39 protein-coding genes (1 of these 39 running past the window's edge) are annotated in these 42,706 nt (G+C 60.0%); 26 read left to right on the top strand and 13 right to left on the bottom strand.

Annotated elements, in window-relative coordinates; all coding sequences use genetic code 11:
• The first annotated feature begins 351 nt into the window (after positions 1-351).
• The 4 genes from FHT93_RS24040 to FHT93_RS24025 all read left to right on the top strand — a co-directional run bounded on the left by FHT93_RS24040 (position 352) and on the right by FHT93_RS24025 (position 5,779).
• The gene (locus FHT93_RS24040) at positions 352-1,299 is read left to right on the top strand and encodes an ornithine cyclodeaminase family protein (RefSeq protein WP_183849743.1); all 948 of its coding nucleotides are present in this window, start codon (positions 352-354) and stop codon (positions 1,297-1,299) included.
• Positions 1,300-1,304: 5 nt separating this feature from the next.
• Positions 1,305-3,761, top strand: coding sequence for an ATP-dependent helicase HrpB (gene hrpB / locus FHT93_RS24035; protein ID WP_183849741.1), 2,457 nt, complete (start codon positions 1,305-1,307; stop codon positions 3,759-3,761).
• 60 nt (positions 3,762-3,821) lie between these two features.
• Positions 3,822-5,132, top strand: a complete 1,311-nt coding sequence (locus tag FHT93_RS24030; RefSeq protein ID WP_183849739.1) for an ActS/PrrB/RegB family redox-sensitive histidine kinase — start codon at positions 3,822-3,824, stop codon at positions 5,130-5,132.
• A gap of 68 nt (positions 5,133-5,200) precedes the next feature.
• A complete protein-coding gene (locus FHT93_RS24025) occupies positions 5,201-5,779 on the top strand; it encodes an ActR/PrrA/RegA family redox response regulator transcription factor (RefSeq protein WP_025670009.1) in 579 nt (192 codons plus the stop codon).
• Here FHT93_RS24025 and FHT93_RS24020 read toward each other — a convergent pair whose 3' ends face one another.
• Together FHT93_RS24020 and FHT93_RS24015 are read right to left on the bottom strand one after the other, a co-directional pair.
• Positions 5,780-6,274: an MmcB family DNA repair protein gene (locus FHT93_RS24020; RefSeq protein ID WP_029869106.1), complete on the bottom strand. Its 495-nt coding sequence runs from the start codon at positions 6,272-6,274 to the stop codon at positions 5,780-5,782. It abuts the gene before it with no gap.
• Positions 6,275-6,283: 9 nt separating this feature from the next.
• Entirely contained in the window at positions 6,284-6,454 is a 171-nt protein-coding gene (locus FHT93_RS24015; protein ID WP_162710101.1) for a hypothetical protein, read from the bottom strand.
• 2 nt (positions 6,455-6,456) lie between these two features.
• Here FHT93_RS24015 and FHT93_RS24010 point away from each other — a divergent pair, with 2 nt between their 5' ends.
• Positions 6,457-7,137 carry a L,D-transpeptidase gene (locus FHT93_RS24010; protein WP_112545010.1) on the top strand — a complete coding sequence of 227 codons (681 nt, stop codon included), beginning with the start codon at positions 6,457-6,459 and terminating at the stop codon, positions 7,135-7,137.
• 78 nt (positions 7,138-7,215) lie between these two features.
• On the opposite strand, the gene FHT93_RS24005 is transcribed toward FHT93_RS24010, so the two are convergent.
• The 6 genes from FHT93_RS24005 to hslV form a co-directional block, all read right to left on the bottom strand.
• Entirely contained in the window at positions 7,216-9,387 is a 2,172-nt protein-coding gene (locus FHT93_RS24005) for a malate synthase G (RefSeq protein WP_183849737.1), read from the bottom strand.
• Positions 9,388-9,475: 88 nt separating this feature from the next.
• Positions 9,476-10,888 (bottom strand): cytochrome P450, encoded by a 1,413-nt coding sequence (locus tag FHT93_RS24000; RefSeq protein ID WP_183849761.1) that lies wholly within the window; start codon positions 10,886-10,888, stop codon positions 9,476-9,478.
• A 47-nt stretch (positions 10,889-10,935) separates the two neighbouring features.
• Positions 10,936-11,883 (bottom strand): DUF1402 family protein, encoded by a 948-nt coding sequence (locus FHT93_RS23995; RefSeq protein WP_183849735.1) that lies wholly within the window; start codon positions 11,881-11,883, stop codon positions 10,936-10,938.
• A 187-nt stretch (positions 11,884-12,070) separates the two neighbouring features.
• Complete coding sequence (gene hslU / locus FHT93_RS23990; protein ID WP_112545008.1) at positions 12,071-13,378, bottom strand: ATP-dependent protease ATPase subunit HslU; 1,308 nt, start codon at positions 13,376-13,378, stop codon at positions 12,071-12,073.
• Entirely contained in the window at positions 13,375-13,878 is a 504-nt protein-coding gene (locus FHT93_RS23985; RefSeq protein ID WP_183849733.1) for a GNAT family N-acetyltransferase, read from the bottom strand. The genes hslU and FHT93_RS23985 overlap by 4 nt, the downstream gene beginning before the upstream one ends.
• A complete protein-coding gene (gene hslV / locus FHT93_RS23980; protein WP_183849731.1) occupies positions 13,875-14,399 on the bottom strand; it encodes an ATP-dependent protease subunit HslV in 525 nt (174 codons plus the stop codon). The genes FHT93_RS23985 and hslV overlap by 4 nt, the downstream gene beginning before the upstream one ends.
• Positions 14,400-14,576: 177 nt before the next feature.
• On the opposite strand from hslV, the gene hisB reads away from it, so the two are divergent.
• The 9 genes from hisB to coaA all read left to right on the top strand — a co-directional run bounded on the left by hisB (position 14,577) and on the right by coaA (position 20,003).
• On the top strand, positions 14,577-15,185 hold the full coding sequence (gene hisB, locus FHT93_RS23975; protein WP_112545005.1) for an imidazoleglycerol-phosphate dehydratase HisB: 609 nt from the start codon (positions 14,577-14,579) through the stop codon (positions 15,183-15,185).
• 20 nt (positions 15,186-15,205) lie between these two features.
• The gene (locus FHT93_RS23970; RefSeq protein WP_112970645.1) at positions 15,206-15,676 is read left to right on the top strand and encodes a DUF2628 domain-containing protein; all 471 of its coding nucleotides are present in this window, start codon (positions 15,206-15,208) and stop codon (positions 15,674-15,676) included.
• The gene (gene hisH, locus FHT93_RS23965) at positions 15,676-16,326 is read left to right on the top strand and encodes an imidazole glycerol phosphate synthase subunit HisH (protein WP_183849729.1); all 651 of its coding nucleotides are present in this window, start codon (positions 15,676-15,678) and stop codon (positions 16,324-16,326) included. The genes FHT93_RS23970 and hisH overlap by 1 nt, the downstream gene beginning before the upstream one ends.
• A 68-nt stretch (positions 16,327-16,394) precedes the next feature.
• Complete coding sequence (locus FHT93_RS23960; protein WP_112545002.1) at positions 16,395-16,577, top strand: hypothetical protein; 183 nt, start codon at positions 16,395-16,397, stop codon at positions 16,575-16,577.
• Positions 16,577-17,131 carry a hypothetical protein gene (locus FHT93_RS23955; RefSeq protein WP_183849727.1) on the top strand — a complete coding sequence of 185 codons (555 nt, stop codon included), beginning with the start codon at positions 16,577-16,579 and terminating at the stop codon, positions 17,129-17,131. The genes FHT93_RS23960 and FHT93_RS23955 overlap by 1 nt, the downstream gene beginning before the upstream one ends.
• 5 nt (positions 17,132-17,136) lie before the next feature.
• On the top strand, positions 17,137-17,883 hold the full coding sequence (hisA, locus tag FHT93_RS23950) for a 1-(5-phosphoribosyl)-5-[(5-phosphoribosylamino)methylideneamino]imidazole-4-carboxamide isomerase (protein WP_183849725.1): 747 nt from the start codon (positions 17,137-17,139) through the stop codon (positions 17,881-17,883).
• Entirely contained in the window at positions 17,883-18,671 is a 789-nt protein-coding gene (gene hisF / locus FHT93_RS23945) for an imidazole glycerol phosphate synthase subunit HisF (RefSeq protein WP_112970649.1), read from the top strand. The genes hisA and hisF overlap by 1 nt, the downstream gene beginning before the upstream one ends.
• A gap of 16 nt (positions 18,672-18,687) precedes the next feature.
• A complete protein-coding gene (locus tag FHT93_RS23940) occupies positions 18,688-19,011 on the top strand; it encodes a phosphoribosyl-ATP diphosphatase (RefSeq protein ID WP_183849723.1) in 324 nt (107 codons plus the stop codon).
• Entirely contained in the window at positions 19,008-20,003 is a 996-nt protein-coding gene (gene coaA, locus FHT93_RS23935; protein WP_112544997.1) for a type I pantothenate kinase, read from the top strand. The genes FHT93_RS23940 and coaA overlap by 4 nt, the downstream gene beginning before the upstream one ends.
• A 13-nt stretch (positions 20,004-20,016) precedes the next feature.
• On the opposite strand, the gene FHT93_RS23930 is transcribed toward coaA, so the two are convergent.
• From FHT93_RS23930 to FHT93_RS23920, 3 genes are all read right to left on the bottom strand, one after another.
• A complete protein-coding gene (locus tag FHT93_RS23930; protein WP_183849721.1) occupies positions 20,017-20,628 on the bottom strand; it encodes an alpha-ketoglutarate-dependent dioxygenase AlkB in 612 nt (203 codons plus the stop codon).
• A 1-nt stretch (position 20,629) separates the two neighbouring features.
• Entirely contained in the window at positions 20,630-21,067 is a 438-nt protein-coding gene (arfB, locus tag FHT93_RS23925; RefSeq protein ID WP_112970651.1) for an alternative ribosome rescue aminoacyl-tRNA hydrolase ArfB, read from the bottom strand.
• Between the two features lie 97 nt (positions 21,068-21,164).
• Positions 21,165-22,775, bottom strand: coding sequence for a phosphoenolpyruvate carboxykinase (locus tag FHT93_RS23920; RefSeq protein ID WP_183849719.1), 1,611 nt, complete (start codon positions 22,773-22,775; stop codon positions 21,165-21,167).
• A gap of 336 nt (positions 22,776-23,111) precedes the next feature.
• Between FHT93_RS23920 and FHT93_RS23915 the strand changes: the two genes are divergently transcribed.
• The 12 genes from FHT93_RS23915 (at position 23,112) to trxA (ending at position 40,718) form a co-directional block, all read left to right on the top strand.
• Positions 23,112-23,849: a response regulator transcription factor gene (locus FHT93_RS23915; protein WP_210295463.1), complete on the top strand. Its 738-nt coding sequence runs from the start codon at positions 23,112-23,114 to the stop codon at positions 23,847-23,849.
• Between the two features lie 76 nt (positions 23,850-23,925).
• Complete coding sequence (locus FHT93_RS23910; protein ID WP_112544993.1) at positions 23,926-25,716, top strand: sensor histidine kinase; 1,791 nt, start codon at positions 23,926-23,928, stop codon at positions 25,714-25,716.
• On the top strand, positions 25,713-26,153 hold the full coding sequence (locus FHT93_RS23905; RefSeq protein WP_112970654.1) for a serine/threonine protein kinase: 441 nt from the start codon (positions 25,713-25,715) through the stop codon (positions 26,151-26,153). The genes FHT93_RS23910 and FHT93_RS23905 overlap by 4 nt, the downstream gene beginning before the upstream one ends.
• Before the next feature lie 153 nt (positions 26,154-26,306).
• The gene (locus FHT93_RS23900; RefSeq protein ID WP_007813746.1) at positions 26,307-26,708 is read left to right on the top strand and encodes a PTS sugar transporter subunit IIA; all 402 of its coding nucleotides are present in this window, start codon (positions 26,307-26,309) and stop codon (positions 26,706-26,708) included.
• Positions 26,709-26,717: 9 nt separating this feature from the next.
• A complete protein-coding gene (locus FHT93_RS23895) occupies positions 26,718-26,993 on the top strand; it encodes an HPr family phosphocarrier protein (RefSeq protein WP_112544991.1) in 276 nt (91 codons plus the stop codon).
• Between the two features lie 167 nt (positions 26,994-27,160).
• Positions 27,161-28,561 (top strand): adenosylhomocysteinase, encoded by a 1,401-nt coding sequence (gene ahcY / locus FHT93_RS23890; RefSeq protein WP_112544990.1) that lies wholly within the window; start codon positions 27,161-27,163, stop codon positions 28,559-28,561.
• 202 nt (positions 28,562-28,763) lie between these two features.
• Positions 28,764-31,349 carry a PAS domain-containing sensor histidine kinase gene (locus tag FHT93_RS23885; RefSeq protein ID WP_183849717.1) on the top strand — a complete coding sequence of 862 codons (2,586 nt, stop codon included), beginning with the start codon at positions 28,764-28,766 and terminating at the stop codon, positions 31,347-31,349.
• Positions 31,346-32,857, top strand: coding sequence for a tRNA (adenosine(37)-N6)-threonylcarbamoyltransferase complex ATPase subunit type 1 TsaE (gene tsaE, locus FHT93_RS23880; RefSeq protein ID WP_183849715.1), 1,512 nt, complete (start codon positions 31,346-31,348; stop codon positions 32,855-32,857). The genes FHT93_RS23885 and tsaE overlap by 4 nt, the downstream gene beginning before the upstream one ends.
• A gap of 12 nt (positions 32,858-32,869) precedes the next feature.
• Complete coding sequence (locus tag FHT93_RS23875) at positions 32,870-33,601, top strand: nucleotidyltransferase family protein (RefSeq protein ID WP_112544987.1); 732 nt, start codon at positions 32,870-32,872, stop codon at positions 33,599-33,601.
• A gap of 3 nt (positions 33,602-33,604) precedes the next feature.
• Entirely contained in the window at positions 33,605-36,784 is a 3,180-nt protein-coding gene (addB, locus tag FHT93_RS23870; RefSeq protein ID WP_183849706.1) for a double-strand break repair protein AddB, read from the top strand.
• A complete protein-coding gene (addA, locus tag FHT93_RS23865; RefSeq protein WP_113013473.1) occupies positions 36,777-40,322 on the top strand; it encodes a double-strand break repair helicase AddA in 3,546 nt (1,181 codons plus the stop codon). The genes addB and addA overlap by 8 nt, the downstream gene beginning before the upstream one ends.
• A gap of 75 nt (positions 40,323-40,397) precedes the next feature.
• The gene (gene trxA, locus FHT93_RS23860; protein WP_007813761.1) at positions 40,398-40,718 is read left to right on the top strand and encodes a thioredoxin; all 321 of its coding nucleotides are present in this window, start codon (positions 40,398-40,400) and stop codon (positions 40,716-40,718) included.
• Between the two features lie 47 nt (positions 40,719-40,765).
• On the opposite strand, the gene FHT93_RS23855 is transcribed toward trxA, so the two are convergent.
• Both FHT93_RS23855 and accD read right to left on the bottom strand, forming a co-directional pair.
• Entirely contained in the window at positions 40,766-42,118 is a 1,353-nt protein-coding gene (locus FHT93_RS23855) for a folylpolyglutamate synthase/dihydrofolate synthase family protein (RefSeq protein ID WP_113013472.1), read from the bottom strand.
• A 29-nt stretch (positions 42,119-42,147) separates the two neighbouring features.
• On the bottom strand, positions 42,148-42,706 hold the 3' portion of the coding sequence (gene accD, locus FHT93_RS23850; RefSeq protein ID WP_112544983.1) for an acetyl-CoA carboxylase, carboxyltransferase subunit beta. Its footprint extends 344 nt past the window's final position; the window shows 559 of its 903 coding nt (coding positions 345-903); the start codon falls outside the window, past its right edge; the stop codon is at positions 42,148-42,150.

Below are 42,706 nucleotides of genomic sequence, written 5' to 3'. Positions count from 1 at the left end.
TTGATTTCTTTAGAACGAGAGACTTCGTCGCCAGCAGCGCCGCCGCCCTCGTCAGTGAGTGGGCTTATAATCCTCACACACCGAAACAGTCAACACCACCAATCCAACTTTTTTGACATTTTTGTAACAGGTTGATTTTGCTTGCTGTTTTTGAGCGCTCGGTCACACGGGCCAATTTGCCGGTCAAAATCGCCCGGTTTCGGATCGGTTTTCGCTCGATACGGTCAAGCAGTCTCGATTTTGGGTGCCCTCCTTATATGGGAAGCATGGCCCCGAATTCCAACCGCTTGCCTCGACCGCCCCAATCGGTAGTCTGAAACAGTCATATCCAAGCCGATACGGAGTTTCAGAATGCTTGTCCTCGATGAAGAACAGACGCGATCCGCACTGCCCTGGGCGGAGCTTATCGACGCCATCGAGGCAATGTTTCGAAGCACCTGCGTCATGCCCGTTCGCCATCACCACGATATGGAGGTCCCCGGGGAAGAGAATGCCACTCTTCTGTTGATGCCGGCCTGGCTCCCCGGGCAGTATACGGGCATCAAGACTGTTTCCGTCTTTCCCGGCAATGTTCGCCGAAGCCTTCCGGCGATTTTCGGAAGCTATCTGCTCTCCTCTGCAGCAACCGGCCAGATGCTGGCGGTCATCGAGGGCGGAGAGCTCACGGCACGCCGGACCGCAGCGACCTCGGCCCTGGCGTCGCGCTATCTTTCCCGGTCGGACGCCGAGGAAATGCTGGTCTGCGGTACCGGCCGACTTTCACTCAACCTCATGCAGGCACATGGGATAGCCAGACCGATCCGGCACTACCATGTCTGGGGACGCAATAACGAAGCGGCGGAGAAGGTAGCCGAGGAGGCGCGAGCACTTGGGCTGCAGGCCGAAGCTGTGAGCGATCTTGGAGCGGCGGCGAAAACGGCCGATATCATTTCCTGTGCGACGCTCTCCAGCGAGCCGCTTATTCGTGGCGAGTGGCTTAAGCCCGGTGCCCATCTCGACCTTGTCGGCGCTTTCAAACCCAGCATGCGCGAGAGCGACGATGATGCCGTGCGTCGCTCCGCCGTATATGTCGATACGAGAGCCGGCGCGCTCAGCGAAGGTGGCGACATCATGCAACCGCTGAAGAACGGGGTATTGAAAGCAGACAATATACGCGGCGAGCTCGCAGAACTGATCGCTGGCACCTGCGGTAGACGGAAGGACGATAAGGAAATCACGCTCTTCAAATCCGTTGGTGCAGCGCTCGAGGATCTGGCCGCCGCCATCCTTGCCTATGAAATGGCGACGGGCGGAAAGTGAAGACCATGCCTTCTTTGCCGGAGCTTCCGGTTTCGCATGTGCTGCCCGATATCAGCGCGGCGCTCGGCAAGGAGAAGCGCGCCGTACTTTCGGCTCCTCCGGGCGCCGGGAAAACGACGCTGGTACCGCTTCATCTGCTTGGCCAGGCCTGGCGCGGCGACGGGAAGATCATCCTGCTGGAGCCCCGCCGGCTGGCGGCACGCGCCGCGGCAAGCCGGATGGCGTCTCTGCTCGGGGAGCAGGTGGGCGAAACGGTCGGCTACCGCATGCGCCTGGACAACAGAATGTCGGCAAGGACGCGGATCGAGGTTGTCACCGAGGGAGTCTTCGCTCGCATGATCCTCGATGATCCCGAACTTTCAGGCGTCTCCACCGTCATCTTTGACGAATTTCACGAGCGGTCGCTGGATGCCGATTTCGGTCTTGCGCTGGCGCTTGACGTTCAATCGGCGCTTCGCGACGATCTTCGAATCCTTGTGATGTCGGCAACGCTTGATGTCGAGCGGGTGGCTGCGTTGCTTGAACATCCGCCTATCATCGAAAGCATGGGGCGAAGCTTTCCGATTGATATCCGCTATCAGGACCGACCGGGCGGCGAGCGAATTGAAGACGCAGTGGTGCGGGCGATCGCGGGTTTTCACGCGAGCGAAACCGGATCGATCCTCGCTTTCCTTCCCGGTCAGGCGGAAATCACACGGACGGCAGAGCGACTAGAGGGGCGGTTCGGCGCCGAGACGCTGATTACACCGCTCTACGGCAATCTCAGCCAGAAGGAGCAGGATACGGCGATCCGCCCTGCGGCACCGGGTACCCGCAAAATCGTGCTTGCGACCTCGATTGCCGAAACCTCGATTACCATAGACGGGGTACGGATCGTGATCGACAGCGGGTTGCAGCGGCTGCCCGTCTTCGAGGCATCGACGGGCATCACGCGGCTGGAAACCGTGCGCGTGTCGCGCGCTTCGGCCGATCAGCGTGCTGGCCGCGCCGGAAGAACGGAGCCAGGCATCGCCATCCGTCTATGGCACCAAGGCCAGACGGCGGCGCTCCCGGCCTTCACCCCACCACAGATCCTTTCGAGTGATCTTTCCGGTCTCGTACTCGATCTTGCCTCTTGGGGCGTCCAGGACACAAAATCGCTCGCCTTTGTCGATCAGCCACCGGAGACGACGGTCAGGGAAGCCCGTGCGCTGCTGATGCAGCTCGGGGCGCTGGACAAGGACGGCGCATTGACGGCGCGCGGAAAGGTGATGCGCGACCTCGCGCTGCCACCGCGGCTGGCTGCCATGGTGGTCTCGGCTGGTGAATCAGGTCATGCCAAGGATGCGGCGCTGATCTCCGTGCTTTTGACCGAGCAAGGGCTCGGCGGCACCAGCCTCGATCTGGAAGAGCGCCTGCGACGGTTCAAAGGCGAAAAAGGCGAAAGGGCAGAGGCTTCGAGGCGGCTCGCGGGAAGGCTCTCGGAAGGCTTCAACAAGGTTTCAAGTGCTGAACCTGCGCTCGCAGGAAGGCTTCTGCTGCACGCTTTCCCGGATCGGGTCGCACTTCAGCGCGGCGCGCGCGGGCGATATGTCATGGCGAATGGCCGCGGCGCGGAGCTGGCGGAGACCGAGCGGCTGGCCGGCAGCCAGATGCTGGTCATTGCCGATCTGACGGGCCGGGCCGCGCAGGGGAGAATTCTGGCGGCAGCGGACATCTCCCGTGCCGACATCGAGGTTGAACTGCCGGGCGAAATCCGGACGGACGACCAGACCTTTTTCGACAGGCAGAGCCGGCAGGTGCGGGCACGCCGGGCCACAAGGCTCGGAGCGATCATCTTCGAGGAAGCGCCGCTTCCGCGCCCCTCCGGCGAGGCGGTGGTGCGGGCGCTTGCGCAGGGATTGCAGGAACTAGGGCTCGATCAGCTTCCCTTTTCCAAGGAGGCCCTGCAACTTCGGGAGCGAATCGGCTTCCTGTATCGGACGATCGGTGAACCGTGGCCCGATATCAGCGATGAAGCACTACTTGACCGGATGGAAGACTGGTTCATCCCTTTCCAAACGGACGCGCGAGGGCTTTCGGATATTTCCGTCTCCGGGCTCTCCAACGGGCTGATGGCACTCGTGCCGCACGATCTGCAGCGCGATCTCGCACGGCTTGCTCCAACGCATTTCGAGGCACCAACGGGGCAGCGTCATCCGATCCAGTACGACGGCGAAGAACCAACGCTGACGATCCGGGTTCAGGAGCTCTTCGGTCTCAAGCAGCATCCGGCGGTCGCTGGGGGACGATTGCCCCTGCTTCTGGAGCTTACTTCTCCGGCCCACAGGCCGATCCAGACGACCCGCGACCTGCCCGGTTTCTGGGCGGGCTCATGGAGGGATGTGCGTGCTGACATGCGTGGGCGCTATCCGAGACATCCCTGGCCGGAGAGGCCTGACGAAGCGGCGCCAACGACAAGGGCAAAGCCCCGTGGTACATAATCTGCCGTCCTTGGAGCGCCGGCGTCGATGCTGTGAGAGTGTGGGCAGTAGGAGTATGGCGTGATCGAGAAGACCGAGATCCAGACACAGGAAGACAGGCTGAGCAGCCGCCGGCTGCGGTTGCAGACTTTGGTGCGATTGCGGTGGCTGGCAGTCACCGGCCAGGCGGTAACGGTCGTCATCGTCGCCTTCCTCTTGAAATTCCCCCTGCCGCTGGTTGCCAGCTGCTCGCTGATTGCGGCACTCGCCTGGGTGAATTTCTATCTGATGATCCGCTATCCGCCGACCCACCGGCTTGAGCCACCTGCCGCTTTTGCGCTTTTGGGTTTCGATCTTCTGCAGCTCTGCGCGCTGCTCTTCATTACCGGAGGTCTGGCCAATCCCTTTGCAGCTCTGGTCTGCGTACCCGTCATCATTTCCTTCGCCTCACAGCCGATCCGCTACAGCACCGCATTGATCGGCTTTGCGATGGTCTGCATTACCGTGCTTGCCTTTTCGCCCTTCCCGCTTCCGTGGTTCGACGGGATGGAAATCAATGTGCACAATGTCATGCAGTTCGGCGTCTGGTGCTCGATCGCCTCGACGATGGCCTTCGCCGCCTTCTATGCCTACCGGGTGTCGATGGAAGCGAGCCAGCTTGCTGACGCGCTGGCAGCAACTGAGCTTGTGCTGCAGCGGGAGAAGCATCTTTCGCAGCTCGACGGGCTTGCCGCTGCGGCAGCCCATGAGCTCGGCACGCCGCTTGCCACGATCAGTGTCGTTGCCAAGGAAATGGAGCGCGAGCTCAAGAATGACGACCGGTTCCGCGAGGATGTGCAGCTCCTGCGCAGCCAGAGCGAGCGCTGCCGCGATATCCTTCGCCGGCTGACGACGCTCTCTGCCGAGGGCGATGCGCATCTGCGGCGGCTACCGCTCTCCTCGATGATGGAGGAGATCGTGGCGCCGCATCGCGAATTCGGTATCAATTTGGAGTTGATTGAGAAGAGCCCGCGCAGGGGCGAGCCTGTTACCGACCGCAATGCCGGCATCATGTACGGGCTCGGCAACCTCGTCGAGAATGCCGTCGACTATGCGCGGGAGAAGGTGACGGTCACGGTGGAGCACGATCACGAAAAGGTGCTCATTGTCATCGAGGATGACGGCAACGGTTACGCGCCTGATATTCTCACGCGGATCGGCGAACCCTATGTTACCAAACGGCAGAAGGAAGATATGGCTGGAGGCCTGGGACTGGGGCTTTTCATCGCCAAAACGCTGCTGGAGCGCTCCGGTGCATCCTTGATTTTCGAAAACCGCGAACCGGAAAACGCCGGTGCTCGCATTCGAATCGAATGGCCACGCGTATTGATGGACGCAAATTCGACAAAATGACTTTGTGGGCATAAACAGGATATGAGCGGTTGACGCATTTCGGACATTCAACCGTCGGGACCGTAGCGATGACAGATCAGAATCACGAGATTTCCGCCGGCTCCAACGAGGAGCATATCGGGCCTGACCCGAGCCTGCTGATCGTCGACGACGACGGCCCCTTTCTGCGTCGCCTGGCGCGGGCTATGGAGGCGCGCGGCTTTCATGTGGAAACGGCCGAATCGGTGGCAGAAGGTGTGGCCAAGTCCAAGGGCCGGCCGCCGAAATATGCGGTGGTCGACCTAAGACTCGGCGACGGCAATGGCCTCGATGTCATCGAAGCGATCCGCCAGCGGCGTGACGATACGCGAATCATCGTGCTCACGGGCTACGGAAATATCGCCACTGCCGTGACCGCGGTGAAGCTCGGGGCTGTGGATTACCTCGCAAAACCCGCGGATGCCGATGATGTGTTTGCCGCGTTGACGCAGCGGCCGGGAGAGAAGGCGGAACTGCCGGAAAATCCCATGTCGGCCGATCGCGTCCGCTGGGAACACATCCAGCGTGTCTATGAAATGTGCGAACGCAACGTGTCCGAGACGGCACGCCGGCTCAACATGCATCGCCGCACACTGCAGCGCATCCTCGCCAAACGCGCGCCGAAATAATCAGACGTCGTCGACGTTGAAGGGCTTGCCGTTTGCCCATTCGGCCATCATCAGCCGCTGAGCGGCTGCGCGCGAGAAGTTGAGGGTCACGGCCTTGCGGGTCGCTGGCGGCAGGCGGTGTTCAGGTGCTTCGCGCAGCATATGCGCCCCGTAACCATCTGAAAGAAAAAGGCCGCACTCTTCCGGGAAGATATCCAGGGGCACATCCTTATGTGTTGCAAAGAATAGCCTGTCGCAATGCAGGCGGTAATCCGGCCATTTGCGATCGACCTTGAAGTCTTCGATCGACGTCTTGATCTCGACGATCCAGACCTCTCCTTTTTCAGAGATCGTGATCAGATCGGCCCGGCGACCGCTCGCCAGCGGCAGCTCCGGCAGCACCGCGTGGCGCATGTCGTGAAGCAAAATCTGCATGCCACGGCGAACCATCATGGCCCTGTCCGATTGCCGGCCATCGATTAACGGATTGTTATTGTAAACGCTCAAAATCGTCATGGATAACCATCAAGTGGGGTTGGCCGTTGTTGCAAAAAAGCCATGCGCTTTTAATTTGCGGCTCAGATGGATTTTGTCGCACCGCAGCAGCCTTGCAAAGGCAAAGTTAATCGAAAATAAACCATAAATAACGATGGTCGAAAGACTATCCTCCAATTGCCCAAAACCTTCACGAGTCATCCATGCGCATCCGCAATGCATTCCCTGTATTTGGCCTGCTGGCGACCCTGGCACTGGCCGGCTGCTCCACGACGTCCGAAACCGCATCCACCGACACGGGCGCGGGTCCGACCGTTCAGACGGCACAAATCTTCAATGACGCGTATGGCGTAACGTCGGATGCCGGATACTCCCTACCGGCGATCCCGATCGACCGCGTCAAGCCGGAATTCCGCCGCCAGATCGTCAGCTACCAGAGCGACGAACGCCCCGGCACGATCATCGTCAACACGCGCGAGCGTCACCTCTATTACATCCTGCCCAACGGCAAGGCCGTTCGCTACGGCATTGGCGTCGGCAAACAAGGCTTCGCTTGGTCCGGCACGGCCTATGTCGCCTGGAAGCAGGAATGGCCAAACTGGCACCCGCCGAAGGAAATGGCCGTCCGTCGTCCTGAAATCGCCAAGTATGTCGAAGACGGTATGGGTCCAGGCCTCACCAACCCGCTCGGCGCACGCGCCATGTACCTCTTCAATGAAGAGGGCAAGGACACGCTCTTCCGCCTGCACGGCACTCCGGAATGGGCCTCGATCGGTACTGCCGCTTCGTCGGGCTGCATCCGCCTGATGAACCAGGACGTCATCGACCTCTACAGCCGCGTCCGTCCAGGCAAGACCACCTCCAAGGTCATCGTCATCCAGTAAGTTAAACACCGAATTCGGTATAAAAAAGGCCGCCGGACCTTGGGTTCGGCGGCCTTTTTGTATTCGGCATGCTCAGGCTCAGGCGGTCTGCTTCGCCTTGAGCTCGATGCGGCGGCGATGCAGGACAGGCTCGGTGTAACCATTCGGCTGCTCCCTGCCCTTCAGGACCAGATCGAGTGCCGCCTGGAAGGCGATCGAATCATCGAAATGTCCGGCCATCTGAATGTAGGCCGAATCGCCGGCATTCTGCTGATCGACGACGGCGGCCATGCGCTTCATGGTTTCGACGATCTGCTCCCTGGTGACGATCTTGTGGTGCAGCCAGTTCGCCATGTGCTGGGCGGAAATCCGCAGCGTCGCACGGTCTTCCATGAGGCCGACATTGTTGATGTCAGGCACCTTGGAGCAACCGATGCCCTGGTCGACCCAACGCACGACATAACCCAGAATGCCCTGAGCGTTGTTGTCGAGTTCACGCTGGATTTCTTCCGGAGTCCAGTTCGGCCGTACAACGACCGGCACCGAGAGAATATCGGAGAGCTTGGCGCGGATGCGGTCCTTCAGACCTTCCTGTACCTTGGCGACATTGATTTTATGATAGTGCGTGGCATGCAGAGTGGCGGCCGTCGGCGACGGTACCCAGGCGGTGTTCGCCCCCGCCTTGGGATGGGCAATCTTCTGCTCCAGCATCGCGGCCATCAGATCAGGCATCGCCCACATGCCCTTGCCAATCTGTGCGTGGCCGGAGAGGCCGCATTCGAGGCCGATATCGACGTTCCAGTTTTCGTAGGCGCCGATCCAGGCAGCCTGCTTCATGTCGCCCTTGCGGATCATCGGACCGGCTTCCATAGAAGTGTGGATCTCATCGCCGGTGCGATCGAGGAAACCCGTGTTGATGAAGACGACGCGTTCGCGGGCAGCGCGGATGCATTCCTTGAGATTGACCGTGGTGCGGCGCTCCTCGTCCATGATGCCCATCTTGATGGTGTTGCGCGCCATGCCGAGGGCATCTTCAACGCGCGAGAAGATCTCAACGGCGAAGGCGACCTCTTCTGGACCATGCATCTTCGGCTTGACGACATACATTGAGCCGGCGCGCGAATTCTTGCGGCGTCCGGAGGAGCCGACATCGTAAAGCGCAATCAAGCCGGTGATCATGGCATCCATGATGCCTTCCGGCACCTCGTTGCCATCCCGATCGACGATTGCCGGGTTGGTCATGAGGTGGCCGACATTGCGCACCAGCATCAGCGAGCGGCGATGCAGCTCGAAGGTCGCACCGCCGGGCGCTGTATAAGCGATATCAGGATTGAGCCTGCGGGTGAAAGTGGAGCTGCCCTTCGTCACTTCCTCCTGCAGGTCACCCTTCATGAGGCCAAGCCAGTTGCGGTAGACGGTGACCTTGTCCTCGGCATCAACAGCAGCAACGGAATCTTCGCAATCCATGATCGTGGTTATCGCCGATTCAAGCCAGACATCGGAAATGTGGGCCGGATCGGTCTTGCCGATCGGGGTCGACGCATCGAGCACGATTTCGATGTGAATGCCGTTATTCTTGAGAAGAATATGGGTCGGCGCGTTCGCATCGCCGCGATAGCCGGCGAAATGCTCGGCATTCTTGAGCGCGAGAGCCATGCCGTTGGTGGCGGCGATAACGAGAGCACCATTCTTCACGGCGAAAGAGCCGGCATTCTTCCAGGAGTTGCCTTCGAGCGGAACCGCGGAATCGAGAAAATCACGTGCCCAGGCGATAACTTTCTCACCACGCTTGGGATTGTATCCCTTGCCCTTTTCGGCGCCGTCCGTTTCCGGGATAGCGTCGGTGCCATAGAGCGCGTCATAGAGCGATCCCCAGCGGGCGTTGGCGGCATTCAGGGCGTAACGGGCATTCATGACGGGAACGACGAGCTGGGGGCCGGCAATGGAGGCGATCTCGGCATCGACATTGGCGGTCGAAACCTGAAAATCCGGCCCCTCGGGCAGGAGATAGCCGATCTCCTTCAGGTAGGACTGATAGGCGTCCATATCCGTCGGTGCGCCGTTCTGGCGATACCAATCGTCAATCTTTGCCTGCAGCTGATCGCGCCTCAAAAGCAGTGCGCGATTCTTCGGAGCCAGATCATGCACAATCGCCGAGAAATCGGCGAAAAGCTTGTCCGCATCGATTGCGAGGCCCGGCAACGCTTCCTTCACGAGGAAATCATGAAGGACGGCTTCGATGAAGAGACCATTCTTTTCAATGCGGCTCATGCGGTGTCTCCCTTGCAGTGGCAGCTTTTTCATGCTGCCACTTTGCCCGGCTTTCATTCACAGTCAATTCAGCAACAATTCGAAAGATTTATGCAGGCTTGGAAACAGTCCGGCGGGTCACGCGCATCGGAAGGCCGTTTTGCGGCTGCGTCGTCAGTTTCTGCACCGGCCAGGGATTCGTCTGATCGGTCGAATCGAACCGATAGCGATGCATCAGCACAGCCAATGCGATCACCGCTTCCTGAAGTGCGAATGTCGCGCCGATGCAGACTCGCGGACCGGCACCGAAGGGCAGGAACTGGAAGCGGCCAACGGAGGCGCGGTTTTCGGGAAGGAAACGTTCCGGCATGTAGGCGCGGGGCCGGTCCCAATGGAGCTCATGGCGGTGTAGTGTCCAGGGCATGACGAGCACAGTAACACCAGCCTCGATCTCGACCCGCTCGCCCTTGGGGCTGGTCCAGGAATCATCTGCAATGGCCGCGCGATTGATCGACGGGGCCGGCGGATAAAGGCGGAGTGCCTCTTCGAAGGCGGCGCGGGTCTGCGGCATCAAATCCGGCCATTCGACCGGGTCTGCGCCTGAAGCGAGGATCCTGTCGATCTCTTCTTCCATCGCCTCGCGGATATGCGGGCTGTTCGATACGCAATAGAGCGTCCAGGCGAGCGCGCGGGCTGTGGTCTCGTGGCCCGCACCGATGAAGGTCAGGATATTATCCTCGATCTCCTCCTTTGTGAGACCATCAGGACCGGCCTGCTCCAGCAGCAGGGTCAGGAAATCGTTCGGCGCGGTGCTGCGATCTGCCTTCATCTTGGCAAGCCGCATATCCATGGTGTTGCGCACGATCGCCCGGAATTTCTCCAGCACCTTCTGGCCGCCGATACGTGTCACACGTGGAACCCAGGACGGCGCCCGCAGCAGATCCATCGGATCGACGCGGCCCATGCGATGCAGCAGCTCATTGACATCATCGGCGAAGTGGCCGCTCGATGTGACGATCTCACCGGAAAACAACGTGTCTGCGAGAATGGCGAAAGTCAGCTCCGTCATGTCGGTGCTGATATCGAAAATCGTGCCGGCTTCGTCGACACCGGCATATTTGTGGACGTATTCTTCCGACTGGCGCAGCATCTGGCTGGCAAAGCCCTTGGCATGGCGGGGCGTGAAAACGGGGGCGACGGCCTTGCGCGAGCGTTTCCAAACCGAACCTTCGGCGGTCAGAAGTCCGTCGCGCAGGATCGGGCGCAGCACAAGCTGGCGGACGTCGGACATGCGGTAATTATTGGCATTGTCGACCAGCACATGCTTGATCAGCCCGGGATCGTTGGCGATCAGCGTTCGCTGCCCAAAGAAATTGGTGTAGATCCAGGGTAGCGTATAGGAGGGCTCGCCCCAGAGTTCGAGCGGGTTGCGGAAGATCGTCCTGATGATTTCGAGCCGCGAAGGCGGCACGGTGCGCGGCAGCGGTGCCGACGGTACGAAGGGGTCCGGACGCATGTCCATCAGCATAGCCTTTCCCGGGAGATATCGTCTTCCCGGCAGGCCTGAAGTTAGAGCAGGCCCTTGAGCTGGTCCAGTTTGTCGTTGATCAGCCAGCCGTAATAATTCTCTTCCGGCCAGACCGTCGTGCCGGAGGAACGATTCTTGGCAGCAAGGGCTGCGGCGCGCTGGCGGGAATTGCCGACATTATAAAGTGTGGCTGTCACCCCCGGATTGCCGGAGATATCCATGCCGGCAATCTCCTTGTAGTCGTCGATCGACCGGCGGATCGAGGCCGCGACGAAGGCGAGCGAGATGTCTGGGTCCATGATCGCTTTGTAGACGGAGCCGGCATTCTTCTCGTTAAGCTTCGGATAGCCGGAAACACGGGATACGAGATCGGACAGCATCAGAGCGGTCAGCGGATTGACCTGGCCGAGACCGAAGGTCTGGCCGGCATAGAAGGGCTGGAAGAAGACGGCGCTGAACCGATTGTTGGGGAAGCTCTTGCCATCGACGGTCTTGCCGCGGAAATCACTTTCCCAGACATCCTCACGGCAGATCCAGAGCGTGTAGGAATCGCTCTTGCCGTTGCAGGCGGCAAATTGCGGCCGGTCGACGAAATCATCGACACTCTCGCCATCATAGGCAAAACGGAAGCTCTGACCGGCATAGGACGCGGCCTTCACATAGTAGGACTGCAAGCGGTCATAGGCATCGACATTATAAGTATGTTCGCCGACGATCGCGCCGATCACATGAATGGGGTTGATACCATAGGCATTCGAAACCTTCTTGATCTTACCCATGAGTTCATGGTCGGTCGACAGGAGGTCGTACACCTTCTCATATTTGATATCGAACGTCGTCTTGGTGCCCTTGGTGCGGCGGACCGAAGCGCCTGGAATATCCGGCTGCTCGGCATGACGGTTGCCTGGCGGGACAGCCTGCGCCGCAAGCGCAGGAACCGAGCCCGCAATGGTGATGGCAATCACAAGGCTTGTCAAAAGGCGTCGCACGATCTGCTTTCCCGTCTTTCCCTGTCGTCTTCGTGTCGCGGCTGACTGGACCAGAATCTTGTCCGAATAAAGCCGTACAAAAAACAAAGCGGGCCTTTCACTAAAAAGTAAAAGGCCCGCTGTCGAGAGTTCAGATCATCAAAGTTTCTGCGTTATCTGCGCAAAGACAGGAAACGATGTTTCCCGATCACAGGATGAAGCGCGACAGGTCTGTATTCTGCGCGAGATCGCCGACATGCTCGCGTACGTAGGCGGCATCGATCTTCACATCCGTGCCGGCGCGATCCGGCGCGTTATAGGAGATGTCGTCCAGCACCCGCTCCATGACCGTCTGCAAGCGGCGCGCGCCGATATTTTCGACTGAGGAGTTCAGATGGACGGCGACATCGGCGAGCGCATCGATCGCGTCATCGGTGAAATCGAGCGTCAGGCTTTCGGTTTCCATCAGCGCCTTATACTGGCGAATGAGACTGGCCTCGGTTTCCGTCAGGATGCGGCGGAAGTCTTCCTTGTTCAGCGGACGAAGCTCGACGCGGATCGGCAAGCGGCCCTGCAATTCGGGCAGCAGATCCGACGGCTTGGAAACATGGAAGGCGCCCGAGGCGATGAAGAGGATGTGATCCGTCTTTACCGGGCCGTATTTGGTCGAGACCGTCGTGCCTTCGACGAGCGGCAGCAGGTCGCGCTGCACGCCCTCGCGGGAAACGCCGGCGCCGGCGCCGCCATCGCGAGCCGCGATCTTGTCGATTTCGTCGAGGAAGACGATGCCGTCATTTTCAACCGAGCGCACGGCCTCGCGCTGAATGACCTCATTGTCGATCAGCTTGTCGGACTCGTCGCGGACCAGGTCGGTGTAGGAGGCCTTCACCGTGGTGCGCACCTTCTTGGTGCGGCCGCCCATGGCCTTGCCGAACATTTCCGACAGGTTCAGTACGCCGATATTGGCGCCCGGCATGCCGGGAATATCGAAGCCGCCCATTCCGGAGCCGGTATCGGCTACTTCGATATCGATTTCCTTGTCGTCGAGTTCGCCATTGCGCAGCTTCTTGCGGAAGCTTTCACGCGTCGCGGGCGAGGCCGTCGCACCGACCAGCGCATCGAGAACGCGCTCTTCGGCGCTCATATGGGCCTTTGCCTGAACCTCCGTACGCTTCTTTTCGCGGATCAGGCCGATGCCGACCTCGACGAGATCGCGGATGATCTGCTCGACGTCGCGGCCGACATAACCGACTTCGGTGAATTTCGTGGCTTCGACCTTGATGAAAGGTGCACCGGCGAGCTTGGCGAGGCGACGGGATATTTCCGTCTTGCCGACGCCGGTCGGACCGATCATCAGGATGTTCTTCGGCATGACTTCGTCACGCAAGCTCGGATCGAGCTGATGACGGCGCCAGCGGTTGCGGAGCGCAATCGCGACAGCGCGTTTGGCCTCATGCTGGCCGATGATGTAGCGGTCGAGCTCGGAAACGATCTCGCGGGGAGAAAAAGTGGTCATTGTCTATCATTCTCCTGGCGGTCCAGGGCCATCAGAAGCGCCCGGCCGTAATTCGTAGTAGTTTCGCCAAGTCTTTGAAAGCCTGCCTTGGTATAGGCTCTGATTGCGAAAGCGTTGTCCGGATGCGGATCAACCAGCACGCGGTTCTTGCCCCTATCGAAAAGCGACTGGCAAAACTGCGCCATGAAGGCCGGGCCGTGACCCTTTCCCAGAAGCGCTGCGACCCCGATAAACTGATCGATGCCGCAGGTACCATCGGGCTGACCGTCCAGTGCAGCATCGTCTTCACCATCGAGATCCGCCACCTGAATGAAGGCAAAATCACTGCCGTCGAGCGTCACAATATAGGGCTCGACCGCCAGATCACGCAGATGCTCCTCGATCGAGGCCAGTGCCTCTTCCGGCTCGCTCCACCAGCGGCGGACATGCGGCCTCCCCAGCCATTCGGCCAGAAGGGGCAGATCAGCCACCGTGACGGGACGGAAGACATATTCCGTCATTCCGCGTCCAGCGTTTCCACGATGACATTGTGGTTCGTGTACACGCAGATGTCGGCAGCGATATCGAGCGCACGACGGGCGATGTCTTCGGCGGAATTGTCTGTGTCGGTAAGTGCGAGAGCCGCGGCAAGCGCGAAATTGCCGCCCGAACCGATAGCGGCAACGCCATGTTCGGGCTCCAGCACATCGCCATTGCCGGTAATGGCGAGCGTCACCGATTTGTCGGCAACCAGCATCATGGCTTCGAGATTGCGGAGGTAGCGGTCGGTGCGCCAGTCCTTGGCGAGCTCAACGGCGGCGCGCATCAGCTGACCCGGATATTGTTCCAGCTTCTTTTCAAGCCTTTCCAGAAGGGTGAAGGCATCGGCGGTCGCACCAGCGAAGCCGGCGATCACTTCGCCCTTGCCGATACGGCGGACCTTGCGGGCATTGCCCTTCATGACGGTCTGGCCGAGGCTGACCTGACCGTCGCCGGCCACCACGACCTTGCCGCCTTTTCGAACTGTAATAATTGTCGTCATCTAACACCTGTTGCCCGGCACGCGGGCGGTTCCAGCGGGCCGAACGCCGGCCCTGTTGAACCCTATGTAAGAGGGCCCGCGACGATTGCAAATGGCCTTCCTTTTCTGCCCCCACGCTTCTGGATATTTCGCAATCTGCCTGATAAGAAACCACCTTGATTTCAAGGAGAAAGCCATATGGCCGAGACCGCAGCAAGCCGCACGGGTAGTGTTTCCCGTAAGACCAATGAGACGTCCATTTCCGTTTCCGTCAATCTCGACGGCACCGGCAAATCAACGATTTCGACGGGCGTCGGCTTCTTCGACCATATGCTGGATCAGCTTTCGCGACATTCGCTGATCGATATGGAAATCGAGTCCAAGGGCGATCTGCATATCGACGACCATCATACGGTCGAGGATACCGGCATCGCCATCGGCCAGGCGATCGCCAAGGCGCTCGGCGACCGCCGTGGCATCACCCGTTATGCCTCGATCGATCTCGCCATGGACGAGACGATGACGAAGGCTGCCGTCGATCTTTCCGGCCGCCCCTTCCTCGTCTGGAACGTTTCCTTCAGCGCGCCGAAGATCGGCACTTTCGATACCGAACTGGTGCGCGAATTCTTCCAGGCGCTTGCCCAGAATGCCGGGATCACGCTGCATATTCTCAATCACTATGGTGCCAACAACCACCATATTGCAGAGACATGCTTCAAGGCCGTCGCCCGCGTTCTGCGCACGGCGACAGAGATCGATCCACGGCAGGCAGGCCGCGTTCCCTCGACAAAGGGCACGCTCGCCTGAGCCCCATCAGGGAGCGTCAGATGGCATCCAGCTACGTTTTTCTTGTTCCGCCTGATGGTCAGCGCGAGGATACGCGCACGATCCGTGACGGTTTCTCGTGGCTTGCCTTCCTCTTTCCCTGGATCTGGCTGCTTGCGCATCGCCTCTGGCTTCACGCAATCATTGCGTTTGCACTGCAGGCTATCGGCGGCGTGCTGGCGGAAGAACCAGGCTTCGGGCCGGCGGGAATGGCTCTCGCCTTCGGCGTGAACCTGCTCGTCGGGTTCGAGGGACAGAATTTCCGTATCCGCGGCCTTGCCTCCCGCGGTTGGCGCGAGGAGGTCGCAATCAGCGCTTCCTCGATCGATCTTGCGGAAGAGATCTATTTTTCCAACATCGAGACCGGCGCCGATCTGAAGGTGCCCGAATGGAACCAGGCTTCCAGTCCGCAGATGCGGCCGGGTCATTCCACTTCGCTCGGTCTCTTCGGCTTTGACGGAGGGCGCAAATAATGCGCGTCGCGATTATCGACTACGGCTCTGGCAATCTGCGCTCGGCCACCAAGGCTTTCGAACGCGCCGCCCGCGAAGCCGGCATCGAGGCCGAGATCAACCTGACCGACAAGGCCGAGATCGTTGCCGCCGCCGATCGGATCGTGCTTCCCGGTGTCGGCGCCTATGCCGATTGCCGCCGCGGGCTCGATGCCGTGCCCGGCATGACGGAAGCTTTGCTTGAGGCTGTCGAGAAGAGGGCGCAGCCTTTCCTCGGGATTTGCGTCGGCATGCAGCTCATGTCTTCGCGCGGGCTCGAAAAGACGGTGACGCAGGGTTTCGGCTGGATTCCGGGTGACGTCGTCGAGATGACGCCTGCCGATCCCGAGCTGAAAATCCCGCAGATCGGCTGGAACACGCTCAATCTGAAATATGAGCATCCGCTTTTCGACGGCATTCCGACGGGGCCCGATGGCCTGCACGCCTATTTCGTGCACTCCTACCATCTGGCAGCCGAGAATGCCGGCGATGTGATTGCGATGACCGATTATGGTGGGCCGATGACGGCCTTCGTTGGTCGGGACAATATGGCGGGTTCGCAGTTCCATCCGGAAAAGAGCCAGAAGCTCGGACTGGCGCTGATCGCGAATTTCCTGCGCTGGGCGCCGTAAGGGCTGTCTTTTAATACGCGCGCCTTATTTCCCCTATAAGTGAAGGGGTGGATACAGGAGCGTGCTCAATGCCGGCTTCGCGGAAATCAGGCAAGATATTCTACAGGCTGCGGCCGGCCAGAGAGGGCCAGCCGCCGTTCGTCGATATCCGGCTGCCTGGCGGGGTGATCATCCGCCAAGTCGATGAGACCCTGCATCGCAAAGCACTCGTGAACGCATCAAAGGCGCTCAAAGAGAGGCTCGGCGGCTGATGCAGGAGACCTTTCCGGGAAAAGAGAACCCAAGACTGCGATCGGGCGAGGTAAGCGCCGGCGATCTCGCTGAAGCGGTGCTGGAATTCTACATCGAAGGTGAAGACGATCTGATCGGCCTGCTTGCTTATGCACTTTATGAGCGCCAGAAGCGGGACTTTATCGTCAGCCATCGCAAGCGCAATGCGGGCCGCTCACCAAACGACGCGGAAATCGCGGCGGTAACGAGCAACTACCTCTCCGCCGATCTGCGCAACACCTTGCGCGACCGCGCCTCGCAGATCCTGTCAAGCTATGCCGAAATCTATGTCGAAGCCATGGAGCCGCAAATCCAGCTCGTTGCCACCAATAGCGAGGCGTTGCGTCAGGTGCGCGATATCGAAAAGTCGGTGAAGAAACGCACCGGTTTCTGGCGCCAGGTGCGGGTCGGCTTCACTGTTACGTTGCTGCTGCTGGTGCTTTTTGCCGCTCTCACCATTGCCGCTGTCTTTTTTCGTTCGGATATCGTAGATGCGTGGAATGCACTGATAGTGCCCACGACGCTACGGACCTGAGACGAATGATCCTTTTTCCCGCGATCGACCTTAAGGGCGGACAATGCGTTCGCCTGAAGCTCGGCGACATGCAACAGGCAACGGTCTACAATACCGATCCGGCTGCCCAGGCGAAATCCTTCGAAGAGCAGGGTTTCGAATGGCTGCATGTGGTCGATCTCGACGGTGCCTTCGCGGGACATTCGGCCAATGGCGATGCGGTTGAGGCGATCCTGAAGGCCACGAAAAACCCTGTTCAGCTCGGCGGCGGCATCCGTACGCTCGATCATATCGAGAACTGGCTTTCGCGTGGGCTGCGCCGCGTCATCCTCGGCACCGTTGCCGTGCGTGATCCGGCACTTGTGATCGAAGCCTGCAAGAAATTTCCGGACCATGTTGCCGTCGGCATCGATGCCAAAGGCGGCAAGGTGGCCGTAGAAGGCTGGGCGGAGGCTTCCGAACTCGGCATCATCGAACTCGCAAAGAAATTCGAGGGTGCCGGCGTTGCGGCGATCATCTATACCGACATCGATCGTGACGGCATCCTGACAGGCATCAACTGGACATCGACGCTGGAGCTGGCGGACGCCGTTTCTATTCCGGTCATCGCATCAGGTGGCCTTGCGTCGATCGATGACATCAAGCGCATGCTGCAGCCGGATGCCGGCAAGCTCGAAGGCGCCATTTCCGGCCGCGCCCTCTACGACGGCCGGATAGATCCCAAGGAGGCGCTCGATCTCATCAAGGCCGCCCGGGCCAAGGAGAATGCATAATGAGCCTGAAAGCCCGCGTGATCCCCTGCCTCGACGTCAAGGACGGCCGTGTCGTCAAGGGCGTCAACTTCCTTAATCTGGTCGATGCCGGCGATCCGGTCGAAGCGGCCAAGGCCTATGATGCAGCCGGTGCCGACGAGCTGTGCTTCCTCGACATTACCGCCTCTTCGGACAATCGCGAGACGATTTTCGATGTCGTGGCGCGCACGGCGGAGCAATGCTTCATGCCGCTCACAGTCGGCGGCGGCGTTCGCACCATTGCCGATATCCGCAAGCTGCTGCTTTGCGGTGCCGACAAGGTCTCGATCAATTCGGCGGCGGTCAACAATCCGGATTTCGTGGCCGAGGCAGCCGACAAGTTTGGCGACCAGTGCATCGTCGTGTCGATCGATGCCAAACGGCGCCTGACGCAGCAGGTCGGCGGCGACAATCTCAGTGCCTGGGAGATCTATACGCATGGCGGCCGCAACGCGACCGGCATAGACGCCGTGGAATTCGCGCAGAAGATGGTTGCCCGCGGCGCCGGCGAGTTGCTCGTCACCTCGATGGACCGCGACGGCACGAAGATCGGCTACGATCTGGAGCTGACCCGGGCGATTGCCGATTCCGTCCGCGTGCCCGTCATCGCGTCTGGCGGTGTGGGTGATCTCGACGATCTCGTGGCCGGTGTGAAGGAAGGTCATGCCAATGCGGTGCTCGCCGCGTCAATCTTCCATTTCGGCACCTATTCCGTCGGCGAAGCAAAACACTATATGTCAGAGCGCGGCATCGCGATGCGTCTCGACTGAGTTTGAAAGCAGTATCATGAGCGGATTTTCCCTTTCCGACCTCGAGCGGATCGTCGAAGAGCGGGCGAAGGCCTCTCCGGACGAATCCTGGACCGCCAAGCTGGTAGCGGGCGGACAGCAGAAAGCAGCTAAGAAACTCGGCGAGGAAGCGATCGAAGCTGTGATGGCGGCAATCACCAACGATCGCGATAACCTCACCTATGAAGCAGCCGACGTTCTCTATCACCTAATGGTCGTATTGAAGATTGCTAAAATACCGTTAGAGAATGTCATGACCGAACTTGCGCGGCGGACCGCGCAATCCGGCCTCAAGGAAAAGGCCAGCCGGCAGAATTCATGAGTATCGCGACACAGATTATCGGAGTGGCGGAAAAGCTGGATCACTTCCAGACCGCCTCCTATTCCCCCTATCACTTCTTCACATCGGAACAGTGGGCGAAGTTTCGTGCCGATACGCCGATGACGCTGACGGCCGACGAGGTCAAACGGCTTCGCTCCATGGGCGACCCGATCGACCTCGACGAAGTCAGGCGCATCTACCTGTCGCTGTCGCGCCTGCTTTCCGCGCATGTGGAATCCTCGCAGCTGCTGTTCGAGCAGCGCAACCGGTTCCTCAGTCTCTCGAACGTGACGAAGACCCCGTTCGTGATCGGCATTGCCGGATCGGTGGCTGTCGGCAAATCCACGACGGCGCGTATTCTGAAAGAGCTGCTTGGCCGCTGGCCGTCCAGTCCCAAGGTCGATCTCGTTACCACGGACGGCTTCCTCCATCCGAACGCCGTGCTGAAGCGCGAGAACCTGATGCAGCGCAAGGGTTTTCCGGAGAGTTACGACACCGGCGCAATCCTGCGTTTCCTGTCGGCGATCAAGGCCGGCCTGCCGGATGTTAGGGCACCCTCCTATTCGCACCTCGTCTATGACGTGCTGCCGGACGAGTACAAGATCGTTGACCGGCCCGATATTCTGATCTTCGAGGGCATCAACGTCCTGCAATCGCGTGACCTGCCGGCGGACGGCAAGATCGTGCCGATGGTGTCCGACTTCTTCGACTTCTCGATCTATATCGACGCCGAGGAAACACAGATCCACAATTGGTACGTCACGCGTTTCATGCGCCTCAGGGAAACGGCCTTCCGGGATCCGAATTCCTACTTCCACCGTTATGCATCGATCAGCGAGGAAGAAGCCGTTGCGATCGCAGAAGACCTCTGGGCGAACATTAATCTCAAGAACCTGCGCCAGAACATCCTGCCGACGCGGCCACGCGCCGATCTTATTCTGCGCAAGGGCAAGGATCACCTGATCGAGCAGGTGGCACTGCGCAAACTCTAGGGGTCTTCACGGGTCAAGGATTGACACGACGGAGCGTCAGGTTGATGCGTCCGCCGTTCTTCAGAAGCGTGGATGTTGCCGGATAGATGCGGTCGACGCCGTGGAAGCAGAGCCGCCCCTCCCCACCGAGAATGACAAGATCGCCGCTCGACAGCTTGAAGGACATGGTCTTGTCGTTGCGGTTCATCCCACCGACACGGAAGAGGCAGGCGTTGCCGAGGGAAATCGACACGACCGGCGCCTTCAGATCGTTCTCATCCTTGTCCTGATGCAGACCCATGCGCGCCTCGTCGGAATAGAAATTGACGAGGCAAGCTTCGGGCGGTTTGTCGTAACCCGAAACGTCATGCCAGATATCAAGCAATTCAGAAGGTATGGCCGGCCATGGCCTACCGGTTGCCGGATGCATCGGTTGATAGCGATAGCCTCGCTCCTTATCCGTGACCCAGCCGAGCGAACCGCAATTGGTCATCCGCACCGACATCGGCTTGCCGGTACCGGGCATGACTGGCACGTAGAGCGGCGCTTCTGCGACGATGGTCCTGATGATGCCGACCAGTGCCTCCTGGCGGGCACGATCCAGATATTCCGGAAGATGGCGAATGCCGCTCAAAAGTTCCGGCATGTCACTCCCCGCCGCCCAGGCGGCCACGCATCTTCTTGACTTCAGACCGGCCGGATTTTTCCTTCAGCCGTCGTTCGATCGAGCCCTTGGTCGGTTTTGTCTTCTTGCGTGGCGGCGGTGGCGGCTTGGCGGCCTCCAGGACCAGCTCCTTCAGCCGCTCGCGCGCATCCTCGCGGTTGCGGTCCTGGCTGCGGAACCGACTTGCCTCGATCATCAATACGCCGTCCTTCGACATGCGCCTGCCGGCAAGCTTGATCGCATTAGCCTTCACTCGCTCGTTGAGTGAAGGCGAATTCGGGATATTGAAGAAAAGCTGGACGGCGGTCGACACCTTGTTGACGTTCTGCCCGCCAGGACCGCCCGCCAGAACGAACTGTTCCGTCAGCTCCCATCCGGCGATGGTGATCCTGTCGTTGATGTAGAGCGCGTCGCTGGCCATACCGCCTTCTAGCGCATAATCACTGCGAATTGAAAGCGGTGAAACCCGGCACAGGCGCGACCGGGTTTCACGTGAATCGACTGGTTCGGGTACCGAGTTACTCGGCTGCGACCTTGATGCCGGGCGCTGCATCGCGCACGCCGCCGTCGACATGGCTTTCGAACTTGGCGAAGTTGGCGATGAACATGGAGACCAGCTTTTCAGCCTGCGCGTCATAGGCCTGCTTATCGGCCCAGGTCGAGCGCGGATCGAGGATGCCCGTATCCACGCCTTCGACTGCGACCGGAACGGCAAAGCCGAAATTCGGATCGGCGCGAAGCTCGACCTTGGCAAGCTCGCCCGAAAGGGCGGCCGTCAGCAACGCACGGGTTGCCTTGATGGGCATGCGCTTGCCGATGCCATACGCGCCACCAGTCCAGCCGGTGTTGACCAGCCAGCATTCAACGCCGTGGCGGCCGATCAGCTCCTTCAGCAGATTGCCGTATTCAGCCGGATGACGCGGCATGAAGGGTGCGCCGAAGCAGGTCGAGAACGTTGCTTCCGGCTCGATTACACCCTTTTCGGTGCCTGCCACCTTGGCAGTGTAACCGGAGAGGAAGTGGTACATGGCCTGCTCTGGCGTCAGCTTGGCGATCGGCGGCATGACACCGAAGGCATCGGCCGTCAGCATGATGATCGTCTTCGGATGAGGCGCAAGGCCGGTTTCGGATGCGTTCGGAATGAAATCCATCGGGTAGGCGCAGCGCGTGTTTTCCGTCAGCGACGCATCGTCGAAATCCGGCTCGCGGTTTTCGTTGAGAACGACGTTTTCAAGGACAGTGCCAAAACGCTGTGTCGTGGCATAGATTTCCGGTTCGGCCTCTGCCGAGAGGCGAATGGTCTTGGCGTAGCAGCCGCCTTCGAAATTGAAGATGCCGTTTTCGCTCCAGCCGTGTTCGTCATCGCCGATCAGGGTGCGTGCCGGGTCAGCCGAAAGGGTCGTCTTGCCGGTGCCCGAGAGACCGAAGAAGACGGCAGCATCGCCTGCCGGGCCGACATTGGCCGAGCAGTGCATCGGCATGACGCCCTTTTCCGGCAGCAGGTAGTTCAGCACGGTGAAGACGGATTTCTTCATTTCGCCGGCATAGGAGGTACCGGCGATCAGCACGATGCCGTTGGTCAGATCACAGGCGATCACCGTTTCGGTGCGGCAACCGTAACGCTCCGGATCGGCCTTGAAGCGTGGCAGGTCGATGATCGTCAGCCTCGGCGCAAAGCCTGCGAGTGCATCAGCCTTCGGACGGATCAGCAGGTTGCGGATGAAAAGCGAGTGCCACGCGAATTCGGTCACAACGCGGGTCGGCAATGCGTGGCCCGCGTCGGCGCCGCCGACGAGATCCTGCACGAAGAGGTCCTTGCCGGCAGCATGGGCCAGCATATCCTTGTGCAGCAGCGCGAAATGCTCCGGCGACATCGGCTTGTTGTTATCCCACCAGATCAGTGCGTCGGTATTCCCATCGCGAACGACGAACTTGTCGCGCGGCGAGCGGCCCGTGTGTTGCCCAGTCGTGGCACGAAGGGCGCCTTGTGCTGTCAGTTCGGCTTCTCCCCGGCGAATCGCCTCCTCATAGAGAAGAGCTGCGGACAGGTTGTAACGTACGCTGCGTACGTTGCTGAAACCGATCGTCGCCAGCTCGATTGCCTGGTTATGAACTCCGAACGTCTCCATAGCTTTTTCCTTCGCTGAGGCGCCTTGGCCGTTAAATTATCGCGAAAGTAAAAGGAGAAATTTTAAATGGCAATAGGGATAATCGTAGAAAAGATAATAATATCAAATAATTAATCGATTTAAATTCCGATAATTCTTTTTAAATCGTTTGAAGACCTCCTGTTGAAACAACTTGTCGCACTACTGTCGATTGTGGCTTGCAGTGGCTGGCAATCTACCCCTTTATCTTTGCCACAATTTGTTCCACCTTTATCCTCCATAAGCGCACCCGGTCACGAAGACCGCCTGGGGACGACCAATCCGGGAGATTGCGCACTGATGACGGAGACCAACACCATGCCGACAATCGCGCTCGTTGACGACGACCGCAACATCCTCACTTCCGTGTCGATTGCACTGGAAGCTGAAGGATATAAGGTCGAGACCTATACGGATGGCGCTTCAGCGCTGGATGGTCTGCTCGCTCGCCCGCCGCAGCTAGCAATCTTCGATATCAAGATGCCACGAATGGACGGCATGGAGCTGCTGCGCCGCCTTCGCCAGAAATCGGACATGCCCGTCATCTTCCTCACTTCCAAGGATGAAGAGATCGATGAGCTCTTCGGCCTGAAGATGGGCGCCGACGATTTCATTACCAAGCCTTTTTCGCAGCGTCTGCTGGTCGAGCGTGTTCGCGCCGTTCTGCGCCGCGCGTCGAGCCGTGAGGCAGCCGCAGCTGGCGGCGTCGCTACCGTCGGCACGCCGAAGGCGGGCGCGGTTCAGCAGGCCCGTTCGCTCGAACGCGGCCAGCTTGTCATGGACCAGGAACGCCACACCTGCACCTGGAAGGGCGAGGCAGTCACCCTCACCGTCACCGAGTTCCTGATCCTGCATTCGCTGGCCCAGCGTCCGGGTGTGGTGAAAAGCCGCGACGCCCTGATGGATGCCGCCTATGACGAACAGGTGTATGTTGATGACCGCACCATCGACAGCCACATCAAGCGGCTGCGCAAGAAGTTCAAGATGGTCGACACTGACTTTGATATGATTGAAACGCTTTACGGTGTGGGTTACCGCTTCCGCGAAGCAGCCTGACGCTTTAAAGCGCGGGAAGAGATGAATGAGGGCGGCGGGCCGGTCAGACTGGCCCCGCCCTCCGAAAGGGCCGTGATTGGCACAGTTGGTGCAGGAAAGGGATCTGGATGATGCGGAGGGCGTAAGCACCCGACGCGTCAGGGGTCGGCGTTGGTCGCACCCCTTCACCCTGATCCGCCGTATCTTCGGCAATGCCGTCTTTTCCAGCCTGACGCGCCGCATCGTCTTCTTCAACCTCGCGGCCCTGCTCGTCCTTGTCGGCGGTATTCTCTATCTCAATCAGTTCCGCGAAGGCCTGATCGACGCGCGCGTCGAGAGCCTGCTGACACAGGGCGAAATCATCGCCGGTGCCGTGTCGGCATCGGCCTCGGTCGACACGAATTCGATCACCATCGATCCGCAAAAGTTGCTCGAACTGCAGGCCGGCCAGAGCATTACGCCGGTGCCAAACGACGAGGATCTCGAATTTCCGATCGACCCGGAAAAGGTGGCGCCCGTTCTGCGCCGGCTGATCTCGCCGACCCGCACCCGGGCCCGCATCTTCGATGCCGACGCCAATCTGCTGCTCGATTCCCGTCACCTCTATTCCCGTGGCCAGGTTCTGCGTTTCGACCTGCCGCCGGTGGAAGAGGAAAAACAGACCTGGGGCGAATGGTTCACGGCCCTCTTCAATAAGGCACTGCAACCGGGCAATCTTCCTGTTTACAAGGAAGCGCCAGGTGGTGACGGCTCCATCTATCCCGAAGTGATGAATGCGCTGACGGGTGTGCGCGGCGCAGTTGTCCGCACGACGGAAAAAGGCGAGCTCATCGTTTCGGTTGCGGTACCGATCCAGCGCTTCCGGGCCGTACTCGGCGTGCTGCTGCTGTCGACGCAGGCCGGCGATATCGACAATATCGTGCATGCGGAACGCCTTGCCATCATGCGCGTCTTCGGTGTCGCAACGCTCGTGAACGTCCTCTTGTCGCTGGTTCTCTCTTCGACCATCGCCAATCCGCTGCGCCGGCTTTCGGCGGCCGCGATCCGGGTGCGCCGCGGCGCCAAGGAACGCGAGGAGATCCCTGATTTTTCCGTACGTCAGGATGAAATCGGCAACCTTTCCATTGCTCTGCGCGAGATGACGACCGCCCTCTACGACCGCATCGATGCGATCGAGAGTTTTGCGGCCGATGTCAGCCATGAGCTCAAGAATCCGCTGACCTCGCTGCGCAGCGCCGTCGAGACGTTGCCGCTCGCCAAATCCGACGATTCCAAGAAGCGGCTGATGGATGTCATCCAGCACGACGTCCGCCGCCTCGATCGCCTGATCAGCGATATTTCCGACGCATCCCGTCTCGATGCCGAGCTTGCGCGCGTCGATGCCGGCTCGGTCGATCTCGAGGTATTTTTGCGCGATCTCATCGACGTGTCGCGCCAGATTCGCAGCACCAAGAAGAAGGTCGAGATCGAGTATGCCGTCGATCGCAAGCCGAACGTCAAGACTCGCTTTGTCGTTAAAGGGCATGACCTGCGCATCGGCCAGATCATCACCAACCTGATCGAAAATGCCCGCTCCTTCGTTCCGGAGCAGAACGGCAAAATCACGGTGCGCCTGGTCCGTACCCGCTCCCGTTGCGTCGTTTATATCGAAGACAATGGTCCCGGCATCCAGGCAGAGAATATCGACCGCATCTTCGAACGGTTTTATACAGACAGGCCTGAATCCGAAGGCTTCGGCCAGAATTCCGGCCTTGGGCTTTCCATCAGCCGGCAGATCGCCGAGGCGCATGGCGGTTCGCTACGAGCCGAAAACATCGTCGATGACGAGGACGGAAAATTGCTTGGCGCGCGCTTCATCCTTGCGCTTCCCGCCGATTCCGCGACATGATCAATATCCACGCCACAGCAATCGTCATCGGAAGGACCGGCCTTCTTTTCACCGGCCCCTCCGGCTGGGGCAAGTCGATGACGGCTTTTACCTGCATGGCGGAGGCGCGACGGCAGGGTGTTTCTTCTGTTCTCGTGGCCGATGATCAAGTATTTCTTTCGAAACAGGGCGGGGCAATCACTGCCGCCTGTCCGCCCGCTATTGCCGGCCTCATCGAGTTGCGCGGCACCGGGATCGTCAAGCACGACCATATCGACCGGGCAGAGATGCATTTTGCGATCCTGCCGGCCAGCGCAACAGGAGAAAACCGGCTGCCTGCGGACGGAGAAACCGTCCTTCTTGCCGAGGGTTTCGAGCTGCCCGTATTGCGATTGCTGCCCAATCTTCCCTTGCCTCTTGCCGTGTTGATGGCAAAAGCGCCGGAAATCGGAAGTTGAGGCCTTCCGGAGCGCCCGATACGACCTACATGTTTGTATTTTTATCTTGCACTTCGGCTTTTGATCGCCAAGATGTGCCCCCACCGGTGGACGTAATTGCTGCGTTGCGATATTGGGGCCACGGTTTGCGTATGCCATGGGAGCAGTAATATCATGATCGGACTTGTGCTTGTCACTCATGGCAAGCTGGCTGAAGAGTTTCGTCATGCTGTAGAGCACGTCGTCGGTCCTCAGAAATTCATCGAAACGGTCTGCATCGGACCGGAAGACGATATGGACCAAAGACGACAGGACATTCTCGAAGCTGTTTCCGGCGCAGACGACGGCCATGGCGTCGTCATTCTGACCGACATGTTCGGCGGCACCCCTTCCAATCTTGCAATCTCTGTCATGAGCAGCGGCCACACCGAAGTTATTGCCGGCGTCAACCTGCCGATGCTGATCAAGCTCGCCGGCGTGCGCGGCGAGAACAACATGGAAAAGGCGCTTGCGGAGGCTTCCGAGGCAGGCCGCAAATATATCAACGTTGCAAGCCGGGTCCTGAGCGGAAAGTAAAAAGCCCCCATGACACCGCTCTCCCGGGAACTCCTCATCATCAACAAACGCGGTTTGCATGCGCGTGCTTCGGCAAAATTCGTCCAGACGGTCGATGCCTTCGATGCAACGATCACCGTTTCGAAAGACGGCATGACGGTTGGCGGCACCTCCATCATGGGCCTCATGATGCTCGCGGCAAGTCCCGGCTCAAGCGTCCTCGTCTCGGCGACGGGCAATCAGGCTGTCGAAGCGCTTGAGGCCCTCGATCAGCTTATCCAAAACAAGTTCGGCGAAGAGATCTGATCTTCAGCGCCATATAAAGATATAAAGACTTCTTTATATCCCCGTTGCCTTCCCGGCTGAAGCCTGATAAACGGCGGGCATGACGTGCATTTCGCACGCGTTCGATCCGTTGCGGTCATCGTCGCGTCCTTGCGATGTTTTTGAGACGTTTCAGCCTGGAGAGCCCAATGAGCACTGAGAAAGATTACGTTGTCGCCGATATCGGCCTTGCAGATTTCGGCCGCAAGGAAATCACCATCGCCGAAACCGAAATGCCCGGCCTCATGTCCTGCCGCGCCGAATTCGGTGAATCCAAGCCGCTGAAGGGCGCGCGTATCACCGGCTCGCTGCACATGACGATCCAGACCGCCGTTCTCATCGAGACGCTGGTCGCGCTCGGCGCCGAAGTTCGCTGGGCTTCGTGCAACATCTTCTCGACGCAGGACCATGCCGCTGCAGCGATCGCCGCTTCCGGCGTTCCGGTTTTTGCCATCAAGGGCGAGTCTCTTGAGGATTATTGGGTTTACACCGACAAGATCTTCCAGTGGGCCGATGGCGGCTTCTCCAACATGATCCTCGATGATGGTGGCGATGCCACCATGTACATCCTGCTCGGCGCTCGTGCCGAAGCCGGTGAGGACGTTCTTTCCAACCCGCATTCCGAAGAAGAGGAAATCCTCTTCGCCCAGATCAAGAAGCGCCTTGCCGCTTCGCCCGGTTGGTTCACCAAGCAGCGCGACGCCATCAAGGGCGTGACCGAAGAGACCACGACGGGCGTCAACCGCCTCTACCAGCTCAGCCAGAAGGGCCTGCTGCCCTTCCCGGCGATCAACGTCAACGACTCCGTCACCAAGTCGAAGTTCGACAACAAGTATGGCTGCAAGGAATCGCTGGTCGACGGCATTCGTCGCGGCACCGACGTCATGATGGCCGGCAAGGTTGCCGTCGTCTGCGGTTACGGCGACGTGGGCAAGGGTTCTGCCGCTTCGCTTTCCGGCGCCGGCGCCCGCGTCAAGGTCACCGAAGCCGATCCGATCTGCGCCCTGCAGGCTGCCATGGACGGCTATGAAGTCGTTCTGCTCGAGGACGTCGTTTCCTCGGCCGACATCTTCATCACCACGACAGGCAACAAGGACGTTATCCGCATCGACCACATGCGTCAGATGAAGGATATGGCGATCGTCGGCAACATCGGCCACTTCGACAACGAGATCGAAGTTGCAGCACTGCGTAACCTGAAGTGGACTAACGTCAAGCCGCAGGTCGACCTGATCGAGTTCCCGAAGGGCAACCGCATCATCCTTCTCTCCGAAGGCCGCCTCTTGAACCTCGGCAACGCAACGGGTCATCCGTCCTTCGTCATGTCGGCCTCGTTCACCAACCAGACACTGGCGCAGATCGAGCTCTTCACCAAGCCCGGCCAGTACGAAAGCAAGGTCTACATCCTGCCGAAGCACCTCGACGAAAAGGTTGCCCGTCTTCATCTCGACAAGCTCGGCGTGAAGCTTACCCAGCTCAGCGAAGAGCAGGCTGCCTATATCGGCGTGAAGCCACAGGGCCCGTTCAAGGCTGACCACTACAGATACTGATTTCATCTTCGATATCCACAAGATGTGGTGGCCTCGGCATTGACAAATGCCGGGGCTTATTTTTTGGGCGCGCTCTTTCCGACGATTCCCTAACGAAGTATTGTTTTAAGACTTGATTCGTGGCTTCGGAGCTCTCCGTTTTCCGCGAAAATGGGATGTCTTGTCGTGATGCGGCACATTAAAGGACGGAGACATACCGCCGATGTCGGAAATGAAACACAGCCTGCACAGCCAGGCGGAAGGTCGCGCATATGCTGCTGACCGTCCGCTTCAGGCAGGCCAAAAATATGGGTTTGCCACGGTCACTGTGACCGCAAGGCAAAAGTATTGGTCCTTGGCACGTATTGCAAAGCTGTGCGCTGCAAGCACTGCAGTCATCATACCGGCTTGGCCGGCTCTGGCGCAGGCGCAGCCGGGTATCGGCGCCTCTGCACATCTTTTCACGTCTTCGCAGGTTGTCGGACTTTCTGTCGTCATTGGTGTCATTTCGGCTGCATTGCTTTCCACGCTGTGGCTGGTGCGACAACGCGGCAATCTCGAAAATGAAAGCCGGGAGATTCGCTCGGCGCTTTCGGATGCACAGCAGCGTATCTCCCAATATCAGGCACTGATTGCCGACAAGAACCGGCGCATCGTGATCTGGGACGGTGTCGCGCGGCCGGAGCTCCTCGGTCAGCTTCCACCGGAGACCGGCGCCCCACAGGATAATGAATTCCTTGCCTTCGGCCTCTGGCTGAAGGCGCGATCGGCTGCTGAGCTGGAGCGGGCTGTCGGCCGTCTTCGTGAACAGGCCGAGAGTTTCGACATTGTGATCGAGACCATCAGGGACGAGGTAATCGAAGCTCAAGGCCGGGTTTCCGGCGGCCGCGCCTTCGTGCGCTTCGTGGCGCTCAACAATCTGCGCGCCGAATTGGCAGAGCTGAAGATCGAGCGCGATCGGCTGATGACGTCGATCTCCGCCTTCCAGACCATGCTCGATGCAATCGATATGCCGGCCTGGCAGCGTGATACCGGTGGCCGCCTGACCTGGGTGAACCATGCCTATGGCGATGCCGTCGAGGCACAATCGCCCCAGCAGGCTGTCAATGAAGGCCGCGAAATCCTGACGACTGTCGCCCGTGAGCGTATCCGCGCCACGGCAACGCCGGAATCGCCTTTCCACGATACGATTTCGACAGTCGTTCGCGGCAATCGCACGTTCTTCGACGTAGTCGACGTAAAGGTCCCCAGCGGCTCCGCCGGCATTGCCGTCGATGTCTCCGATGTCGAAGCGGTTCGCGCCGAACTGGAACGGACGCTCAAAAGCCATGCGGAAACGCTCGATCATCTGGCGACACCGGTCGCCATTTTCGACGGTGACCGCCGGCTGCAATTCTACAACCAGGCCTTCGTCGCGCTCTGGGAGCTCGACATCGCGTTCCTCGAGAGCAAGCCTGACAATAGCGAGCTTCTAGAACGCCTTCGCGCAGCCAAGAAACTGCCGGACCAACTGAACTGGAAATTGTGGAAGGAAACGGCGCTTTCCGTTTATCGTTCGCTCGATACGCAATCCGACCTCTGGCACCTGCCGAACGGGCAGACGCTGCGCGTCTTTGCGACCGCACATCCGCAAGGCGGTGCGACATGGGTCTTCGAGAACCTGACCGAGCAGGTCGATCTCGAAACGCGCTACAATACGCTGGTGAAGGTACAGGGCGAGACGATCGACCACCTTTCGGAAGGCGTTGCGGTCTTCGGGCCAGACGGCCGTATCCGCCTCTCCAACCCAGCCTTCCGGGCGCTCTGGGGCATTACCGAGACGCAAGCCAAGCCCGGCACCCATATCCGCGGCATCGGCGAGGCTTGTGCCCCGTCCTATGACCAGCCCGATGGCTGGAAGACCTTTGCAGAGCTGATCACCAGCTTCGACGACGAGCGCCGCTCCAGCCAGGGAACGCTCGAACTTCTGTCCGGTCTCGTTCTCGACTTCGCAGTGATCCCGCTGCCGAACGCACAGACCATGCTGACCTTCGTCAACATGACGGACAGCGTTCGCGCCGAGCGCGCGTTGACGGAAAAGAACGAGGCGCTGCGTAAGGCGGACGAGCTGAAGAACGACTTCGTGCAGCACGTCTCCTATGAGCTGCGCTCGCCGCTGACGAACATCATCGGCTTCACTGATCTGCTCCGCACGCCGGGCGTCGGCCCGCTGAACGAGCGGCAGGCCGAATATATCGACCATATCGCCACCTCATCCTCGGTGCTGCTGACGCTCGTCAACGACATCCTCGATCTTGCGACCGTCGATGCCGGAATCATGCGGCTGAACTATGCGGAAATCGATCTCGCCGATCTTCTCGACGATGTCTCCATGCAGATCGCCGACCGGCTGCAGGAAAGCGGCGTCTCGCTGGAGATCACCGCTCCGGCCTATCTGGGCTCTATCGTTGCCGATCCGCAGCGGCTGAAGCAGATCCTGCTGAAACTTCTGGCCAATGCCGCCAATTTCTCGCCGGAGGGCGCATCGATCGCACTCGAATGCCGTCGCGAGGGTACTGATTTCGTCTTCTCCGTCCGGGATCGTGGCCCCGGCATTTCGCCTGATATGATCGCGACTGTCTTCGACCGCTTCGCAACCGGCGCGAAGAGCGGGAAGCGCGGTGGTGCCGGACTGGGTCTTTCCATCGTCGACAGCTTTGTCAGCCTCCACAATGGCGAAGTCAGCATCGACAGCGAACCCGGCAAGGGAACGACGGTGACCTGCCGCATCCCTTCCATCAACCTGCCCCATTCCGTCGCCGCCGAATGACGCAAGGCGACATCATCTCGCTTTTTCTGGAAGACGATGCGGCAACCCTTCGCCTTGGCAATGATCTGGCGCTGGCGCTGAAAGCCGGCGATTGCCTGGCACTATCTGGCGATCTCGGCGCCGGAAAATCCTCTCTGGCGCGCGCGTTCTTGCGAAGCATTGCCGATGATGACGGGCTGGAAGTACCGAGCCCGACTTTCACGCTGGTGCAATCTTACGATCTGCGCATTCCCGTTTCGCATTTCGATCTCTATCGGCTTGGCGATGCCTCGGAACTGACAGAGCTCGGCTTCGACGAGGCGCTTGAGAGCGGCATCTGCATCGTCGAATGGCCCGAAATGGCAGAAGGCGAGCTGCCGGCATCGCGCATCTCGTTGCGGCTGGAGCATGAAGGTGCCGGCCGTCGTGCGACAATCACGGCACCGGAGAAGGCTCTGGCCCGAATCCATCGGATGCTGGCGATCCGCCGCTTCCTCATTGACGCCGGCTACGGCGATGCGGAACGGCGGTTCCTGACCGGCGATGCTTCACTTCGCGCCTATGAATATTTCCGCCTCAGCGACGGCTCACGGAAAATCCTCATGGATTGGCGGCCCCCTCCGGAAGGCCCCCCGATCTATGAGGGCAAGCCCTATCCCAAGGTCGCGCATCTTGCGCAGGACGCCTATCCCTTCGTGGCGATTGCCGAGGCGTTGCGCGAGCGCGGTTTCGCGACGCCGGCAATCGAAAAGGTCGACTATGAGCAGGGCATCCTGCTGATCGAGGATTTGGGCACGGACGGTGTCCTAGATAACGAAGGCCGGCCGATCGTCGAGCGCTACCGCGAAAGCGTCGCCTGTCTAGCCCATCTCCACTCGATGAAAATCCCGCAGGATATCCCGGTTTCGGCTACGCACACGCATCACATTCCTGATTTCGACCGCGTCGCCATGAAGATGGAGGTGCGGCTTGTGCTCGACTGGCATATGGCCTGGAGGCGCGGCACGGGACCGACGGATACCGAGCGGGACGAGTATCTGGCAATCTGGGACAATCTGATCGACGAGCTGAAATCGGCCGAAAAAAACCTGCTGTTGCGCGACTTCCATTCGCCCAATATCATCTGGCGCGAGCATGAGAGCGGTATCCGCAAGATCGGCATCATCGACTTCCAGGATGCGATGATCGGGCCGACGGCCTACGACCTCGCCTCCATCGTTCAAGATGCCCGCGTCACGATCGAACCGGATCTCTGCCGACAGATGATGGACGACTATCTTTCCTTGCGGCGCGTACAGGGCGGTTTCGACGAAACCGGCTTCATTAAGGCATGGGCCATCATGTCAGCGCAGCGCAACTGCAAGCTCGCCGGTCTCTGGGTGCGGCTATTGCAGCGCGATGGTAAACCCGGCTATCTGCAGCATATGCCGCGCACGCTTTCCTATCTCAAGGCGGCGCTGGAACACGAGGCACTTGCCCCCTTGCGCGAATGGTGCACAAGGGCTGGAATACTGCCAGTCGAATCATAAATCCGGACAAGCATGACCGTCAGACAAGCCATGGTACTGGCCGCGGGCCTCGGAACCCGGATGCGCCCGATTACCGATACGATTCCGAAGCCTCTGGTGAAGATCGGCGGAAAGCCGATGATCGACTATACGCTGGATTCGCTTGTCGAGGCCGGGGTCGAACAGGCTGCGATCAATGTCCATCATTTTGCCGATCAGATGGAAGCGCACCTCCAAAACTATCGCGGGCTGGATATTCTCGTTTCCGATGAGCGCGATGCGCTGATGAATTCCGGTGGGGGCTTGGCAAAGGGCCTGAAACTGCTGGATCGAGAGCCGGTATTCGTCATGAACGCCGACCTTTTCTGGATCGGCGAGCCTGCAGACCGGCCGAGCAATCTGCGGCGTTTAGCCGGATTCTTCGATGCCGAACATATGGACATGGCGCTGCTCTGCGTACGCATTGAAGACACGACCGGCCATAACGGCAAGAACGATTTCAGCCTGGCTTCTGACGGCAGACTGACACGATATCGCGACGATCCCTCAAATCCGGTCGTCTATGCCGGCGCTATCGTCATGAGCCCCACGCTGCTTGACGATGCGCCCCAAGATGCTTTCAACCTGAATATCTATTTCGACAAGGCGATCGCTCGCGGCCGGCTTTTCGGCATGATGATGGAAGGCCATTGGCTGACGGTCGGCACGCCTGATGCAATTGACGATGCGGAGGAGACGATCCGGCGGTTCCGGACGTTTGCGTGAGGCATGACGGAACGGCACAGGCCACGCATTCTGACAATTCCTTCTGGTCTTCCCTTTCTGAAGACGCTGGCAAGTTCGCTCTGTGATGGACGCCTGACACCGCACTTCCGGCATGATCCATCCGATCCGTTGTCGCTTGCCAAGGTGACGATCTACCTGCCGACCCGGCGCGCCGTGCGCGTGCTGCGCTCGGAATTCGTCGATCTGCTTGGCGGCCGTTCGGCGATCCTGCCGGTCATCCGGCCGCTCGGCGAAACGGACGACGACAGCGGTTACTTCGACGAGGCGCTGCCGGCGACGATCGATCTTGCGCAGCCGCTCTCCAATACCGCGCGCTTGCTGGAACTGGCGCGGCTGATCCTTGCCTGGCGCAACAAGCTGCCGGAAATCGTGCGGCATATCCATTCGGAATCGCCTCTTGTCGCGCCGGCAAGCCCGGCAGACGCCATCTGGCTTGCCCGCAATCTGGCAGAGCTGATCGATTCGATCGAGACCGAGGATCTGGCATGGTCGGAGCTCGGCAGGCTCGATACAGGCGAATATGCGGCCTGGTGGCAATTGACGGCGGAATTTCTGCAGATTGCCAGCGCCTTCTGGCCCGAACGCCTGATCGAGCTCGGCCGCTCTTCGCCGGCCCGTCACCGCAACGCTATCCTGCGCGCCGAGGCCGGCCGTCTCTCGACGATGAAGCCCGCCGGTCCGATCATCATTGCCGGTTCGACGGGTTCGCTTCCCGCCACGGCCGATCTCATCGGCGCCGTAGCACACCTTCCGGAAGGGGTGATCGTATTGCCCGGCCTCGACCTTTCCATGCCGGAGGAACACTGGCGTCTGGTCGCCCCTGATCTCCTGCCGGGTCAACGCGCCAATCCGGCAAGCCGCACACATCCGCAATATGGTCTTTCGGTTCTCTTGAAGCGGCTGAAGCTTACCCGCGAGGATGTCCAACCGATCGAGGAGGCGGAAGCCGATCTGCGCTCTCGTGCGGAAGTACTCTCGCGCGCATTGACGCCATCGGACGCGACGAGCGGCTGGGGTGATTGGAAGAAGAACCTGCCGGAAGGAACCGTTGCGGCGGCATTCGCGGACGTATCGATGATCGAAGCCGCCAACGAACGCGAGGAGGCGACGGCCATTGCTGTCGCTCTGCGGCTTGCGCTGGAACGACCGGGCAGAGACGGCGAAAGTCGGGCTGCGCTTATTACGCCTGATCGCAATCTCGCGCGTCGGGTCATGGCGGATCTTTCCCGCTTCGGCATTCTCGCAGACGATTCAGCCGGCACGCCGCTGTCGGCGACACCGCAGGGCACATTGCTGCAGCTGCTCCTGGAAGCGACACTGCGACCAGGCGATCCGGTCGCCATCGTTTCGTTGCTCAAACATCCACTTGCCCATTTCGGGCTGGAGCGCGGCGTTCTGGTTGCGGCCGCGGAAGCGCTGGAATTGCTGGCGCTGCGCGGCGGCGTGGCTGAAGTGGGTATCGGATCGCTCGAAGCACTGCTTGACCACCAGCTTTCCGAACAGGCGCTCGACAGGCACGCGCCTATCTGGCGCAAATCGCTCCCATCCGGGGCGGCAGACATGGCCCGCACACTGGCACGGCAAGTGGAACGTGCCGTGGAGACGCTGGCGTCGGCACCTGGGCGGGACGGCGGCGGCCTGATGGCGGGCCTTACGCTATCGCAATGGGCGGAACGGACCGGTCGCGCGTTGGAGCGTGTCGCAGCCGATGAGCGCGGCAACCTGGCAAACCTCTGGTCGGGCGAGGCAGGCGATGCCCTGGCAAGCCTGCTTGGCGAAGTCATCGATACCGACGGCCAGATGGAAGCGGATGGGCCGCAATGGATCGATATCATGCAGGCACTTTCCGCCGGCCATGCCGTCAAGCCCGGCGCCCTCAGCCACCCTCGCCTCTTTATCTTCGGTACGCTGGAAGCGCGCCTGCAGAATGTCGATACGCTGATCCTCGGCAGCCTCAATGAAGGATCATGGCCGGGGCAGACCGCCAACAATCCCTTCGTCTCCCGCATGATGAAGACGGAGATCGGACTGGAGCCGCCGGAACGGCGGATCGGCCAACTGGCGCATGACTTCGAGATGGCGAACGGCACCCGCCACCTCATCTATTCGCGCGCCCTGCGTCAGGGTTCGACGCCGACGGTCGCCTCCCGCTGGCTGCAGCGGCTTCTGGCGCTCGGCGGAGAGGATTTCGAAGAGAAATTGCGCGAACGCGGAGCGCGCTTCGTTCATTGGGCGAACCAGATCGACCTCGGCGACAATCAGGCGCCGGCGCAGCGGCCTTCTCCGAAGCCGCCGCGGGACCTGCAGCCCAAATCCTACTCCTTCAGCGAGGTTGGTCGGCTGCGCCGCGACCCCTATGCGATCTATGCACGGCGCGTCCTGCGGCTTGATCCTGTCGACCCTTTCAATCGCGATCCGGGCGCGGCGGAGCGTGGCACGCTCTATCACAAGATCATCGATCGCTTCGTTCGCGAAGGCCACATTGCAGGAACACCGAATGCGGCAGCTGCGATGGAGATCATCCTGACCGAGCTCTTCGACATGGAGAGCCTGCCGCCGCACATCGATGCCGTCTGGCGGCCGCGCTTCCGGGAAGTGGCACGGGCCTTCCTCAGCTGGGAAGCCGGACGGCAACCCGACGTGCAGAAGAGGCTGACGGAAGTGAGGGGTGGGGTCGAACTCGAGGGTATCGACATCCGGCTTACCGGTGTTGCCGACCGTATCGATATCAAGGGGCCCAATAGCGCCGATATCATCGACTACAAGACCGGCTACAACCCCTCTCCGACACAGGCCCGGGCCCTGCTGGATCCGCAGCTTGCGCTTGAGGCGGCCGCACTGCAGGCCGGCGCCTTTCGCGATGCCGGAAGCCTTGTCCCGAATGACCTTCTCTATGTCCGCCTCCGGCCGGGCACGCGCTTTCTGGTCGACAAGGTCAATAATGAGGAAGCCAACAGCGACAAGGCAAAATCTGCGATGCAGCTCGCCGAAGAATCGATCGACCAGCTGGTGAAATTCGTGGGCCTGCTGCAGTCGGGTGAAAAAGGCTTCACGTCGCGGCTGATCCCTGCCCAGCAATTCGATTTTGGCGGCGACTACGACCATCTCGCCCGCGTTGCGGAATGGGCAACCGCCGATCCTGAAGGTGGCGGCGATGATTGATCCGACCGCGCTTCCCGAGGGTGATGATCCCGGCACATGGATCAGCTGGACGACGATCCAGCAGGCGATTGCCTCCGATCCCGCCCGTTCGGCATGGGTGTCGGCGAATGCCGGATCCGGCAAGACCCATGTTCTGACGCAGCGGGTTATCCGGCTACTGCTGGCGGGTGCGCGGCCTTCCGCGATTCTCTGCCTTACCTATACCAAGGCCGCCGCCTCCGAAATGTCGAACCGCGTTTTCGAGCGTCTGGCGGAATGGGCGATTTTTCCGGATGAAGAGCTGGCCAGACGCATCGCGCAGATTGAAGGTCGTGAGCCGGATTCCCTGAAGCTTGCGGAAGCGAGACGGCTGTTTGCCAAGGCACTCGAAACACCGGGCGGGCTCAAGATCCAGACGATCCACGCTTTCTGCGAGGCGCTGCTGCACCAGTTCCCGCTGGAAGCAAACGTCGCAGGGCATTTCTCCGTTCTCGATGACCGGGCGGCTGCGACGCTGCTTGCCGATGCACGACGCTCGCTTCTGACGGCAACGGCCCCAGAGAAAGATCGAGAGCTCGCCGATGCCTTCGCCTACGTGCTCAGTCTCGGCGATGAATCCGGACTTGAAAATCTGCTCGGCGAGATCGTTGCCAACCGAAATGCCATCCGCCGCTTCATGCTCGCGGCCGAGTCGCATGGCAGCGTTGATCGCTTGCTTCGCAAGAAGCTCGGCCTCTCGCCTGACGATACGGAAGAAGGGCTGGCCGGCCGATATTGGCCGCTGCCGGGGCTCTCGGGTGCGACGCTGGAACTTTACCTGTCGCTTGCCGCGACAAAGGGGGGAGCGAAAGCGCAGGATGTTGCCGAAAGCCTCCGTCGCGCCGACCGCGAACAGGATGTGGCGGCGCGTTCGCAGATCCTGGAGAAGGTTTTCCTGACGTCAAAGGGCGAACCAAAAACGGACGGGCAATTCTTCGTCAAGGCAATGCTTGCCGAAGCGCCGCAACTTGCCGATGCCATTGCGTCGGCTCGCGCCCATGTCGTCAGTTGCCGCGATCGGCTGAAAATGATGCGGATGTATGCCGCCACCCATGCTGCTCTCGTGCTTGCCGATCGCCTGAACCGGGACTACGAGGAACTGAAGAGGCAGCGTAGCCATCTCGACTTCGAAGACCTGATCACTCGCACCGCTGACCTGCTTACGAAGAGCGGCGTCGGCCCGTGGATCCATTACAAGCTCGATCAGGGTATCGATCACATCCTCGTCGACGAGGCGCAGGATACGAGCCCCATTCAATGGAGCGTCATCCAGTCGCTGGCAGAAGATTTCTTCTCCGGCGAAAGTTCACGACCCGTCGTCCGCACGCTCTTTGCGGTCGGCGACGAGAAGCAGTCGATCTATTCGTTCCAGGGTGCCCGACCCGAACGGTTTGCCGAGGAGAAGGAGCGGACTCAGCGGCGGGTACAGAACAGCGGTCTTGATTTTTCGACCGTTCGCCTGCCGCTTTCCTTCCGCTCCACCTCCGACGTGCTGCTTGCCGTCGACCATATTTTCACACCGCCCGAAAATGCGCGCGGTTTGGGCCTCGAGCCCGTCGTACATCGCTCCAGCCGAATAGGTCATCCCGGCTCCGTCGACCTCTGGGACATGGTCGTGCCCGATGTCGTCGTGAAGGACGAGGATTGGACCGCTCCCTTCGACGCCACCCCCGAAAGCGCGCCGGCAGCGATCCTGGCGCGGCGCATCGCCCATACGATCGGCACGCTCGTCGGCCGCGAAACCATCGTCGAGAAGGGCAAGGAACGCTTCATAGAAGCCGGCGATATCCTCGTTCTCGTTCGCAAGCGTGATGCTTTCGTCAATGCGCTGACGCGCGAACTCAAACGACGCGGCGATATACCGGTCGCCGGCGCGGATCGACTGGTACTGACCAGCCATATCGCCATACAGGATCTGATGGCGCTCGGCCGTTTTCTGCTTTTGCCGGAAGATGATCTCTCGCTCGCTGCAGTCCTGAAAAGTCCGCTTTTCAATCTCTCGGAAGAGGATATTTTCGCCGTCGCGGCACTGCGCGGCGATAATGAAAGCGTGTGGCATCATCTTCGCAAATATGCCGCCGACGGCCATGAGCGGCTTGGCGCCGCGGCTGCGAGGCTGGAGCTCTTTCTTGCTCAATCCCGAAGCCTTTCAGTCCATGACTTCTATGCGCGCGTTCTCGGCAGTCACGGCGGCCGGCGGCAGTTCCTGGCGCGCCTCGGCACTGAAGTCAGCGATATCATCGACGAATTCCTGACCTTTGCGCTCGACCACGAAACATCCGGTCTCCCGGGCCTGCAATCCTTTATCTCGACGCTGGAGCTAGAAGCGCCGGAAGTGAAGCGCGAGCAGGACAAGGGCCGCAACGAGGTGCGCATCATGACGGTGCATGCCTCCAAGGGCCTTGAAGCACCGATTGTTTTCCTGGTGGATGGCGGCTCCAAGGCATTTACGCACACGCATCTGCCGAAGCTTCGGCTGATCGATGCCGGGCCGGATGAGCCGCCAATACCGGTCTGGATTCCGGTCAGCGATCTCGGCAATTCGGTGACCTCAAACGATGCGGCGCGTATTCAGCTTCTCGCCGAAGAGGAATACCGGCGCCTGCTCTATGTGGCGATGACGCGTGCCGCGGATCGGTTGATCGTCTGCGGTTATCGCGGTGTCCGACTGAACAACGACACATGGCATATGATGATTTCCAGTGCGCTCAGCGAGGAACATCCGCATGTCCAGAAGACAACCTTCTCAGCCCCGGATGGAGAGTGGGATGGCATGCGCTGGCGTGTGCCGCAGGTCGAGCGCAGCTTTGAGCGGATGGATCAAGCTCCCAAGCAGGTGACCATTGAAACGGTCCCACCGAACCTTTTCCACCCTCTGCCCCCACAGAAGCAATTGCCACGGCCGCTCAGCCCTTCCGGTGCCGGAACCATTATCGACGAGGAGGCGGATGACCTGCTGGTGACCTCGCCACTCTTCAGTGATCCTGAAAGCAATGATCGTTCCCTTGAAAAAGGCCGCCTCATTCACCGGATGCTGCAGGCCCTACCCGATATTCCAGCGGAGGAGCGGGCTGAGGCGGCAAAACGTTATGCAGAGCGCGCAGCGCGATTCTGGCCGGCGGCCGAACGGCAAGTCCTGATCGATTCGGTTCTGAAACTTTTACAAGATCAACGGCTTCATGCCGTTTTCGCCGTTCATGCGCAGGCGGAAATCTCGATCATGGGAACGCTGACGCTAGAGGGCCGGGAGTATGCGGTGTCCGGCCGTATCGACCGGCTTGCCGTCCTGTCCGACAGCGTCGTCATTCTGGATTACAAGACAAACCGCGTGCCGCCAGCGAGCGAAGAGACGATTCCGTTCTCCCACAAGGCCCAGCTTGCCATCTACCGTGAAATTCTGAAACCGCTCTACCCGGCCATGCGGATCGATTGCATGCTGATCTACACCGAAAATGCGACCATCCATACGCTGAGTGAACAGGCTTTGGCTTCTGCACTTGCGGGACTCAACACAAAGTGAAATATCGGACATTGAAATTCCGGCACCGCACCCTCACATCTTGTTCAACACCAAATTCCGGTAAAGGAGCAGCCTATGGCTACCGTTAAGGTCGATATCAACAATTTCCAGTCGGAAGTTCTGGAATCCGCAGAACCCGTCGTCGTCGATTTCTGGGCTGAATGGTGCGGTCCGTGCAAAATGATTGCTCCGAGCCTCGAGGAAATCGCCACGGAACTCGCTGGCAAGGTCAAGGTTGCCAAGCTCAACATCGATGAAAACCCGGAACTGGCCGCTCAGTTCGGTGTTCGCTCGATCCCGACGCTTGCAATCTTCAAGGGCGGCGAAGTTGCCGACATCTCCATCGGCGCAAAGCCGAAGACGGCGCTTTCCAACTGGATTTCCAGCGCAGCCTGACGATATCGACAGTTCGACACGAAAAGCCCGGCATTTGCCGGGCTTTTTCATTTGGGGGGTGTACCGTTTTCCGCCAGTACCTCGCCGACGAGATAAAGTGAGCCGCCAATAAGGATACGCGGTGGAGGCGCCTCAGGGTCGATGGTCGAAGCGATGGCATCCAGGGCATCGATGACTGATGACATTGGTTCGGCCACGAGGCCGGCGTCATACGCGGCATGGGCCAGGATCACCGGATCTATCATCGCTTCGCTGCCGCGGATCGGTACGCAATAGATCTTCTCTGCCAGGTCGGCGAAGGCCTTGAAATAGCCGACCGGATCCTTGGTATTGATCATGCCCGATATCAGGAACAGCGGGCGGGACTGGCGCTCTTCGAAATTCGCCATGGCTTCGGCGATCACTTCACCCGCACCCGGGTTGTGGCCGCCGTCAACCCAGATTTCCGACCGTGCCGGTGCATGGCTCAAAAGCCTGCCTTCCGTCAATTTCTGAAGACGGCCGGGCCACTCCACCGTTTCCATCGCCTTTTCCATCATCGGCTCAGTGACGGTAAAGCCCGCGGCCTTGACGGCGCGGATGGCGGCAGCGGCATTGGCATATTGATGGCGACCGGGAAGACGCGGCAAAGGCAGATCCGCCAGGCCGAACTCATCCTGATAGATCAGCCGGCCATATTCCTCATGGGCGATGAAATCCTGACCGAAGACGGCACTCGGGCAGTTCAGCCGCTCGGCGGTCGACATCAACACGTCGAGCGCCGCGTCATATTCCTGATGGCCGATGACGACGGGGCGGCCACGCTTCATGATGCCGGCCTTTTCCGCGGCGATCAGTTCCACCCGGTCGCCGAGATAGGGCTGATGATCCAGCGAAATCGGCATGATGACCGAAACGGCAGGGTCTTCGATCACGTTCGTCGCGTCAAAACGACCGCCGAGGCCGACCTCGATAATGGCGGCATCGGCCGGATGTTCGGAAAATAGAATGAAAGTGACTGCAGTCAGGATTTCAAAGACGGTGATCTTCTCACCATCATTGGCTTTCGCCACGCGTCTCAGAGCATCGGCGAAGACAGCATCATCAACCAACTGTCCACGCCCACCTGGAACACCAAGACGGTAGCGTTCATGCCAGTTTACAAGGTGTGGGGAGGTGTGGACATGGACGCTGTGGCCTGCCGCTTCCAGGAGCGCGCGGCAGAAAGCCGATGTCGAGCCCTTGCCGTTGGTGCCGGCGATATGGATGACAGGGGGCAGATTGCGTTCGGGATTGCCGAGCGCTTCCAGAAGGCGTCTGATGCGATCCAATGACAAATCGTAGCCCTTGGGATGCAATCCCATGAGCTTCTCGATCTCCCGCGCCGCCTCACTCACCGCGATCTGGCCTCTGTCTGTCATCGGCCCGCCCTATTCTGTGAGAATGCTGCTCAGGCGCTCGCCGCCAGAGCAATCACACCATTGGCATCATTTGCTGCTGTCGCCGGCTTCTTGGTCAGGATCTTCAACAGGCGCGCCAGCGTCTCGGGGATATCGTGACGTTTGACGACCATGTCGACCACGCCGTGTTCCAGAAGATATTCCGACGTCTGAAAACCTTCGGGAAGCTTTTCACGCAGCGTCTGCTCGATGACGCGCTTGCCGGCAAAACCGATTTCCGCACCTGGCTCGGCCAGATGAATATCGCCGAGCATCGCATAGGACGCCGTCACGCCGCCGGTGGTCGGATTGGTCAGAACCACGATATAGGGCTGGCCGGCTTCCTTCAGCAAATCGACGGCTACCGTCGTACGCGGAAGCTGCATCAGCGACAGGATGCCTTCCTGCATGCGCGCGCCGCCCGAAGCCGGGAACATCACCAGCGGGCACTTTTCCGCAATCGCGCGTTCGAAGGCTTTGACGATCGCTTCGCCGGCAGCCATGCCGAGCGACCCGCCAATGAAGTTGAATTCATGGACGACGGCGACGAGCTTCAGGCCCTGGACGCTG

It is taken from the genome of Rhizobium sp. BK379 (assembly GCF_014193955.1).
Lineage (GTDB): Bacteria > Pseudomonadota > Alphaproteobacteria > Rhizobiales > Rhizobiaceae > Rhizobium.
This window is presented reverse-complemented; position numbering and strand designations above follow the sequence as displayed.

Excerpts from the sequence above, each read along its gene's own strand:
- FHT93_RS24025 (WP_025670009.1), top strand. The coding sequence starts at position 5,201 with ATGACAGATCAGAATCACGAGATTTCCGCCGGCTCCAACGAGGAGCAT.
- FHT93_RS24005 (WP_183849737.1), bottom strand. The coding sequence starts at position 9,387 with ATGAGCCGCATTGAAAAGAATGGTCTCTTCATCGAAGCCGTCCTTCAT.
- FHT93_RS24020 (WP_029869106.1), bottom strand. The coding sequence starts at position 6,274 with ATGACGATTTTGAGCGTTTACAATAACAATCCGTTAATCGATGGCCGG.
- FHT93_RS23970 (WP_112970645.1), top strand. The coding sequence starts at position 15,206 with ATGGCATCCAGCTACGTTTTTCTTGTTCCGCCTGATGGTCAGCGCGAG.
- FHT93_RS24040 (WP_183849743.1), top strand. The coding sequence starts at position 352 with ATGCTTGTCCTCGATGAAGAACAGACGCGATCCGCACTGCCCTGGGCG.
- trxA (WP_007813761.1), top strand. The coding sequence starts at position 40,398 with ATGGCTACCGTTAAGGTCGATATCAACAATTTCCAGTCGGAAGTTCTG.
- FHT93_RS23960 (WP_112545002.1), top strand. The coding sequence starts at position 16,395 with ATGCCGGCTTCGCGGAAATCAGGCAAGATATTCTACAGGCTGCGGCCG.
- hisA (WP_183849725.1), top strand. The coding sequence starts at position 17,137 with ATGATCCTTTTTCCCGCGATCGACCTTAAGGGCGGACAATGCGTTCGC.
- FHT93_RS23915 (WP_210295463.1), top strand. The coding sequence starts at position 23,112 with ATGCCGACAATCGCGCTCGTTGACGACGACCGCAACATCCTCACTTCC.
- FHT93_RS24015 (WP_162710101.1), bottom strand. The coding sequence starts at position 6,454 with ATGACTCGTGAAGGTTTTGGGCAATTGGAGGATAGTCTTTCGACCATC.
- FHT93_RS23885 (WP_183849717.1), top strand. The coding sequence starts at position 28,764 with ATGTCGGAAATGAAACACAGCCTGCACAGCCAGGCGGAAGGTCGCGCA.
- FHT93_RS23905 (WP_112970654.1), top strand. The coding sequence starts at position 25,713 with ATGATCAATATCCACGCCACAGCAATCGTCATCGGAAGGACCGGCCTT.
- hisB (WP_112545005.1), top strand. The coding sequence starts at position 14,577 with ATGGCCGAGACCGCAGCAAGCCGCACGGGTAGTGTTTCCCGTAAGACC.
- tsaE (WP_183849715.1), top strand. The coding sequence starts at position 31,346 with ATGACGCAAGGCGACATCATCTCGCTTTTTCTGGAAGACGATGCGGCA.
- hrpB (WP_183849741.1), top strand. The coding sequence starts at position 1,305 with ATGCCTTCTTTGCCGGAGCTTCCGGTTTCGCATGTGCTGCCCGATATC.
- FHT93_RS23940 (WP_183849723.1), top strand. The coding sequence starts at position 18,688 with ATGAGCGGATTTTCCCTTTCCGACCTCGAGCGGATCGTCGAAGAGCGG.
- coaA (WP_112544997.1), top strand. The coding sequence starts at position 19,008 with ATGAGTATCGCGACACAGATTATCGGAGTGGCGGAAAAGCTGGATCAC.
- FHT93_RS23875 (WP_112544987.1), top strand. The coding sequence starts at position 32,870 with ATGACCGTCAGACAAGCCATGGTACTGGCCGCGGGCCTCGGAACCCGG.
- addA (WP_113013473.1), top strand. The coding sequence starts at position 36,777 with ATGATTGATCCGACCGCGCTTCCCGAGGGTGATGATCCCGGCACATGG.
- FHT93_RS24000 (WP_183849761.1), bottom strand. The coding sequence starts at position 10,888 with ATGGACATGCGTCCGGACCCCTTCGTACCGTCGGCACCGCTGCCGCGC.
- hisH (WP_183849729.1), top strand. The coding sequence starts at position 15,676 with ATGCGCGTCGCGATTATCGACTACGGCTCTGGCAATCTGCGCTCGGCC.
- FHT93_RS23930 (WP_183849721.1), bottom strand. The coding sequence starts at position 20,628 with ATGCCGGAACTTTTGAGCGGCATTCGCCATCTTCCGGAATATCTGGAT.
- addB (WP_183849706.1), top strand. The coding sequence starts at position 33,605 with ATGACGGAACGGCACAGGCCACGCATTCTGACAATTCCTTCTGGTCTT.
- FHT93_RS23920 (WP_183849719.1), bottom strand. The coding sequence starts at position 22,775 with ATGGAGACGTTCGGAGTTCATAACCAGGCAATCGAGCTGGCGACGATC.
- FHT93_RS23985 (WP_183849733.1), bottom strand. The coding sequence starts at position 13,878 with ATGACGGAATATGTCTTCCGTCCCGTCACGGTGGCTGATCTGCCCCTT.
- FHT93_RS23900 (WP_007813746.1), top strand. The coding sequence starts at position 26,307 with ATGATCGGACTTGTGCTTGTCACTCATGGCAAGCTGGCTGAAGAGTTT.
- hslU (WP_112545008.1), bottom strand. The coding sequence starts at position 13,378 with ATGACCACTTTTTCTCCCCGCGAGATCGTTTCCGAGCTCGACCGCTAC.
- ahcY (WP_112544990.1), top strand. The coding sequence starts at position 27,161 with ATGAGCACTGAGAAAGATTACGTTGTCGCCGATATCGGCCTTGCAGAT.
- FHT93_RS24010 (WP_112545010.1), top strand. The coding sequence starts at position 6,457 with ATGCGCATCCGCAATGCATTCCCTGTATTTGGCCTGCTGGCGACCCTG.
- arfB (WP_112970651.1), bottom strand. The coding sequence starts at position 21,067 with ATGGCCAGCGACGCGCTCTACATCAACGACAGGATCACCATCGCCGGA.
- FHT93_RS23955 (WP_183849727.1), top strand. The coding sequence starts at position 16,577 with ATGCAGGAGACCTTTCCGGGAAAAGAGAACCCAAGACTGCGATCGGGC.
- FHT93_RS23895 (WP_112544991.1), top strand. The coding sequence starts at position 26,718 with ATGACACCGCTCTCCCGGGAACTCCTCATCATCAACAAACGCGGTTTG.
- hisF (WP_112970649.1), top strand. The coding sequence starts at position 17,883 with ATGAGCCTGAAAGCCCGCGTGATCCCCTGCCTCGACGTCAAGGACGGC.
- hslV (WP_183849731.1), bottom strand. The coding sequence starts at position 14,399 with ATGACGACAATTATTACAGTTCGAAAAGGCGGCAAGGTCGTGGTGGCC.
- FHT93_RS23855 (WP_113013472.1), bottom strand. The coding sequence starts at position 42,118 with ATGACAGACAGAGGCCAGATCGCGGTGAGTGAGGCGGCGCGGGAGATC.